General features: G+C 71.5%; 51 protein-coding genes, 2 tRNA genes and 1 riboswitch (1 of these 54 cut by a window edge). Of the genes, 33 read left to right on the forward strand and 20 right to left on the reverse strand.

Annotated elements, in window-relative coordinates; all coding sequences use genetic code 11:
- The 5 genes from ACFWFZ_RS22335 to ACFWFZ_RS22355 all read left to right on the forward strand — a co-directional run.
- Nucleotides 1-183, forward strand: the final stretch of a protein-coding gene (locus ACFWFZ_RS22335; protein WP_387124547.1) for an ATP-dependent DNA helicase UvrD2. The gene continues 1,983 nt to the left of window position 1, outside the view; only the last 183 of its 2,166 coding nucleotides appear in the window; its start codon lies beyond the left edge, outside the window; the stop codon is at nt 181-183.
- Nucleotides 184-362: 179 nt separating this feature from the next.
- The gene (locus tag ACFWFZ_RS22340; RefSeq protein ID WP_387124598.1) at nt 363-674 is read left to right on the forward strand and encodes a hypothetical protein; all 312 of its coding nucleotides are present in this window, start codon (nt 363-365) and stop codon (nt 672-674) included.
- A gap of 183 nt (nt 675-857) precedes the next feature.
- A complete protein-coding gene (locus tag ACFWFZ_RS22345; RefSeq protein ID WP_030029453.1) occupies nt 858-1,229 on the forward strand; it encodes a WhiB family transcriptional regulator in 372 nt (123 codons plus the stop codon).
- Nucleotides 1,226-1,555, forward strand: coding sequence for a hypothetical protein (locus tag ACFWFZ_RS22350; RefSeq protein WP_356813639.1), 330 nt, complete (start codon nt 1,226-1,228; stop codon nt 1,553-1,555). Before ACFWFZ_RS22345 ends, ACFWFZ_RS22350 begins: the two co-directional genes overlap by 4 nt.
- A gap of 99 nt (nt 1,556-1,654) precedes the next feature.
- Complete coding sequence (locus ACFWFZ_RS22355; protein ID WP_387124548.1) at nt 1,655-1,861, forward strand: hypothetical protein; 207 nt, start codon at nt 1,655-1,657, stop codon at nt 1,859-1,861.
- A gap of 31 nt (nt 1,862-1,892) precedes the next feature.
- Here the strand turns inward: ACFWFZ_RS22355 and ACFWFZ_RS22360 are convergent, their stop codons facing one another.
- Together ACFWFZ_RS22360 and ACFWFZ_RS22365 are read right to left on the reverse strand one after the other, a co-directional pair.
- Nucleotides 1,893-3,221 (reverse strand): ABC1 kinase family protein, encoded by a 1,329-nt coding sequence (locus ACFWFZ_RS22360; protein ID WP_387124549.1) that lies wholly within the window; start codon nt 3,219-3,221, stop codon nt 1,893-1,895.
- Nucleotides 3,222-3,294: 73 nt separating this feature from the next.
- Complete coding sequence (locus ACFWFZ_RS22365; RefSeq protein ID WP_387124550.1) at nt 3,295-4,449, reverse strand: TOMM precursor leader peptide-binding protein; 1,155 nt, start codon at nt 4,447-4,449, stop codon at nt 3,295-3,297.
- Between the two features lie 241 nt (nt 4,450-4,690).
- Between ACFWFZ_RS22365 and ACFWFZ_RS22370 the strand changes: the two genes are divergently transcribed.
- The 4 genes from ACFWFZ_RS22370 (at nt 4,691) to ACFWFZ_RS22385 (ending at nt 8,541) form a co-directional block, all read left to right on the forward strand.
- Nucleotides 4,691-5,230 (forward strand): M48 family metallopeptidase, encoded by a 540-nt coding sequence (locus ACFWFZ_RS22370; RefSeq protein ID WP_387124551.1) that lies wholly within the window; start codon nt 4,691-4,693, stop codon nt 5,228-5,230.
- Nucleotides 5,231-5,393: 163 nt separating this feature from the next.
- Nucleotides 5,394-7,067, forward strand: a complete 1,674-nt coding sequence (locus ACFWFZ_RS22375) for a TerD family protein (RefSeq protein WP_387124552.1) — start codon at nt 5,394-5,396, stop codon at nt 7,065-7,067.
- A gap of 20 nt (nt 7,068-7,087) precedes the next feature.
- Nucleotides 7,088-7,768: an AIM24 family protein gene (locus ACFWFZ_RS22380; RefSeq protein ID WP_387124599.1), complete on the forward strand. Its 681-nt coding sequence runs from the start codon at nt 7,088-7,090 to the stop codon at nt 7,766-7,768.
- 17 nt (nt 7,769-7,785) lie between these two features.
- The gene (locus ACFWFZ_RS22385) at nt 7,786-8,541 is read left to right on the forward strand and encodes an AIM24 family protein (protein ID WP_387124553.1); all 756 of its coding nucleotides are present in this window, start codon (nt 7,786-7,788) and stop codon (nt 8,539-8,541) included.
- A 71-nt stretch (nt 8,542-8,612) separates the two neighbouring features.
- On the opposite strand, the gene ACFWFZ_RS22390 is transcribed toward ACFWFZ_RS22385, so the two are convergent.
- A complete protein-coding gene (locus tag ACFWFZ_RS22390; protein ID WP_387124554.1) occupies nt 8,613-9,149 on the reverse strand; it encodes an NUDIX hydrolase in 537 nt (178 codons plus the stop codon).
- On the reverse strand, nt 9,146-10,564 hold the full coding sequence (locus tag ACFWFZ_RS22395) for a zinc-dependent metalloprotease (RefSeq protein ID WP_387124555.1): 1,419 nt from the start codon (nt 10,562-10,564) through the stop codon (nt 9,146-9,148). The genes ACFWFZ_RS22390 and ACFWFZ_RS22395 overlap by 4 nt, the downstream gene beginning before the upstream one ends.
- A gap of 194 nt (nt 10,565-10,758) precedes the next feature.
- On the opposite strand from ACFWFZ_RS22395, the gene ACFWFZ_RS22400 reads away from it, so the two are divergent.
- The 4 genes from ACFWFZ_RS22400 to ACFWFZ_RS22415 all read left to right on the forward strand — a co-directional run bounded on the left by ACFWFZ_RS22400 (nt 10,759) and on the right by ACFWFZ_RS22415 (nt 14,131).
- The gene (locus tag ACFWFZ_RS22400) at nt 10,759-11,937 is read left to right on the forward strand and encodes an SDR family oxidoreductase (RefSeq protein WP_387124556.1); all 1,179 of its coding nucleotides are present in this window, start codon (nt 10,759-10,761) and stop codon (nt 11,935-11,937) included.
- Nucleotides 11,938-12,050: 113 nt separating this feature from the next.
- Nucleotides 12,051-12,512 (forward strand): molybdenum cofactor biosynthesis protein MoaE, encoded by a 462-nt coding sequence (locus tag ACFWFZ_RS22405; RefSeq protein WP_387124557.1) that lies wholly within the window; start codon nt 12,051-12,053, stop codon nt 12,510-12,512.
- Between the two features lie 226 nt (nt 12,513-12,738).
- Nucleotides 12,739-12,954, forward strand: a complete 216-nt coding sequence (locus tag ACFWFZ_RS22410) for a hypothetical protein (RefSeq protein ID WP_387124558.1) — start codon at nt 12,739-12,741, stop codon at nt 12,952-12,954.
- Between the two features lie 85 nt (nt 12,955-13,039).
- Complete coding sequence (locus tag ACFWFZ_RS22415; RefSeq protein ID WP_387124559.1) at nt 13,040-14,131, forward strand: PDZ domain-containing protein; 1,092 nt, start codon at nt 13,040-13,042, stop codon at nt 14,129-14,131.
- Nucleotides 14,132-14,158: 27 nt separating this feature from the next.
- Here ACFWFZ_RS22415 and ACFWFZ_RS22420 read toward each other — a convergent pair whose 3' ends face one another.
- Nucleotides 14,159-14,728 carry a PPA1309 family protein gene (locus ACFWFZ_RS22420; protein WP_030658785.1) on the reverse strand — a complete coding sequence of 190 codons (570 nt, stop codon included), beginning with the start codon at nt 14,726-14,728 and terminating at the stop codon, nt 14,159-14,161.
- A 131-nt stretch (nt 14,729-14,859) separates the two neighbouring features.
- Between ACFWFZ_RS22420 and ACFWFZ_RS22425 the strand changes: the two genes are divergently transcribed.
- The 4 genes from ACFWFZ_RS22425 (at nt 14,860) to ACFWFZ_RS22440 (ending at nt 20,104) form a co-directional block, all read left to right on the forward strand.
- A complete protein-coding gene (locus tag ACFWFZ_RS22425; RefSeq protein WP_387124600.1) occupies nt 14,860-17,739 on the forward strand; it encodes a UPF0182 family protein in 2,880 nt (959 codons plus the stop codon).
- A 52-nt stretch (nt 17,740-17,791) separates the two neighbouring features.
- Nucleotides 17,792-17,865: transfer RNA gene (locus tag ACFWFZ_RS22430), tRNA-Met, on the forward strand.
- Between the two features lie 193 nt (nt 17,866-18,058).
- Nucleotides 18,059-19,915 carry a tetratricopeptide repeat protein gene (locus tag ACFWFZ_RS22435; protein ID WP_387124560.1) on the forward strand — a complete coding sequence of 619 codons (1,857 nt, stop codon included), beginning with the start codon at nt 18,059-18,061 and terminating at the stop codon, nt 19,913-19,915.
- Nucleotides 19,916-20,030: 115 nt separating this feature from the next.
- Nucleotides 20,031-20,104, forward strand: a tRNA-Met gene (locus ACFWFZ_RS22440).
- Between the two features lie 132 nt (nt 20,105-20,236).
- Here ACFWFZ_RS22440 and ACFWFZ_RS22445 read toward each other — a convergent pair.
- Nucleotides 20,237-20,653: a Fur family transcriptional regulator gene (locus ACFWFZ_RS22445; RefSeq protein ID WP_387124561.1), complete on the reverse strand. Its 417-nt coding sequence runs from the start codon at nt 20,651-20,653 to the stop codon at nt 20,237-20,239.
- A gap of 128 nt (nt 20,654-20,781) precedes the next feature.
- Here ACFWFZ_RS22445 and ACFWFZ_RS22450 point away from each other — a divergent pair, with 128 nt between their 5' ends.
- Nucleotides 20,782-22,251 carry a catalase gene (locus ACFWFZ_RS22450; RefSeq protein ID WP_387124563.1) on the forward strand — a complete coding sequence of 490 codons (1,470 nt, stop codon included), beginning with the start codon at nt 20,782-20,784 and terminating at the stop codon, nt 22,249-22,251.
- A 67-nt stretch (nt 22,252-22,318) separates the two neighbouring features.
- Here the strand turns inward: ACFWFZ_RS22450 and ACFWFZ_RS22455 are convergent, their stop codons facing one another.
- The gene (locus tag ACFWFZ_RS22455; protein WP_387124564.1) at nt 22,319-22,711 is read right to left on the reverse strand and encodes a cyclic nucleotide-binding/CBS domain-containing protein; all 393 of its coding nucleotides are present in this window, start codon (nt 22,709-22,711) and stop codon (nt 22,319-22,321) included.
- A 198-nt stretch (nt 22,712-22,909) separates the two neighbouring features.
- Nucleotides 22,910-23,713, reverse strand: a complete 804-nt coding sequence (gene hisN / locus ACFWFZ_RS22460) for a histidinol-phosphatase (RefSeq protein WP_387124565.1) — start codon at nt 23,711-23,713, stop codon at nt 22,910-22,912.
- 142 nt (nt 23,714-23,855) lie between these two features.
- Between hisN and ACFWFZ_RS22465 the strand changes: the two genes are divergently transcribed.
- Nucleotides 23,856-24,398, forward strand: a complete 543-nt coding sequence (locus ACFWFZ_RS22465; RefSeq protein ID WP_387124566.1) for a TetR/AcrR family transcriptional regulator — start codon at nt 23,856-23,858, stop codon at nt 24,396-24,398.
- On the opposite strand, the gene ACFWFZ_RS22470 is transcribed toward ACFWFZ_RS22465, so the two are convergent.
- The 4 genes from ACFWFZ_RS22470 to ACFWFZ_RS22485 all read right to left on the reverse strand — a co-directional run bounded on the left by ACFWFZ_RS22470 (nt 24,364) and on the right by ACFWFZ_RS22485 (nt 27,944).
- Nucleotides 24,364-24,687 carry a multidrug efflux SMR transporter gene (locus ACFWFZ_RS22470; RefSeq protein ID WP_030658800.1) on the reverse strand — a complete coding sequence of 108 codons (324 nt, stop codon included), beginning with the start codon at nt 24,685-24,687 and terminating at the stop codon, nt 24,364-24,366. The two genes, ACFWFZ_RS22465 and ACFWFZ_RS22470, sit on opposite strands and share 35 nt — an antisense overlap.
- Nucleotides 24,688-24,788: 101 nt before the next feature.
- Nucleotides 24,789-25,799: a ribosome small subunit-dependent GTPase A gene (gene rsgA / locus ACFWFZ_RS22475; RefSeq protein ID WP_387124567.1), complete on the reverse strand. Its 1,011-nt coding sequence runs from the start codon at nt 25,797-25,799 to the stop codon at nt 24,789-24,791.
- Between the two features lie 8 nt (nt 25,800-25,807).
- Nucleotides 25,808-27,166 (reverse strand): 3-phosphoshikimate 1-carboxyvinyltransferase, encoded by a 1,359-nt coding sequence (gene aroA, locus ACFWFZ_RS22480; protein WP_387124568.1) that lies wholly within the window; start codon nt 27,164-27,166, stop codon nt 25,808-25,810.
- A 64-nt stretch (nt 27,167-27,230) separates the two neighbouring features.
- Nucleotides 27,231-27,944, reverse strand: coding sequence for a M50 family metallopeptidase (locus tag ACFWFZ_RS22485; protein WP_387124569.1), 714 nt, complete (start codon nt 27,942-27,944; stop codon nt 27,231-27,233).
- 53 nt (nt 27,945-27,997) lie between these two features.
- Here ACFWFZ_RS22485 and ACFWFZ_RS22490 point away from each other — a divergent pair, with 53 nt between their 5' ends.
- From ACFWFZ_RS22490 to def, 8 genes are all read left to right on the forward strand, one after another.
- Nucleotides 27,998-28,816, forward strand: coding sequence for an SOS response-associated peptidase (locus ACFWFZ_RS22490; RefSeq protein ID WP_387124570.1), 819 nt, complete (start codon nt 27,998-28,000; stop codon nt 28,814-28,816).
- A gap of 161 nt (nt 28,817-28,977) precedes the next feature.
- Nucleotides 28,978-29,628, forward strand: coding sequence for an alpha/beta family hydrolase (locus ACFWFZ_RS22495; protein ID WP_387124572.1), 651 nt, complete (start codon nt 28,978-28,980; stop codon nt 29,626-29,628).
- Nucleotides 29,629-29,922: 294 nt separating this feature from the next.
- A complete protein-coding gene (locus ACFWFZ_RS22500; RefSeq protein WP_030032333.1) occupies nt 29,923-30,567 on the forward strand; it encodes a sigma-70 family RNA polymerase sigma factor in 645 nt (214 codons plus the stop codon).
- Nucleotides 30,564-30,869, forward strand: a complete 306-nt coding sequence (gene rsrA, locus ACFWFZ_RS22505; protein ID WP_030658812.1) for a mycothiol system anti-sigma-R factor — start codon at nt 30,564-30,566, stop codon at nt 30,867-30,869. The genes ACFWFZ_RS22500 and rsrA overlap by 4 nt, the downstream gene beginning before the upstream one ends.
- Nucleotides 30,870-31,067: 198 nt before the next feature.
- Nucleotides 31,068-32,717: an HD domain-containing phosphohydrolase gene (locus tag ACFWFZ_RS22510; RefSeq protein ID WP_387124573.1), complete on the forward strand. Its 1,650-nt coding sequence runs from the start codon at nt 31,068-31,070 to the stop codon at nt 32,715-32,717.
- Nucleotides 32,714-33,973 carry an HD-GYP domain-containing protein gene (locus ACFWFZ_RS22515; RefSeq protein ID WP_387124574.1) on the forward strand — a complete coding sequence of 420 codons (1,260 nt, stop codon included), beginning with the start codon at nt 32,714-32,716 and terminating at the stop codon, nt 33,971-33,973. The genes ACFWFZ_RS22510 and ACFWFZ_RS22515 overlap by 4 nt, the downstream gene beginning before the upstream one ends.
- Nucleotides 33,974-34,090: 117 nt before the next feature.
- Entirely contained in the window at nt 34,091-35,095 is a 1,005-nt protein-coding gene (locus ACFWFZ_RS22520) for a tetratricopeptide repeat protein (RefSeq protein WP_387124575.1), read from the forward strand.
- A gap of 83 nt (nt 35,096-35,178) precedes the next feature.
- Nucleotides 35,179-35,823: a peptide deformylase gene (gene def / locus ACFWFZ_RS22525; RefSeq protein ID WP_326478280.1), complete on the forward strand. Its 645-nt coding sequence runs from the start codon at nt 35,179-35,181 to the stop codon at nt 35,821-35,823.
- 2 nt (nt 35,824-35,825) lie between these two features.
- On the opposite strand, the gene ACFWFZ_RS22530 is transcribed toward def, so the two are convergent.
- Complete coding sequence (locus ACFWFZ_RS22530) at nt 35,826-36,791, reverse strand: helix-turn-helix domain-containing protein (protein WP_387124576.1); 966 nt, start codon at nt 36,789-36,791, stop codon at nt 35,826-35,828.
- Nucleotides 36,792-36,872: 81 nt separating this feature from the next.
- On the opposite strand from ACFWFZ_RS22530, the gene ACFWFZ_RS22535 reads away from it, so the two are divergent.
- Complete coding sequence (locus tag ACFWFZ_RS22535; protein ID WP_387124577.1) at nt 36,873-37,100, forward strand: hypothetical protein; 228 nt, start codon at nt 36,873-36,875, stop codon at nt 37,098-37,100.
- 258 nt (nt 37,101-37,358) lie between these two features.
- Here the strand turns inward: ACFWFZ_RS22535 and ACFWFZ_RS22540 are convergent, their stop codons facing one another.
- The 3 genes from ACFWFZ_RS22540 to ACFWFZ_RS22550 all read right to left on the reverse strand — a co-directional run bounded on the left by ACFWFZ_RS22540 (nt 37,359) and on the right by ACFWFZ_RS22550 (nt 41,624).
- Nucleotides 37,359-38,429, reverse strand: a complete 1,071-nt coding sequence (locus tag ACFWFZ_RS22540) for a ribonucleotide-diphosphate reductase subunit beta (protein WP_387124578.1) — start codon at nt 38,427-38,429, stop codon at nt 37,359-37,361.
- Entirely contained in the window at nt 38,429-40,816 is a 2,388-nt protein-coding gene (locus tag ACFWFZ_RS22545; RefSeq protein WP_387124579.1) for a ribonucleoside-diphosphate reductase subunit alpha, read from the reverse strand. The genes ACFWFZ_RS22540 and ACFWFZ_RS22545 overlap by 1 nt, the downstream gene beginning before the upstream one ends.
- Nucleotides 40,817-40,952: 136 nt before the next feature.
- A riboswitch (cobalamin riboswitch) is annotated at nt 40,953-41,082 on the reverse strand.
- Between the two features lie 44 nt (nt 41,083-41,126).
- The gene (locus ACFWFZ_RS22550; RefSeq protein WP_387124581.1) at nt 41,127-41,624 is read right to left on the reverse strand and encodes a GNAT family N-acetyltransferase; all 498 of its coding nucleotides are present in this window, start codon (nt 41,622-41,624) and stop codon (nt 41,127-41,129) included.
- A 78-nt stretch (nt 41,625-41,702) separates the two neighbouring features.
- Between ACFWFZ_RS22550 and ACFWFZ_RS22555 the strand changes: the two genes are divergently transcribed.
- On the forward strand, nt 41,703-42,287 hold the full coding sequence (locus ACFWFZ_RS22555) for a Uma2 family endonuclease (RefSeq protein WP_387124582.1): 585 nt from the start codon (nt 41,703-41,705) through the stop codon (nt 42,285-42,287).
- A gap of 50 nt (nt 42,288-42,337) precedes the next feature.
- Here ACFWFZ_RS22555 and ACFWFZ_RS22560 read toward each other — a convergent pair whose 3' ends face one another.
- The 3 genes from ACFWFZ_RS22560 to ACFWFZ_RS22570 form a co-directional block, all read right to left on the reverse strand.
- Nucleotides 42,338-42,535, reverse strand: a complete 198-nt coding sequence (locus ACFWFZ_RS22560) for a YbdD/YjiX family protein (RefSeq protein ID WP_030829326.1) — start codon at nt 42,533-42,535, stop codon at nt 42,338-42,340.
- Entirely contained in the window at nt 42,532-44,754 is a 2,223-nt protein-coding gene (locus ACFWFZ_RS22565; RefSeq protein ID WP_387124584.1) for a carbon starvation CstA family protein, read from the reverse strand. The genes ACFWFZ_RS22560 and ACFWFZ_RS22565 overlap by 4 nt, the downstream gene beginning before the upstream one ends.
- Before the next feature lie 127 nt (nt 44,755-44,881).
- Complete coding sequence (locus ACFWFZ_RS22570) at nt 44,882-45,646, reverse strand: GntR family transcriptional regulator (protein WP_030026774.1); 765 nt, start codon at nt 45,644-45,646, stop codon at nt 44,882-44,884.
- A gap of 289 nt (nt 45,647-45,935) precedes the next feature.
- On the opposite strand from ACFWFZ_RS22570, the gene ACFWFZ_RS22575 reads away from it, so the two are divergent.
- From ACFWFZ_RS22575 to ACFWFZ_RS22590, 4 genes are all read left to right on the forward strand, one after another.
- On the forward strand, nt 45,936-47,216 hold the full coding sequence (locus ACFWFZ_RS22575; RefSeq protein ID WP_387124585.1) for an extracellular solute-binding protein: 1,281 nt from the start codon (nt 45,936-45,938) through the stop codon (nt 47,214-47,216).
- Nucleotides 47,217-47,351: 135 nt separating this feature from the next.
- Nucleotides 47,352-48,371 carry an ABC transporter permease subunit gene (locus ACFWFZ_RS22580; protein WP_387124586.1) on the forward strand — a complete coding sequence of 340 codons (1,020 nt, stop codon included), beginning with the start codon at nt 47,352-47,354 and terminating at the stop codon, nt 48,369-48,371.
- Nucleotides 48,368-49,258 (forward strand): carbohydrate ABC transporter permease, encoded by an 891-nt coding sequence (locus ACFWFZ_RS22585; RefSeq protein ID WP_387124587.1) that lies wholly within the window; start codon nt 48,368-48,370, stop codon nt 49,256-49,258. Before ACFWFZ_RS22580 ends, ACFWFZ_RS22585 begins: the two co-directional genes overlap by 4 nt.
- A gap of 8 nt (nt 49,259-49,266) precedes the next feature.
- Entirely contained in the window at nt 49,267-50,769 is a 1,503-nt protein-coding gene (locus tag ACFWFZ_RS22590) for a glycoside hydrolase family 3 protein (protein WP_387124588.1), read from the forward strand.
- A 114-nt stretch (nt 50,770-50,883) separates the two neighbouring features.
- Here ACFWFZ_RS22590 and nagB read toward each other — a convergent pair whose 3' ends face one another.
- On the reverse strand, nt 50,884-51,669 hold the full coding sequence (gene nagB / locus ACFWFZ_RS22595; RefSeq protein ID WP_387124589.1) for a glucosamine-6-phosphate deaminase: 786 nt from the start codon (nt 51,667-51,669) through the stop codon (nt 50,884-50,886).
- Nucleotides 51,670-52,033 lie beyond the last annotated feature (364 nt).

The following is a 52,033-nucleotide window of genomic DNA, read 5'->3' on the forward strand; positions in this document are numbered from 1 at the left end:
CCCGCCTACTGCGTCTTCACGGACAAGACGCTGATGGCGATCGCGGAGGCCGCGCCCACCGAGGCGGGAGAGCTTGCGATGATCTCCGGAGTGGGCGGTCGCAAGCTTGACCGGTACGGAGCCGATGTCCTGGCCATCTGTGCAGGTCAGGAGCCTGGGGGCGAGGATTCTGACGGCGCGTAGAAAATCGTCGGAAAAATAGTTTGCACATGCCCAGCGAAGACCCATAGGTTCTTAGCAACGGAAACGGTGGCTTCTCCGAAGCCCTGGATCCGTGCTGTACTTATCCGAATACGCATGGGACAGGCCCTCGGGCCGGGTCCCCGAGACGCCGAGAGGAGGCGAGACCAGTGACCAGCTTCATGACCTTCACCGAAATGACCGATCGCTCGGTTGATGCCTCCTGCCTGCTCGGTTCCGTCTCTGCTCTGGGTACCGGTGCGTCCGCGATTTGCGCCGACCGCCCCGCCCTGCTCGCGACCCTTGCGGTCAGCGAGCGCAATGAGCGACCGACCCAGGCACCGGTGGCAGTACTGGCAGCAGAAGCACAGGCGCACGGCGCCTATGGATTTGCCGCCGCGGCCGGTGCCGGATCCCTGACGAAGCAGACGAAGCAGCAGCACCACCTGATGTGGGCCTTCCGTGGGCTCGAACCCTGGAGTGATCCAGCCTGATCGCATGATCAGGCCGGCGCCTTCAGGGCCGCGGAACCCCACCCGGGATCCGCGGCCCTTCTGTTTGTCCCCGACCGGGGGCGACGACAGAGAAGGGGCCTCGGGACTGGCAGAACCAGGTACCAGCCGCCCCCGGCCGACCGGCCGGAACGACTAGCCGAACAAGACGAGGAAGAAAACACCGTGCAACTCGAAGCGCACGCCCCGTCCGTACCTCAGACCCAGACGATCTCCCCGCCCGCAGTTCCGGAGGACCACACCTTGACCCCGCTCACCGCGCTGACCGCGCTCGACGACGCCATCGAGAACCTCGGCGTCCCGGTTCCCTGCCGCACCTTCGACCCCGAGGTCTTCTTCGCCGAGTCCCCGGCCGACGTCGAGTACGCCAAGTCCCTCTGCCGCACCTGCCCGCTGGTCGAGGCCTGCCTCGCCGGAGCGGTCGAGCGCCGCGAGCCCTGGGGTGTCTGGGGTGGCGAGCTCTTCGTCCAGGGTGTCGTCGTAGCCCGCAAGCGGCCCCGTGGTCGTCCGCGCAAGAACCCGGTTGTCTCGGCATGACCGCCATCGGAACCATCGACCGCCCCCTGACGCACGACCCCCTGAAGCAGGCCCTCATGACCGCCCACACCACGAGCGAGCAGCCCCACGGCGCCGCCCACGCAGACTTCATCACCACCGGCGCGATCACCTCGCGTCAGAACAGGACCCGCGAAATGCAACTCATCCCAGAAGCCCTCGCTCGTGCCCATATGGACGAGCTCATGCGTGAGGTGGACGCCGAGCGTCACGCCGTGCGCCTGGTCGCCGCCCGCCGCATGCAGCGGCGAGCCGAGCGCGTCTCGATGCGCGCCCGGCGGGCGCTGGCCATGGCCGTCATGCACTGAGAGCTGAAAGCAGCACTCCGGGGGGACCGGTCCGAAGGGACCGGTCCCCCCGGTGCGTTGCGCGGGCCCGTCCACCCCCGGCGGAGGTACCGTCTGCAGGTGGACCAGCCGACTCCCCAGCCCGACCCGTCGGGATCCGAGGCCCAGCCCGTCGTCTGCGCGCGCTGCGGCACACACTCCCCCGGCGGAGCCCCGCCCACCTGGACCTGTTCGGTGGAGAACGGGACCAGAGAGTACTTCTGCGTCGCATGCGCCCGCGCCAACCTCCGGGCGATCGAGGGCAGGCTCGACTCCTCCTGGTGGTGATCTTCCAGGGGGCGGGACACCCCCTGGAACCTCACTCGGCGGAGGCGAACCCCGGCAGCCAGGTGTCCAGTTCGTCGCGCAGCCGCACCGTCGCGCCCAGCTGGCACAGCACCCCGATGGTGCTCAGCGTCACCCGGTGGATCAGCAGGTACGAAGGCGGCAGGTTGATCTGCCGACCCAACTGGTGTGCGGGGGACCGGGGATCGGCGATCCGCGCCGCCTGACCGCGCAGCCAGGGCCGGGTGAAGGTGAACTCCTCCGCCTCCGCGGGCTCGATGATCGGCTTCAGGTAGTCCAGCACGGCGTCCGGGTCCAGCTCGACGGACTCCTTCACGAACCCCTCGGCACACAGGTGGCCGTAGACCCCCTCGGCGTCGCCGTCCAGCGTCATCCGCAGGGACCTGCCGATGGGCTTGGGCCAGCCCCCGGGCAGCCGGTCGACCGTGCCGAAGTCCAGCACGCCCAGCCGCATCCGGTCGTCCGCGCCCGGTATCAGCCGGAAGTTGCCCGGGTGCGGGTCGGCGTGCAGCAGACCCGTGCGGGCGGGGCCGGAGAAGAGGAACCGGGCCAGCAGTTGTCCGGCGCGGTCGCGCTCCTCCTCGCTGCCGTCGGCGATCACCTCCGACAGCGGGGTCCCGTCCAGCCACTCGGTCACGAGCACCTGGTCGCCCTGGTGGACCACGTCCGGGACGATCACGTCCGGGTCGTCCACGAAGGCGTCCGCGTGCGTCCGCTGGGCCTCGGCCTCCAGCTCGTAGTCGAGCTCCTCCGACACCCGGTCGCGCAACTCCTTGATCAGCGGCTTGATCTCCATACCGGGGACCAGCGGACCCAGCAGCCCCGCGAACCGGCCCAACTGCTTCAGGTCCGACAGCAGCGCCTCACCGGCCCCCGGGTACTGGACCTTGACCGCCACCTGCCGGCCGTCGTGCCACACCGCCCGATGCACCTGCCCGATCGAGGCCGCCGCGGCCGGCTTGTCCTCGAACTCCTCGAACAGGTCCCGCCAGTCGGCACCGAGACGGTCCGTCAGCACCTGATGCACCGTCGCCGCGGGCAGCGGCGGGGCTGCCTCCTGAAGCTTGGTCAGCGCCGCCCGGTAGGGCCCCGCGACGTCCTCGGGCAGCGCCGACTCGAAGACCGACAGGGCCTGCCCGAACTTCATCGCACCGCCCTTCAGTTCACCCAGGGTGCGGAACAACTGCTCGGCAGTGCGCTGCTGGAGCTCGCGCGCCACGATCTCCGCCGACTTGCCCCCGATCCGCTTGCCCAGCCCCCAGGTGACCCGACCCGCGATGCCGAGCGGCAACGAGGCCAGCTTGACGGTACGGGTGACCGCCTTCCGGGGAAGATCAGACATGCGCCCCTCCAAATCCCAGACAGCTGCGCCGCAAGCGGCGGTTCGGCAGAACCCTCGGTCCCCGAGCATCCTGTCACGGCCCTCCCGGCGGGTTCCCTCCCGATCCTCTCCCCGGGGCGCGACCCGCCGGCTGGAGCCGCCCCGCGGACTCCGAGGCCGCCCCGCAGGGGCAGCCGGGGTGGGGGCGGACCGGAGCGGACTCCCAGTGGAGCGTGGGCAGGGCCGCCTCCCAGCGGGATCCCGTGGAGGCGGGCAGCTGACCGTCGAGGAAGGCGAGCGCGTGCGCCGCGGCCAGCCCGGCCACCGCCGTGGACAGGCCCAGGTCGCAGGGGGCGCTCCCGCGGCGGCGATGGGACGAGCGCCACTGCACGAGCATCCTCGGCCAGGCAGCGTCCTGGTCCACGCGGTCGCGCTCCATGCACCCCGCGCACGCCGTCGTGCCCGGCAGCACCAGCGGCCCCACCAGACCCGTGCCCTCCAACACCCCCGCGTACAGGTGCGGAATGCCCGAGGCGACCCAGTCGGCCGCGGTGTCCGGATCAGGAGCCCACGCGTGCAGCCCGTCCCGGGGCGCGACGACCACCAGGGACAGCCCCGGCTCCGGACCCTCCCCCTCCCCGCTCCGCGGGCCCGGACCCGGGGCCGCGGAGCGGACCGTGCCCGCCGCGGCCTCGGCCCGCAGCCGGCCCACGCTCGCGCTCCCCAGCCCGCCCGGCGCCACATCCGCCGGTTCCACCCGGCCTCCGTCGAGCACCTCGACCCGCCCCACGCCCGCTCCCGCCAGGACCGCCGCGATCACGGCCCCCACCCGGCCGCTCCCGCGCACCCGGACCCGTATCGCCCGGCGTGCGGCGATCCCCCGCAGCTCCCCGCCGGGCTCCCGGTGGACCAGCGAGAGCGAACCCAGGTCCGGGCCGAGGCGCTCCAGGGTCTCCGGATGCCTGCGCAGGGCCTGCGCCCGCGGGCCGCCCGCCGAGGCGTCGTCGAGCAGACCGGCCCCCGCCAGCCGTCTGACCAAGGCGTCGGCCAAGCCGTCCGGCAACCCCATCCGCGCGGCCTCGGCCCGCAACAGCTCCATCCCCCGCGTCCCGTCGATCCGGTCGATGAGCGCGCCCGTCGCCGTGTCCACGGGCCCCAGCACCACCGCATGCGCCGGCGTCACCCCGAACTGCACCGTCTGCAGATCCCGCCAGGCCCGCGCCAGCGCCGGCTTCACCCTCGGAAACATGTCCGACCCCTCCCTGTCCGTCCGCGTCCGTCCCTGTCCGTGCGGCATCGCACCGCCGCATCTCCCGCTCCCGGCAACAGTGCCCGTCCGCCGTAATCCGTGCAGGAATTTGTCCACAGGCAAGAGGTATTCGGCATATGAGATGAAGAGCGGTGCCGCGTCGGAAACCGGCGCCGAACCACCCGTGTTCGAACCCCGGACGAGCGGGACTTACGCCACCGGCACCGGGTAACGTCGTGGCGTGTCCGCCGACCCACCGCAGCGCGCCGTCGAAGTCCGCCGGAGCGCGCGCCGCCGCAGGACCGTATCCGCCTATCGCGAGGGTGACCGTACGGTCGTCCTCATCCCTGCCCGGATGTCCGAGGCGGAGGAGAAGCGCTGGGTGGGCGTCATGCTCGACAAGCTGGCCGCCCAGGAGAGCAGACGCACCCTCGGGGACGCGGAACTCACCGAACGCGCCGAGCGTTTGTCCGAGCAGTACTTCGACGGCCGCGCCCGCCCCCGCTCGGTCCGCTGGGTCACCAACCAGAACACCCGCTGGGGCTCCTGCACCCCGGCCGAAGGCAGCATCCGGCTCTCGCACCGCCTCCAGGGCATGCCCGAGTACGTCGTCGACTACGTGCTCCTGCACGAGCTGGCCCACCTCCTCGTGCCCGGCCACGGACCCCGCTTCTGGGAACTGCTGGAGGCGTACCCGCGCACCGAGCGGGCCCGGGGCTACCTGGAGGGCGTGGTGGCGGCCGAGCGCCTGCCGCAGGTGCCCGCCGCCCGCGAGGAATGACCCCGCCGGCCGGGGCGGCCGGGCAGGCCCGCACCCGGACCACCGCCCCTCGTGTCACACAGCGTGATGTGTACCGGCTTGGTACCGGCTTGGCCGGATGTCGGCAGATGCCGTTAGCCTGTGCGGCACGCATGCTCAGTCGGGATGGGGGACGTCGTTACGTATGGCAAGGGAATTCCAACGCGGCCACAAGGCCAAGGTCAGTGATCTCACGGCGGGCACCGATCTGTACGTAGGCGTCCAGATCGCCGCCCCCGGGCTCACCTTCGACATCAGCTGTTTCGGCCTCGACGCCAATGAGCAGCTCTCGGACGACCGCTACTTCGTCTTCTTCAATCAGCCGAAGTCGCCGGAAGAGTCCATTCAGCTGCTCGGCCCGCAGGCCGGTGACACGGAATCCTTCCGGGTGACCCTGGACCGCGTTCCGCCGTCCATCCACAAGCTGTCCTTCACCGCCACCATCGACGGCGCCGGACAGATGTCGCAGATCGGCCCGGGCCACATCCGGATCGTGGCCGGCGGCGAAGAGGTCGTCCGGTACGCCTTCACCGGCGCGGAGTTCAGCACCGAGCGGGCCGTCATGCTCGGCGACTTCTACCTGAAGGACGTGTGGCGCTTCGCCGCCGTCGGCCAGGGCTTCGACGGCGGGCTCGACGCCCTCCTGAAGAACTTCGGCGGCGAGGTCGCCGAGGAGGAGCAGCCGCAGCAGCAGGCCCCGGCGGCCGGCGCCCCCGGCTTCGCCCCGCCGCCGCAGACGGCCGCCCCGGCTCCGGCCCCGTCCTTCGCCGCCCCCGCTGCGGCCCCGCAGGCCCCGGCTCCGGCCCCCGCTCCGTCCTTCGGCGCGCCCGCCCCGGCCCCCGCGCCGGCCGCTCCCCAGCCGCCGCAGTACCAGCAGCCCCCGGCCCCCGCCCCGGTGCACGCCGCGCCCACCATGGCCGCGCCCCTGGCCCCGCAGGCCCCCGCGCCCTACGGCCAGCCGCCGCAGCAGCCCTCCTACGGCCAGGCTCCCGTCCCCGGGCAGTACCCGGGCCAGGTGCCGCCGCCCGCCCCCGCCCCCGGCGGATACGGACAGCAGCAGCCCTCCTACGGCCAGGTTCCGGGCCAGGTCCCGGGCCAGATGCCGGGCCAGGTCCCCGGCCAGCAGCCCGGCTACGCCCCGCAGGCCGCCGCCCCCGCGGCCGGTCTCGCCGCGGCCCTCCAGCCGTACAAGGAGGCCCCGACCGGCTCCCGCTGGACTTCGCAGAACCAGCAGCTCATGCGGGTCGATTTGTCGATGGGCGGCCAGGCCGTCCTCGCCCGCCAGGGCAGCATGGTCCTGTACCAGGGCAAGGTCGACTTCAGCTACAAGGGCGCCGGATTCGCCGGCCGCATCGTCGGCAACGCCACCGGCCAGGAGATGCAGCTCATGCGCTGCACCGGCCGCGGCCAGGTCTTCCTCGCGGAGAACGGCGCGCACCTGCACGCCATCGAGCTCCAGGGCGACGCCATCTGCGTCTCCGCGGAGAACGTCCTCGCCTTCGACGAGTCCCTCCAGCACGAGGTCCGCCGGATCGAGGGCCACGGCATCCCCGGCGGCGCCCTGTTCACCATGCAGTTCCAGGGAACCGGCACGGTGATCGTCAAGACCCACGGCGTCCCGGTCGTGCTGCCCGTCACCCCGACCACCTTCGCGGACAGCAACGCCATCGTGGCGTGGTCGGCCGCCTCGCAGGTGATCATCTCCAGCCAGGTCCGACTGCGGCGCAACGCCTACCCCGGCCACAGCGGGGAGACCGTGAACCTCCAGTTCCGCGGCGCCCCCGGCAACTTCATCGTCGTCCAGCCGTACGAGGTCTGAGGGAGCCCGACATGAACGCAATGAACCAGCAGCTCGCGGGCTTCGCCCCGACCCCCGTCACGGCCCGCATGGAGAACCACGGGCGGTCCATGCTCAAGGTCGCCATGCAGAGCGGCCAGGACCTCTTCGCCCGCACCGGCTCGATGGTCGCCTACGAGGGCTTCGTGCAGTACGAGCCCAACCCGCCGGCCGTCCGCCAGATGGCCTCGCAGTGGGTCACGGGCGAGGGCGCACCCCTGATGAAGTGCACCGGCGACGGCCTCCTGTACCTCGCCGACTACGGCGCCGACGTCGTCGTCATCAACCTCGACAACGACTCGCTGTCGGTCAACGGCACCAACCTGCTCGCCTTCGACGCGCACCTCCAGTGGGGCGTCGAGCGGGTCAAGGGCCTGGCGAAGTTCGCCGGGCAGGGCCTGTTCAACGTCCAGGTCGCGGGCACCGGCTGGGTCGCCCTGACCTCGCGCGGCACCCCGATCGTGGTCGACTGCGGCCGCGGCGAGGACGAGACGTACGTCGACCCCGACGCGCTCGTCGCCTGGTCGCCGAACCTGAAGGTCAAGGGCAAGCGCAGCTTCAAGGCCTCGTCGATGCTCGGCCGGGGCAGTGGGGAGGCCTACCAGATGGCCTTCTCCGGTCAGGGCATCGTCGTGGTGCAGCCCAGCGAGGACAGCACCGACCGGCTCCGGGCCCGGGGCTGAGGGGGAGCGGACACATCATGCAGAGCGCACTTTTCGCCTACGCCGAGGCGCAGTCCCAGGACCGGTACACCGTCCAGAACCCGCAGCTGCTGCGGGTCTCGCTGACGGGCTCCGACGACGTACTCGCCCGCAAGGGCGCGATGGTCGCCTACCAGGGGATCGTCGACTTCGACGGCGAGTACCAGAGCAGCAGCCAGCGGGGCGCCCGCCGCCGCACCGGCGAGGGCCTGGACCTCATGCGCTGCTCCGGGCAGGGCACGGTCTACCTCGCCAACCTGGCCCAGTACGTCCACGTCGTGGACGTGGACCATGAGGGCCTCACGGTCGACAGCAGCTACGTCCTGGCCCTGGACTCCACCCTGCACACCGAGGTCATCGCGGTGGACAGCCAGTACGGAATCTCCGGTTCCGGCAAGTACCAGCTCAACATCTCCGGCCGCGGCAAGGTCGCCCTGATGACCTCCGGGCAGCCGCTGATGATGCACGTCACGCCCGACAAGTACGTCAACGTCGACGCGGACGCCATCGTCGCCTGGTCCACCTCGCTGAGGGTGCAGATGCAGGCCCAGACGCACTCCAGCGGCGTCTGGCGGCGGCGCGGCAACACCGGCGAGGGCTGGGAGCTGAGCTTCCTCGGCACCGGCATCGCGCTGGTGCAGCCCAGCGAGGCGCTGCCTCCGCAGAACGCCCAGGTCGGACAGGGCGTCGCCGCGCAGTTCGGCATGGGCCAGCAGGGCGCCCACGCCCAGAACCAGAACAACGCCTGGAACTGATCCGGGACGGCGAAGGGGCGGCCCGCCAGGGACCGCCCCTTGAGCCATGCCCCTCGGGGCAGCCCGCTGCCTCAGCCCGCAGCGGCGAGCCGCGCCAGAGTCGCCTCCAGCAGCAGGACGACCGAGGTGTCGGCCACCGAGGCCACCTCCTCGTACGGGAACCAGCGCAGGTCGAGGGACTCGTCGCTGATCTCCGCCACGGCCCCGGCCGGGGCCAGCGCCGCATACTGCACGTCCAGGTGCCAGTTGCACGGTGCCGGGATGGGATGCCGGTCCAGGCGCACCGGGCCGCCGGGCAGCAGGGTCAGCCCCTGCTCGATGCCCGACTCCTCGCGGCCCTCGCGCAGCGCCACCTCCGCCAGCGTCGCGTCACCGTCCTCGCAGTGCCCGCCCATCTGCAGCCACATGCCCAGCTTCTTGTGCAGGGTCAGCAGTACGCGCTCCCGCACCGGGTCGATCACGAGCGCGCTGGCCGTGAGGTGGCCCGCCTCGCAGGGCTTGTAGACCCCGTCCGGGTGGGAGGCCAGGTGCTCCAGGTACAGATCGCGCAGCTCGGCCTGGTCCTCGTAGCCCTTCAGGACCGAGGCCGCGTCGTCGTGCAGGCTCACTTCGTGTCGTCGCCTTCGTCGTCGCCCTGCTGCCCACGCTTCTCGGCGGCCTCGCCGAGCATCTTGTCGATCTCGGAGAAGTCCAGCTGCTCGCGGTGCACAAAACCGTCCGGGTCGTCCAGGTCGGAAGCCGTCGGCAGCATGTCCGGGTGCTCCCACAGCCCGTCGCGCCCGTCCACACCGCGCGCGTCGGTGAGCGAGGCCCACAGGCGCGAGGCGTCCCGCAGCCTGCGCGGACGCAGCTCCAGGCCGATCAGCGTCGCGAAGGTCTGCTCCGCCGGGCCGCCCGAGGCGCGCCGACGGCGCATGGTCTCGCGCATGGCGTCCGCCGAGGTCAGCCGCGGCTTGGCGGCCTCGTGCACCACCGCGTCGACCCAGCCCTCGACCAGCGCGAGCGCCGTCTCCAGACGGGCCAGGGCCGCCTTCTGCTCGGGGGTGTCCTGCGGCTGGAACATGCCGCCCTGGAGTGCCTCCTGGAGCTGCTCCGGGTTGGACGGGTCCAGCTGCCCGACCACGTCCTCCAGCTTCGAGGTGTCCACCTTGATGCCGCGGGCGTAGCCCTCCACGGCTCCGAACAGGTGCGAGCGCAGCCACGGGACGTGCGCGAACAGCCGGGCATGGGCCGCCTCGCGCAGCGCCAGGTACAGCCGCACCTCGTCCGAGGGGACGCCCAGGTCCTTGCCGAAGCCCGCGATGTTGAGCGGGAGCAGCGCGGCCTTCCCCGCCGGGCCCAGGGGCAGGCCGATGTCGGTCGAGCCGACGACCTCGCCCGCGAGGGTGCCCACGGCCTGGCCGATCTGCTGGCCGAACATGGCGCCGCCCATGGAACGCATCATGCCGAGCAGCGGGCCCGCCATGGCCTGCATCTCTTCGGGCAGGACACCGCCCATGGCCGCGCCGACGCGCTCGGCGACCGGGTCCACGAGCTCCTTCCACACCGGGAGGGTGGCCTCCACCCACTCGGCGCGGCTCCACGCCACGGCCGTGGTGGCACCCGAGGGCAGTGAGGTCACGCCGTCCAGCCAGTGGTCGGCCAGGCGCACGGCCTCCTCGACGGCAGACTTCTCCGCGATGCCGACGCTGGTGTCCTTCACACCGTCCGCCGTGCCCTGCGCGACGGTCTGGCGGGCGATGTTCTTGGCCATGTCCCAGTTCACGGGACCGCCCTCGTAGCTGAGCATCTGGCCGAGCTGCTGGAAGGCCGCACCGAGGTCGTTCGGGTTCATCGAACCGAACATCGCGGCGAACGGATTGTCCGCGCCGCCGGGGCCACCGGCGCCCGGCAGCCCCATGCCCGGGAACCCGAAGGGATTCGCGGGGCCGCCCTGACCGCCCTGACCGCCCTTCTTCCTGCCTTCGTCGCCGTTGTCCGGCTCCTCGGGCGGAAGGCCGAATCCGAATGGGGTGTCGCTCACGGGTTTCCTCGGCTCGTAGGGCCGCCGGCGGGCGCCGGCGGGCAACGGTCAGACATCACCACCCAGCGTAGACACCGGAGCCCGCATCCGGGCTCGGTGCTCCGCCGGCTCCTGGGCTGCGGCAGGATGGACATCACCTGGTGGGGTACGCGTCACGGCGCGTCCCTACTGAAGACAACCGCTGGAGACGCCCGGTGAGTTCCCCAGATCCGCACGTTTCGGATAAGCGCAGCCGCGCGACGCAGGACGAAGACCGTCCCGAACAGGGCGACGGCGCCCCCGGCGTTCGCCAGCCGCGAAACCCCGACGGCCCCCGCCGGCCCAGCCCCGTGATCGCCGTGACCGGCGCCGCCACGGGCGTCGGCGCGGCCCTCGTGAGCCGTCTGGCCGCCTCCGAGGAGGTCAAGCAGGTCGTCGCCATCGACGAGCGGCGCGGGGACTGTGCGGCCGCGCAGTGGCACGTCCTCGACGTACGGGACCCCGCGATCGCCGAGAAGCTGCGCGGGGCGGACGTCGTGGTCCACCTCGCCCTCGACCTCGACCTGGAGACGGACCCCGCGGCCCGCACGGCGTACAACGTGCGCGGGACCCAGACCGTCCTCACGGCGGCCGCCGCGGCCGGTGTGCACCGGGTCGTGCTCTGCACCTCCGCGATGGTCTACGGAGCCCTGCCCGACAACGACATCCCGCTGTCGGAGGACTCCGAGCTGCGGGCGACCGCCGAGGCGACCGGCGTCGGCGACCTGCTGGAGATCGAGCGGCTCGGCCGCCGGGCCCCCCGGGCCCACCCCGGCCTGAACGTCACCGTGGTCCGCCCCGCGGTCCTGGTCGGCGGCACCGACACCGCCCTGACCCGGTATTTCGAGTCCCCGCGCCTGCTCGTGGTCGCCGGCTCCCGCCCCACCTGGCAGTTCTGCCACGTGGAGGACCTGGTCAGCGCCCTGGAGTACGCGGCCCTGGAAAAGGTCGAGGGCGAGCTGGCCGTGGGCTGCGAGGGATGGCTGGAGCAGGAGGAGGTCGAGGAGCTGAGCGGCATCCGCCGCATGGAGCTGCCCTCGGCGGTGGCGCTGGGCGCCGCGGCCCGCCTGCACCGCATCGGCCTGACCCCGTCCCCGGCCGGCGACCTCGCATACACGATGCACCCCTGGGTGGTGAGCGTCAGCGGGCTGCACGCGGCGGGCTGGCGGCCGCGCTGGACCAACGAGGAGGTCCTCGCCGAACTCCTCCAGGAGGTCGCGGGCCGCCACACGGTCGCCGGCCGCCGGCTCGGCCGCAGGGACGCCGCCACGGCCGCGGGTGCGGCGGGCGCGACGGTCGCCCTGCTGGGCGCCGCCGCCGCGGTCCGCCTCGCCCGGAAGCGGCGCGGGATCTGAGCCGGGCCGTGTTCCGGGGCGGCCGGATCCTGTAGGAGGCTCCCAAGGCGGGGGACGCGGGCCGGGCGAATCAGCTATTTCGCCCCGTCAGCGGCTAGGGCACGATGGACGGTATGGCACCGCACTTCGACCACCCCGGCGAGCAGGCCGCCCAGGACCCCGTCCGGCTGCTCGCAATCCGTGACACCCCGCTCTCGATCGACGAGGTCTTCCGGGCCGTCGGCGACGACGCCACGGGCGGGACGACGCTGTTCGTCGGCACGGTGCGCAACCACGACGGCGGGGCGGACGTCGATTCGCTCGGCTATTCCTGCCACCCGACGGCCGAGGCCGAGATGCGCCGGGTCGCCGAGCGCGTCGTGGCCAAGTACCCGGTCCGCGCCCTGGCCGCCGTGCACCGCGTGGGCGACCTCGCCGTCGGCGACCTGGCCGTGGTCGTGGCCGTCTCCTGCCCGCACCGCGGGGAGGCCTTCGAGGCGTGCCGCATGCTGATCGACGACCTCAAGCACGAGGTCCCGATCTGGAAGCACCAGACCTTCTCCGACGGCTCCGAGGAGTGGGTCGGCGCCTGCTGACGCCACCGGACCGGGCAGCTCGGCGGACGGAGTCCGCCGCAGTCGCCCGCAGCCTGGGCGGCGCCCCGGCGCCGAGCAGCTGACCCCGGCCGCGGAGCGGCGGCGGCCGACGGGTAGCCTCACACCCGTTCGGCCGCGCAACACGCCCTCGATTTGCGTAACCCCCCCACGGGCACGAGCGTTGAAGCCACCAACGAAACGCACTTCGGGGTAGGGAGGCACGCCCATGGCATCTCTGGCGTGGTTGCTGATTCCGCTGTTCGCCGCGATCGGCGCGGCGATATGGGGCAGCTGGGCGGCACGGGACCGCACGCAAGGCGACATATCCGAGCTCGCGGGCTACGCACGGTTCCGTGAGGCGATGGGCAACGGCCGGGGTCTCGGCCGTGCCGATCAGATGAGGGCGAAGGCCGAGGCGGCCTCCACCTCCGACTCCGTCTGAGATTCCGCTGAGAGTTTCGCGCACGAACCCCGTACGGACCGGCCCCGAGGGCCGCTCGGCGGGCCCGTCCCGTACTGTCGGATCCATGCCACGCCGCACCGCGACGATGCTCGCCTCCACCCTGGTGCTGTTCGCGCTGCTCTGCGCAGGAGTGTTCATCAAGGTCCCGTATTCCGAGATGAGCCCCGGCCCGACCGTGAACACGCTCGGGGACTCGCACGGCGAGCCCGTTCTGAACATCTCGGGACGCAAGACGTACCCGGCCGGCGGCCACCTCAACATGACGACGGTCCGCGTCACGGGCGCCGACTACGAGATGAACCTGGTGGAGGCCGTCTACGGCTGGCTGGCCGGCGACAACATCGTCGTCCCGCACGAGAACCTCTACCCGAACGGCAAGACCGACGCGGAGTCCACCCAGGAGAACGCCGAGGAGTTCAGCCAGTCGCAGCAGAGCGCCAAGGTCGCGGCCCTCAAGCAGCTCGGCATCCCGGTCACCGCCCGCGTGATCGTCTCCACGGTCGTCAAGGACAGCCCCTCCGAGGGCAAGCTGCACGCCGGTGACGTGGTCAAGGCCGTCGACGGCGCTCCTGTCACCGCCCCCGAGGACGTGGCCAAGCTCGTCACCAAGCACAAGCCCGGCGAACCGGTCGAGTTCACCATCGTGCCCGCGGCCGACTCCGCGGCGGCGGCGAAGGCCGGCCGCGAGCCCGCCGGCACCTCCAAGGTCACGATCACCGCGGGCAAGGCGGAGGGCGACGGCCGTGCCATCGTCGGCATCCGGGCCGGCAGCGACCACACCTTCCCGTTCGCGATCGACATCAAGCTCGCCGATGTCGGCGGCCCGAGCGCCGGGCTGATGTTCGCCCTCGGCATCGTCGACAAGCTCACCCCGGACGACCTGACCGGCGGGAAGTTCGTCGCGGGCACCGGCACCATCGACGACGCCGGCAAGGTCGGTCCGATCGGTGGCATCCAGATGAAGACCATAGGCGCCCGCAAGGCCGGCGCCGAGTACTTCCTGACGCCCGCCGACAACTGCGCCTCCGCCGCCTCCAACGTGCCCGACGGGCTGACGCTGGTGAAGGTCTCCACCATCGACGACGCCATGAAGTCGCTGCAGAAGATCAGCAAGGGGGACCCGGCCGGGCTGCCGCAGTGCAGCGCCAAGCCCTGACCGGTCCGCCTCCCGGGCCAGGACCTACTAGGCGAAGGTCGCGGCCAGGGCCTCGGCCAGGCCGGGCACCAGGCCCCCGCCGGTGAGGACCTCCGTCGAGGAGTCCTTCTCACGCAGCCGTACGGCCGACTCGCGCGAGCCGTCGCGCAGCACGGCCACCGTGATGCGGACCTCCTGCCGCTCAGGGTGCCCGGCGACCCACTTCGCCAGCTGCTTGTCGCTCAGCCCCTCCGGTACGGAGGCCTCCGCGGACGGCGGCAGCATCAGGCGCTCGACGGTCAGCGCGCACCCGACGACGGCGTCGGGCCAGGCGATGGTGCCCAGGAACTTGTCGAGCGGGGTCCCGGAGGGGACGGTGTCCTGCTCGATCGGGGTGAGGGAGCTCTTTCCGGCGTCGTCCTGGTCGAGGCCGAGCTGCGAGGCCAGGCGCGGCTCCTGCTTCTTGAGCCGGGCGGTGTCGACCAGCGCGAACAGCCGCGCGGGCTTGTCCCAGCCGAGGCCTGCCGCGTACTCGTCGATCTCGAGACAGGCGCGGGTCAGCGGGCTGGCCGCCATGGGAGTGCCGGGGGAAGGCGAAACGTTGGACATGGACAACATCCTGCCTCCTTTCCGCCGCATACCGGGAACTGACCGGGGCCTGAGTAAGTTGCATGAATGGGCTCTACGATCGGGGGTCCGTTCAATACCAGTACTCAGCGACTTTCGAGGTGCGCACCTTGGCTTTCCAGATGCCGGACCGCGGCGGAGGCCCTTCCGGGCCACGGATGAGAGTCGGACGCCCCTCCCGGCGTGCACGTACTCTCCTTATGACTTTGGGCGTGCTGGCCGTCCTGGGCATGCTCTTCATCATGTTCGCCGGTTTCTGGACGGACTGGCTCTGGTTCCGCTCCGTGAAGTACTCCACGGTCTTCACCACCACGCTGTGGACCAAGATCGGCCTCTTCGCCGTCTTCGGCCTGCTGATGACGGGTGCGGTCGGGCTGAACATCTGGCTGGCGCACCGGCTGCGGCCGCCGCTCAGCGCGATGTCGATGGAGCAGCAGAGCCTCGACCGCTACCGGATGAGCATCGCCCCGTACAAGAAGTGGCTGCTCCTGGGCATCTCGGTGCTCGTCGGCCTGATCGCCGGAGCCTCGGCGGCGGGTCAGTGGAAGACCTGGCTCATGTACGTGAACGGGGTGCCCTTCGGCACGAAGGACCCCCAGTTCCACATGGACGTGTCCTTCTACACCTTCGACCTGCCCTGGTACCGCTTCCTGCTCGGCTTCGGCTTCGCCGCCGTGGTCCTGTCGGTGATCGCCGCGACCGTCGTGCACTACCTCTACGGCGGACTGCGCGTGACCAGCCCGGGCGCCCGGGCCACCGCCGCCGCGACCGGGCACCTCTCGGTGCTGCTCGGTCTCTTCGTGACGCTCAAGGCGGTCGCGTACTGGCTCGACCGCTACGGGCTCGCCGTGAAGTCCAGCGACTTCAAGGCCGCTGACAACTGGACCGGCCTGCGCTACGTCGACGCCAACGCCTACCTGCCGGCGAAGACGATCCTCGTGGCCATCGCCGCGATCTGCGCCGTGCTGTTCTTCGCGACGCTGTGGCGCCGCACCTGGCAGCTGCCGGTGATCGGCTTCGGCCTGATGGTGCTCTCCGCGATCCTGATCGGCGGGCTCTACCCGGCGATCGTGCAGAAGTTCCAGGTCCAGCCGAACGAGCAGGCCAAGGAATCCCCGTACGTCCAGAAGAACATCAAGGCGACGCGTGACGCCTACGGGATCGCCGGCTCCGAGGTCGCCGACTATCCGGGGTCCCCGCAGACGGAGGACCTGACCAAGGTGCGGTCGATGGCCGACACCACGGCCAGCATCCGGCTCCTCGACCCCAACATCGTCTCGCCGGCCTTCCAGCAGCTCCAGCAGGTCAAGGGCTACTACGCGTTCCCGTCCACGCTCGCCGTCGACCGGTACAGCGGCCAGGACACGGTGATCGGGCTGCGCGAGCTGAACATCGGCGGCATCCCGAAGAACAACTGGATCAACGACCACTTCAAGTACACGCACGGCTACGGCGTGGTCGCGGCCAAGGGCACCACGGTCGGGAACCAGGGCGCCCCCGACTTCACCCAGTCCGACCTCCCCTCCAAGGGGATGTTCGGCACGGACTTCGAGCAGCGCATCTACTACGGCGAGCAGACGAAGCAGTACTCGATCGTCGGCGGTCCGCAGAAGGAGCTCGACTACTCCGACGACAAGGGCGAGAAGGAGACCAGCTACCAGGGCAACTCCGGCGTCAACCTGGACAACCCGGTCAACCGGGCCGCCTACGCGCTGACCTTCAGCGAGCCGCAGATCCTCTACTCGGGCGCCATCGGCGACGGCTCGCGGATCCTCTACAACCGCACGCCCAAGGATCGCGTCGAGGCCGTCGCGCCGTGGCTGACGATCGACGGCGCGCCCTACCCGGCCGTGATCGACGGCCGGATCAAGTGGATCGTCGACGCGTACACGACGACCAACGGCTACCCGTACGCCTCGCGCACCACGCTGGGCCAGAGCACCGCGGACTCGCTGACCAACAGCCAGCGCGCGGTGGTCGCCCAGGAGAACCAGGTCAACTACATCCGCAACTCGGTGAAGGCCACCGTCGACGCCTACGACGGCTCGGTCGACCTGTACCAGTGGGACACCCAGGACCCGGTCCTGAAGACCTGGATGAAGGCGTTCCCGGGCACGGTGAAGCCCAAGAGCGAGATCGACAAGCCGCTCATGGACCACCTCCGCTACCCGCAGGACCTCTTCAAGGTCCAGCGCGAGCTGCTGACCCGGTACCACGTCACCGACCCGCAGACCTTCCTCAGCGGCAGTGAGGCCTGGGCCGTCCCGGACGACCCGACGACCAAGGCCGGCACGGCGGTTCCGCCGTACTACCTGTCGATGAAGATGCCGGGCCAGAAGGAGAAGGATCAGGTCTTCTCGCTCACGTCGACCTTCACGCCGAACGAGCGGCCCAACCTGAGCGCCTTCATGGCGGTCAACGCCGATCCGGGCACCCCGGACTACGGCAAGATCAGAATCCTGAAGATGCCGACCAGCAAGCCGCCGGACGGCCCCGGACAGGTGCAGAGCAAGTTCCAGTCCGAACCGAAGATCGCCGAGTCCATCCGCCTGCTGCGCGGTGGCGACTCCGAGATCGAGTACGGCAACCTGCTCGCGGTGCCGCTCGACGGCGGGATGCTCTACGTCGAGCCGGTCTACGTCCGCAGCTCCGGCCTGAAGTACCCGCTGCTGCGCAAGGTGCTGGTGACCTACGGCGGCCAGACGGCCTTCGAGGACACCCTTGAGAAGGCGCTGAACGTGGTCTTCGGAGCCGAGGCCCCGACCACGCCGGTGCCGCCGGCGCAGCCGCCGGGCGAGGGCACCGTCACGCCCCCGACCAACCAGGACCCGACGGTCAAGGCGGCCCTCGCCGACGCGCAGAAGGCCATCGAGGACGCCGAGAAGGCCCGGCAGTCCGGCGACTGGGCGGCCTACGGCAAGGCCCAGGACGAGATCAAGGCCGCGCTGAAGCGGGCGATCGAGGCCGAGGCGAAAGCCACGCCCCCTCCGTCGGGCGGCTGATGATCAATGCGTGAAGGCTCCGTCCCGCGTCGTGATACTGTGGTTTCACCGACGCGGGGTGGAGCAGCTCGGTAGCTCGCTGGGCTCATAACCCAGAGGTCGCAGGTTCAAATCCTGTCCCCGCTACTGAAAAACGAAGGCCCGGATCCATGGGATCCGGGCCTTCGTCATGTCCGGAGAGGACACGCGGTAGCTGGGGAGGGTGAGTTGGGGTAGGAGCGTGTTTGACTTACCCCACTGTGGGCATGTCGACAAAACGCTGTAGTGACCTCACTGACTGCGACATACCAGGTGTACGCGGGTAGCAGGTGATGCGACGATGGGATTTATGGGGGACAGGTCAACTCTGCTGGAGACAGGGCGGTTTGTGAGGGCGCAGGCCGAAGCGGGCACAGGAGCCAACGAGTCGGCACCGGTTGCCGACACGCAGACCGCACTGACCGACGCGGATTTCGCGCAGGAGATGTTCGCCGAGACCGACGCGGCGAGCGACGCCGAGCTGGAGGCCCGGCACCGGGTGGCCGCCGACAAGGGCGACCCCGGTGCCATGAGCGTGCTCGGCGCGCTGCTGCTGCGCCGCGGAGACCTGGACGGCGCCGAGCCGTACCTGCGCGGGGCCACCGCCGAGGGTGACCGCGCCGCCGCCAACAACCTGGGCGTCCTGCTGCTCCAGCGGGGCTATCCCGAGGAGGCCGCGGACTGGTGGCGGGTCGCCGCCGTGGCCGGGTCCGCGCCCGCCGCGCACGCCCTGGGCCGCCACTTCCGCGAGCGCGGGGACGAGCCGGCCGCCGAGTACTGGCTGCGCCAGGCGGCGGAATCCGGCCATGCGCTGGGCGCGTTCGGACTGGCCGACCTGCTGGAACACCGCGGGGACAAGGGCGTCGAGCGGTGGTTCCGCGCCGCCGCCGAACAGGGCCACCGCGAGGCCGCGTACCGACTGGCGCGACACCTGCGCAAGGGCGACCCCGCCGAGGCCGAGCAGTGGTACCGGCAGGCCGCCGCCCGCGGGCACCGGCGTGCCGCCCTGCACCTGGGCGCGCTGCTGGAGGCGCGCGGGGAGCTCAAGGAGGCCGGCCGCTGGTACCTGACCTCCGCCAAGCAGGGCGAGGCGCGGGCCGCGTGCGCGCTCGGCTTCCTGCTGCGCGACGCCGGCGACGAGGACAGCGCGGCCGCGTGGTGGCACCGGGCGGCGCAGGACGGCGACGGCAACGCCGCGAACGCCCTGGGTGCGCTGCACGCCGCACGGGGCGAGACCCAGACCGCCGAGCGCTGGTACCGGACCGCCATGGACGCGGGCGATCAAAACGGGGCGTACAACCTTGCTCTGCTGTGCGCCGCACAGGACCGGACCGCCCAGGCCGAGCAGTGGTACCGGCGCGCCGCCTACGCCGGACACCGCGAGGCGGCCAACGCGCTGGCCATCATGCTGCTCCAGGTCGGCGACGCGGCGGGCGCCGAACCGTGGTTCTCGAAGGCCGCCGAGGCGGGCAGCGTGGACGCCGCGTTCAACCTCGGGATCCTGTTCGCCAGCCGCGACGAGGACCGCACGGCGCTGAAGTGGTACGAGCGGGCCGCCTCGGCCGGACACACCGACGCGGCGCTCCAGGTCGGGATCGCCCTGGTGCGCGACGGGGAGGAGCGGGCCGCCGAGCGGCACCTGCGGTGTGCGGCGGGCGGCGGCAGCGCGGAGGCGGCGTTCCGCCTGGCCGCGCTGCTGGAGTCGCTCGCTCCGCCGCCGGAGCCGCCGGCGCTGGGCGAGCCGGTGGGCAGCGCCCCGCGCACCGAGAGCGAGGAGTGGTACGAGCGGGCCGCCGAGCTGGGGCACCGCCGGGCCCAGGTGCGTGTCGGCATGCTGGCTGCCGCCCGCGGCGACATGGAGGCCGCCGCCCGCTGGTACCGGGAGGCGGCCGAGGCAGGGTCGCGCAACGGCGCGTTCAACCTGGGGCTGCTGCTGGCCCGCGAGGGCAGCGAGCCGGAGGCCGCCCTGTGGTGGACCCGCGCCGCGGTGGCGGGCCACGGCCGCGCCGCCCTGCGCCTGGGCCTGCTGGCAGCCCGCCACGGCGATCTCGCGGAGGGTCAGAAGTGGTGCGCCCGCGCCATGGAACTGGGCCCGGCGGAGGTCTCGGAGCGTGCGGCCCGGCTGCGCGAGGCGCTGGCGGAGGAACTCTCGGCGTGACCGGGCGGCGTGACCCGGGCCGGCGGCGGGCCCGGGGCGCGCCGGCCCCGGGCCCGCACCCCGGTTAACCGATTTGCATCTGCCGGGGGCGTTCACGTAACGTTGGGTTCACCGACGCGGGGTGGAGCAGCTCGGTAGCTCGCTGGGCTCATAACCCAGAGGTCGCAGGTTCAAATCCTGTCCCCGCTACTGAAGACTCAGGGCCCGGATCCAATGGATCCGGGCCCTGAGTCGTTGCATGGGTCGTTTCCACCGGCGAAGCACCCTGGCACGCGGAACGGCCCGGACCCCGCAGGGTCCGGGCCGTTCCGCCGTCCGGGCTCAGGCGCCCGCGCAGTTCGGGCAGACGCCGCGGTAGGTGACCTCGGCCGCCGACACGACGAAGCCGAAGCGCTCCGAGTCCGGCAGGTCGGCCAGCGGGTTGCCCGTCGGGTGGACGTCCCGGATGGCGCCGCACCGGGCGCAGACCAGGTGCTGGTGGGGCCGGTGGGCGTTCGGGTCGTACCGCTTGGCGCGCCGGTCCGTGGCGACTTCCAGGACCTCGCCGAGGGAGACGAGCTCGCCCAGGGTGTTGTAGACGGTCGCGCGCGAGATCTCGGGCAGCTTGGCCACGGCTCGCGCGTGCACCTCGTCGGCCGTCAGGTGCACGTGGTCACCGTCGAGCACCTCGGCCACGACGCGCCGCTGTGCCGTCATGCGCCAGCCGCGTCCGCGAAGTCGTTCCAGCAGGTCACTCATGTACACCAGCCTAACAGTGAGGGGATTCGGTGTAACTCCCGAACCGGTGCGAACTTGGATGCTTGCTTGACTTGGACAAAGTCCATTGTAGGATCGAGTACGGCGAACGCCAAGGACAGGACGCAGTGATGACGCAGGAGGCGCACGTGACGCAGGGACCGCTCACCACGGAGGCCGGGGCGCCGGTGGCCGACAACCAGAACAGCGAGACGGCCGGTATCGGCGGCCCCGTTCTGGTCCAGGACCAGCTCCTGCTGGAGAAGCTCGCGCACTTCAACCGCGAGCGCATCCCGGAGCGCGTGGTGCACGCCCGTGGCGCCGGCGCGTACGGCACCTTCACGCTGACCCGTGACGTCTCGCAGTGGACGCGCGCGGCGTTCCTGTCCGAGGTCGGCAAGCAGACCGAGACCTTCCTTCGCTTCTCCACCGTCGCGGGCAGCCTGGGCAGCGCCGACGCGGTGCGCGACCCCCGCGGCTGGGCGCTGAAGTTCTACACCGAGGAGGGCAACTACGACCTCGTCGGCAACAACACCCCGGTGTTCTTCATCAAGGACGCCGTCAAGTTCCCCGACTTCATCCACACCCAGAAGCGCGACCCGTACACCGGCTCGCAGGAGGCGGACAACGTCTGGGACTTCTGGGGTCTGTCGCCCGAGTCCACCCACCAGGTGACCTGGCTGTTCGGCGACCGCGGCATCCCGGCGTCCTACCGCCACATGAACGGCTACGGCTCGCACACGTTCCAGTGGAACAACGAGGCCGGCGAGGTCTTCTGGGTCAAGTACCACTTCAAGACCGACCAGGGCATCAAGAACCTGACCCAGGCCGAGGCCAACCGGCTCGCCGGCGAGGACCCCGACAGCCACCAGCGCGACCTGCGCGAGGCCATCGAGCGCGGCGACTTCCCGACCTGGACCGTGCAGGTCCAGATCATGCCGGCGGCCGAGGCGGCGACCTACCGCTTCAACCCGTTCGACCTGACCAAGGTGTGGCCGCACGCGGACTACCCGCCGATCGAGATCGGCAAGCTGGAGCTCAACCGCAACCCGGAGAACGTCTTCGCCGAGGTCGAGCAGAGCATCTTCTCCCCGGCGCACTTCGTTCCCGGCATCGGCCCCTCCCCGGACAAGATGCTGCAGGGCCGCCTCTTCGGCTACGGCGACGCCCACCGCTACCGCGTCGGCATCAACGCCGACCACCTGCCGGTGAACCGTCCGCACGCCACCGAGGCGCGCACCAACTCCCGTGACGGCCACCTGTACGACGGCCGCCACAAGGGCGCGAAGAACTACGAGCCGAACAGCTTCGGCGGCCCGCACGAGACCGGCCGTCCGCTGTGGCAGCCGGTCCCGGTCACCGGCGGCACGGGCAACCACGCCGCCGCCGTGCACAGCGAGGACAACGACTTCGTCCAGGCCGGCAACCTCTACCGCCTCTACTCCGAGGACGAGAAGGCCCGCCTGATCGGGAACCTGTCCGGCTTCATCGCCAAGGTCTCCCGCGACGACATCGTCGAGCGCGCGATCGACAACTTCCGCCAGGCGGACGGCGACTTCGGCAAGCGGCTCGACGCCGCGGTCCAGGCCCTTCGCGGCTGACGGGCACCGCCTGCCGTAGCAGGACGCCGGGACGCGGCCCACCGGAGGGCTGCGTCCCGGCGTCGTCTCACGCGGGCACGCTGCGCCGCGCGGGGACCCAGCAGCGGATGACGTCGCGCACGGACACGATGCCCACCGGTCCGCCGTGCTCCAGGACGATCAGATGCCGGAAACCGCCGTGCGCCATCGCCTCGGCGGCTTCCTGCAGCGTGGCGCCGGGGGTGCAGAAGACGACGTTGTTGGTGGTGTGCGCGCCCACGGACTCCCGGTCGGGATCGTGGCCGGCGCCGATGGAGTTGAGTATGTCGCGCTCGGTCAAGATGCCGATTCCGCTGTGGTCGGGGTCGAGGACGACGGCCGCGCCGACGCGCCGGCCGGACATCAGGCAGGCCGCCTGCCGGAGGGTGTGTGCGGGTCCGAGGGTGAGGATCACGGTGCTCATTGCGTCACGGACGAGCATGAAAGAGCCACCTCCTGGGGTGAGTCCCCCCGCTCGGGTGGGTGCGCAGCGCGAAGCCGCCTCCAGTGAAAGGCTTCACAAGGGCACAAGCGGGGGGATCCTCAGATTCCCACGGACCGGGAGGGCCAGCAAGAAGGCGTACGAAAGGAGCGCGCCCGGCACGCCCGGCGCGCACCGCGCGTCAGGCGCGCACCGCGGTCAGGCGCGCGGGCGGAGCAGGCCCAGCATCTCCTCGTGGAGCAGGCCGTTGGACGCCGCCGCGTTCCCGCCGTGCACGCCGTCGACCCCGTCCAGGCTGGTGAAGCGGCCGCCCGCCTCCTGGACCACCACGGCGATGGCCGCCATGTCCCACAGGCTCAGCTCCGGCTCGGCGCACAGGTCCAGGGAGCCCTCCGCGACCATCATGTACGGCCAGAAGTCGCCGTAGCCGCGGGTGCGCCAGCACGCCCGCGTCAGGTCCAGGAAACCGGGCAGCCGCCCCTGCTCCTCCCAGCCGCTCAGCGAGGAGTACGCGAACGAGGCGTCGCCCAGCCCGGCCACCCCGGACACACCGATCCGGGTGGTCTCGCCGAGCGCGCCGCCCGAGTACGCCCCACCGCCCTGCGACGCCCACCAGCGGCGGCCCAGCGCCGGCGCGGACACCACGCCGACCACAGGGCGGAACACGCCGTCCTCGCCCTCCGCCGTCAGCGAGATCAGGGTCGCCCAGACGGGCACCCCGCGCACGTAGTTCTTCGTGCCGTCGATCGGGTCCACGACCCAGCGGCGCGGGCCGCTGCCCTTGAGTCCGTACTCCTCGCCCAGGATGGCGTCGTCGGGCCGGGCCGCCGTGATGCCGGCCCGGACGACCTCCTCCGCGGCCTTGTCCGCCTCGCTCACCGGGGTCATGTCCGGCTTCGTCTCGACCTTGAGGTCGAGGGCGCGGAACCGTTCCATCGTGGTGGCGTCCGCCGCGTCGGCGAGTTCGAGGGCGAGGCGCAGGTCATCGTCATACTCGGGCATGCCCGAACAGTATCGGGGCTGCCGGACCGCGGCCAGCGACGTCCGCAGTACGGCCGGACGGGCCCCCTTGACAGCGCAGGCGCCCTTGACAGGGCCTGGCGCCCCGTCAACTCTGGCCGGAGAGCCGAGCGGGGAGGCGCGGATGCCGGCAGCCCGGGATTCCTTGCTGGACGCGGCGGCAGCGGCGCTCGCGGCGCGCCCCTGGCCCGATGTCCGGATGGTCGACGTGGCCGCCGCGGCCGGGGTGTCGCGGCAGACCCTCTACAACGAGTTCGGCGGCAAGGCGGGTCTGGGGCGCGCCCTGGTGCGGCGCGCGGCCGACCGGTATCTGGAAGGGGTGGACCAGGCCCTGTCCACCCCGGTCCGGGCCCCCGAGCGGCTCGCCGCGCTCGCGGAGTGGACCGTACGGGCGGCCCGCGCGCACCCCCTCGTACGGGCCCTGCTCACCGGCAGCTGGGGGCCGGGCCTGCCCGCCGCGGGCCGGCGCGAACCGGGGCCCGGTGAGCTCGCCCGGGCCGTGCGCGACCGGGCGGCCGCCGCGCTCACGCCGGGGGAGGGCCCCCAGCGGTGCGAGCTGGCGGTACGGCTCGCCCTCTCCTACGTGATCGCCCCGGGGGAGGAGCCGGGGCCGGGGGAGCTGATCGGACTGCTCAGTGCGCCGAGCCCGACAGCTGGAGCCCGATGACCCCCAGGATGACCAGCGTGATCGAGACGAGTTTGAGGGTGGAGACCAGGTCGCCGAGGAAGACCATGCCGTAGATCGCCGTGCCGGCCGCGCCGATGCCCGTCCAGACCGCGTAGGCCGGACCCACGTCCAGCTTCTTCAGGGCCAGTGTCAGCAGCCCGAAGCTGCCGAGCGCGAAGCACGCGAAGGCGACGGTCGGCCACAGCCGGGTGAATCCGTGGGAGAGCTTGAGGCAGACCGCGAAACCGGTCTCCAGGAGTCCCGCGACCACGACCAGCAGCCACGCCATGGCGAATGCCTCCCCGCGTCATGTGACATCACGTCACTTGGTGCGATTATGCACTTGTCCAGACAGACCCCCCGACAAACACGGCTTACCCGCCGGGTCGGTCAGTCGCCCTCGCGGCGCTCCCGCGTCTGCAGCAGGCGCCGCAGCGAATACAGCCGCGCCGGATCCGCGTGGCCGTCCTCCACCCACTTGTCGAGCGCGCAGTCCTGCTCGTCGTGGCTGCACGCGCGCGGACACTCCTCCGTACCGGGCACCAGGTCCGGGAAGGCCAGGATCACCCGGGACGGGTCCACGTGGTGCAGGCCGAAGGAGCGCACTCCCGGGGTGTCGATGACCCAGCCGTCGCCCGAGGGCAGCGGCAGCGCCAGCGCGGAGGTGGTCGTGTGCCGGCCGCGGCCGGTCACCGCGTTCACGTGCCCGGTGGCGCGCTGGCGGCCCTCGGCGACCAGCGAGTTCACCAGGGTGGTCTTGCCGACGCCGGAGTGGCCGACGAAGGCGGTGATCCGGCCGGTCAGGCGCTCGCGCACCCGGTCGGCCGCGCCCCCCGCGGCCAGTTCCTCACGGTTGGTCACCACGTAGTTCAGGCCGAATGTGGAGTAGATCTCCAGGATCTTGTCCGCCGAGGTCAGGTCCGACTTGGTGAGCACCAGCAGCGGCTCCAGCCCGGCGTCGTACGCCGCCACCAGGCAGCGGTCGATCATCCGGGGCCGCGGCTCCGGATCGGCCAGGGCCGTGACGATCGCCAGCTGGTCGGCGTTGGCGACGACCACCCGTTCGTACGGGTCGTCGTCGTCCGCGGTGCGCCGCAGGACCGACTTGCGCTCCTCGATCCGCACGATCCGGGCCAGGGTGTCCTTCTTGCCGGACAGGTCACCGACGATCCAGACCCGGTCGCCCACGACCGCTGCCTTGCGGCCCAGCTCCCGGGACTTCATCGCGGTGATCGTGCGGCCGTCGACCAGGCAGGTCAGCCGGCCGCGGTCGACGGTCAGGACGAAACCCTCGGAGGCGTCCTCGTGCTTGGGCCGGATGTTCGTCCGCGGCCGGTTGCCCTTGGGGTTCGGGCGCTGGCGGATGTCGTCCTCGTCGGTGTTCTTGCCGTACCTGCGCATGACGGGCCCTACGCTCCCGCACCCGCTTCGGGTCCCGCGTCCCCGGCCAGCATGTCCGCCCACATCCTCGGGAAGTCCGGCAGGGTCTTCGCGGTCGTGGCCACGTTCTCGATCTGCACGCCCTCCACCGCCAGGCCGATCACCGCGCCCGCGGTCGCCATCCGGTGGTCCTCGTAGGTGTGGAACACCCCGCCGTGCATCCGGCGGGGCCGGATGCGCAGGCCGTCCTCGGTCTCGGTGACATCGCCGCCGAGCGCGTTGATCTCCTTGGTCAGCGCGGCCAGCCGGTCCGTCTCGTGCAGCCGCAGATGCGCGACACCGCGCAGCACCGACTCGGAGTCGGCCAGGGCCGCCACGGCCGCGATGCCGGGGGTGAGCTCGCCGACCTCGCTCAGGTCCACGTCGATGCCGTGGATCTTGCCGGTACCGGTGAAGACCAGCCCCGCGTCCGTCAGTTCGCAGGACCCGCCCATCTCCGTGAAGATCCGGCGCAGCGCGTCTCCGGGCTGCGTGGTGCGGCGCGGCCAGTCCGGGACGGTGACCGTGCCGCCGGTGATCAGGGCCGCGGCCAGGAACGGCTGGGCGTTGGACAGGTCCGGCTCCACGACCATGTCGCGGCCCAGCAGGGCGCCCGGGGCGACCCGCCACACGTCCTTCTCGCCGCCGGCCTCGGGGGTGTCCACCTGGGCGCCCGCCGCGCGCAGCATCTCCACCGTCATCCGGATGTGCGGCATCGACGGCAGGTTGCCGCCCACGTGCCGTACCTCGACGCCCTGGTTGAAACGGGGGGCGGAGAGCAGCAGGGCGGAGACGAACTGCGAGGAGTTGCTGGCGTCGATCTCGACCGTGCCGCCCTCCAGCGCCCCGCCGCCCTGGACGGTCATGGGCAGCGCGCCGCGGCCGTCGTCGTCGATGCGGGCGCCGAGCGCGCGCAGGGCGGTGATGACCTGGCCGAGCGGGCGCTCGTAGGAGCGCGGGTCGCCGTCGAAGCGGATGTCCCCGTCGGCGAGGGTGGCGACGGGCGGCAGGAAGCGCATGACCGTGCCGGCGTTGCCGACGTCGACCGTCGTCGGGCCGTGCAGGGCCGCCGGGATGACCCGCCAGGCCTCGCCGCTCGCGGCGGCGCCCGCGGAGCTGGAGGAGACGGTCTCCTCGATGCCCACGCCCATCGCGCGCAGCGCGTCCGACATCAGCTGGGAGTCGCGCGAGCGCAGCGGGCGGCGCACCCAGCCCGGCTCGGAGGCGAGCGCGGCGAGCACGAGGGCGCGGTTGGTGACCGATTTGGACCCCGGCACCGTGACGGTGGCGTGGACGGTCCCATCGGCGAGCGGAGCGGGCCAGAGGGCAGGGGCGGGGGTCTCGGTCATGGCCCCCACTTTAGTGGCTTCCTCCGGACCCGGATCTTGATCGCCGTCCGGTCTCAGAAGGTGGTCACAGGCCGAGCAGCCAGCGGCCGCCGCCGATCAGCGAGCAGAGCGCGACCACGTGGAAGAAGAGCAGCCACACCACGGGGTGCAAGTGGGTGAGGCGCCCCAGCTGGTCGGCGTCGGAATCGGGCGCCCCGCCGTTCCTCCGCTTGGCGCCCAGCTCGAAGACCGGCCAGACTCCGCCGAGCAGCAGGAACCACACGACGAGGTAGGCGAAACCCGCCTGCACCTCGGCCGGGGTCAGCCAGGACACCAGCAGGAAGGTTCCGCCGGTCAGGATCACCGTCAGCGCCCCGTAGGCGTTCCGGATCATCACGAGCATGGCCACCAGCAGGGCCGTGGCCGCCCACAGGAGCAGCGTGATCCGGTGCGCCGACAGCAGGGCCGCCCCGCCGAGCCCGAGCAGCGAGGGCGCGGTGTACCCGCCGGCCGCGGTCAGGATCATCCCCAGGCCCGTCGGCTTGCCCCGGCTGACGGTGACCCCGCTGGTGTCGGAGTGCAGCCGTATCCCGCTCAGCCGCCGCCCGGTGAGCAGCGCCAGCAGGCCGTGCCCGCCCTCGTGCGCGATGGTGATGGCGTTGCGCGACATCCGCCACAGCGGGCGGGGCCCCACGGCGGCCAGCGCCACCAGACCGGTCGCGATCACCAGCCACTGGTCCGGTGCGGTCTGTATGCCCGTGAGCCGGTCCCACAGGCCGGCCGTCGTGCTGCTGTCCATGAGGTGGCGGACTCCTTGCGGTGGTGTGCGGGGGACATGGCAGTGTGACAGCCATGTGCGGACGGTATGCAGCCAGTCGTGGACCGCAGGACCTCGTGGAGGCCTTCGGCATCGAGAAGTGGGAGCCGGAGGAGGCCCTGGCACCCGACTTCAACGTGGCGCCGACCAAGGAGGTCCACGTCGTCCTCGACCGCCCCCTGAAGGACGCTCCGGATCCGCGTCCGGTTCGCCAGCTGCGCGTCCTGAAATGGGGCCTGGTCCCCTCCTGGGCCAAGAACCCCGACGGCGCCGCCCGGATGGTCAATGCCCGGTCGGAGACCCTGCACGAGAAGCCGTCCTTCCGCCGGGCCTTCGCGCAGCGCCGCTGCATCATCCCCGCCGACGGGTACTACGAGTGGGTCACCGCCCACGACGAGCGGCAGCTGGAGGTGGAGGGGAAGAAGAAGCGGGCCCGCAAGCAGCCCTACTTCGTGCTCCCCTCGGACGGCTCCCCGTTCGCCATGGCCGGCATATACGAGTTCTGGCGCGACCGGACCCTGCCCGTCGAGCACCCCCTCGCCTGGTGGGCGACCTGCTCGGTGATCACCACCGAGGCCGAGACCGGGCCGCTGGGGGTCGCCCCCGGCGAAGGACCGCGCTCGCTGGCCGACATCCACCCGCGGATGCCGCTGATGCTCACCCCCGACCGCTGGGACGCCTGGCTGGACCCCGCGAACACCGACACCGAAGGCTCCCTGCGGGAGCTGCTCGCGCCCCCGCCGGGCGGCCTGATGCGGGCCTACCCGGTGTCCACCGCCGTGAGCAACGTACGCAACAACGGGCCCGAGCTGCTGACGGAGCTGGCCGCGCCGGAGGAGGGCACCCTGTTCTAGGGTCTGTATCGAGTTGCCCCGTGGAGCAAGGAGCGGCGTCCGGTGCGTGCCTGGCGTTGCGACGGGGCGAACGCTGCCTGGCGCGGCACTGGCGCTGTGGCCGCAGAGGTTCACCGGGTCGCGGCGCCGGCGCCAGCGGGCGGGGGCGGCACGATGGGCGTATGACCACGCGTACCGAGAGTGTCGATACCCCGGCGGGCGAGGCCCGCGTCACCTGGCACACCGCACCCCGTGCGCGGCTCGTCCTCGCCGTGAGCCACGGCGCAGGCGGCGGCATCGAGGCCCGGGACCTCCAGGCTCTGGCCGCCGCCCTGCCCGCGCGCGGGATCACGGTGGCGCTCGTCGAACAGCCCTGGCGGGTCGCCGGGAAGAAGGTCGCCGCCGCGCCCAAGGTGCTGGACGCGGGCTGGCGCGGGCTGTGGCCGGCGCTCACCCGGCCAGGGCTGCCGGTCGTCGCCGGCGGGCGCAGCGCCGGGGCCCGCGTGGCCTGCCGCACCGCCGGGGAACTGGGCGCCGCCGGGGTGCTGGCCCTGGCCTTCCCGCTGCACCCGCCGGGCCGGCCCGAGAAGTCCCGGGCCGAGGAGCTCACCGGGGTCGGGCGGCCCACCCTCGTGCTCCAGGGCGGCCGGGACCCCTTCGGCCGCCCCGACGAGTTCCCGGCGCCGACCGGCCGGCACCCGTACGAGCTCGTCGAGGTGGCCCACGGCGATCACGGCTTCGCGGTGCCGAAGAAGGCCGGCACCACCCAGGAGGAGGCATTGCGGAAGATCACCGAGGCGGTCGGCGAGTGGCTCGCGCGGCTCCCCGCGTGACACCGGCCACACCCGCCCCGTGCCGGCCCGGGAAAGGCCGGGAACCCGTGGCGCAGCGGGAATGCGCCGCCTTGTCCCTCTGTTGTCCCGGATGTCGGTACACACGCAACGTCGGAGGAGAGGGAGCGAATGACCCAGGTCATCAGCCAGAACCGTTCGCAGGCCGCTGACCTGGACTGGACGGTGCTGCCCGCTCCCCAGCGCAGCCCGCTTCGGGCGGCGGGGGGCAGGGAAGGTCGACTATTCTCCGATTCGAGCGGATCCGCTTTCGGAGCCGCCACGCAGTCGGAGGAGGTGGGTCCTGTCGCTGGGACCGACGAAGGCCACGCGGAGGAGACGACCCTGGAGCGCAACGCGCGCTTCGAACGGGACGCCCTCGGCTACCTCGACCAGATGTACTCGGCCGCGCTGCGCATGACGCGCAATCCGGCCGACGCCGAGGACCTGGTCCAGGAGACGTACGCGAAGGCGTACGCGTCCTTCCACCAGTTCCGCGAAGGCACCAACCTGAAGGCGTGGCTGTACCGCATTCTGACCAACACGTTCATCAACTCCTACCGCAAGAAGCAGCGCGAGCCCCAGCGCAGTGCCGCGGAGGAGATCGAGGACTGGCAGCTGGCGCGTGCCGAGTCGCACATGTCGACCGGACTGCGGTCGGCCGAGTCGCAGGCGCTCGACCATCTGCCCGACTCGGATGTGAAGGAAGCCCTGCAGGCCATTCCGGAAGAGTTCCGTATCGCGGTCTATCTTGCCGACGTAGAGGGCTTTGCGTACAAGGAGATCGCGGACATCATGGGTACACCCATCGGAACGGTCATGTCGCGACTGCACCGTGGCCGCCGTCAACTCCGCGGAATGCTGGAGGACTACGCCCGTGAGCGCGGGCTGGTCCCCGCGGGTGCGGGCGAGGCGAACGACCGGAAAGGCTCGGGCTCATGAGTTGCGGAGAGCCGCACGAGACAGAGTGCTCTGAGGTCCTGGACCACCTGTACGAGTTCCTCGACCATGAGATGCCCGACAGCGACTGCACGAAGTTCGAGACCCACTTCGGCGAGTGCAATCCCTGTCTGGAGAAGTACGGGCTGGAACAGGCCGTGAAGAAGCTGGTCAAGCGCTGCTGCGGGTCGGACGACGTGCCGACCGACCTGCGGTCGAAGGTGATGGGCCGGATCGAGCTGATCCGGTCGGGTCAGGCGGTGCCCGACCACGACGTCACCGCCGACAACCCCGCTCCCGGCTGACCGCTCCGGTAACAGTCGAACAGCTGAACAACCGCCCCCGGACCATCAGTTCATTCACCCGAATGTGCTAATCCGGGGGCGTCCGCATGGCGCAATACGAAAATGTGGCCCGCCCCGCTCGGGGCCCCACCTATTCTCCCCAATCGGTACCCGTCGGATTCGGTACCCGGCTTGCCCGGCCCAGGGGAGGAGAGCGCCATGCGGGATCTTCCGCCGACCGCGCGCGGATTCGTCCTCTGCGCCGTCCTGGCGGCGCTCGCCTGCACCGCCCCGGCCCTCACGTATTCCGCCACCTCCCGGCCGGCCGTGATCCTGCTCGCCGGGCTCTACCTCGGCTGCGAGCTGGTGAAGAGCTGTCCGCTGCCGGGCCGGCGAGTGCCCGAGGGCATCGGCTCCTTCTTCCCCGTGGTGCTCGCCGCCGTCTTCCTGCTGCCGCCCGCGGCAGCCGCGCTCGTGGCGCTGCCCGGGGCCTTCGCCGCCCCCGTGGTCCAGCGGTCCGCCCTGGTGCGGCGGGTGTGGCACGGCGCCCAGCAGTCCGTAGGCGCCTGGGTCGCGGGGCAGGTGTTCGGGCTGCTCGCCGGCCCGGCCGCGCTCGGCGCAGGGCCGTCCACCGGGTCGGGAGCCGGCGCGGGGCCCTCCGCGTGGCCGGCCGACCTCCCCTACGCGCTGCTCCCCGCGACGGCGGCGGCCGCCGCCTTCTGCCTGGTGGTCACCGCGCTCGACGGGGCCATCCTGGCCGCCGCCGAACGCAGGCCCGCCGCCGCCCGGCACGGCCTGCTCCCCCACTCCCTCGCCCCGCACTGCGTCCACGGCCTCGCCGGCCTGATGATGGCCGTCATGTGGCGCAGCCCCTACGGGGTCCCGGCCGCGCTGCTCGTCCTGCTGCCGATGTACGTCTCCTGCTGGGTCTTCGCCCAGTACCACCGCGAGCGCGCCGCCCACCAGGCCACCGTCCGCGCCCTCGTCCAGGCCGTCGACATCAAGGACCGCTACACGCGCGGCCACAGCGAACGGGTCGGCCAGGCCTCCACGATGATCGCCCGCGAGCTGGGGATGGCCGAGGACCGGCTGGAAGTGGTGCGCATCGCCGGCATCCTGCACGACGTCGGCAAACTCGGCGTCCCGACCCGGCTGCTGCGCAAGGACGGCCCCCTGACCCCGCAGGAACGCCGGATCATCGAGCTGCACCCCGAGTACGGGCACGAGATGGTGCGCGGCATCGGCTTCCTGGGAGAGGCCCGGTCCGCGATCCTGCACCACCACGAACGGGTCGACGGCTCCGGCTACCCGTACGGGCTGACCGGCGAGCAGATCCCGGTGGTGGCCCGGGTGGTGGCGGTCGCCGACGCCTTCGACGCGATGACCTCGACCCGCTCGTACAGCCGGGCCCGGCCGGTGTCCACCGCCCTCGCCGAGCTGGACCGGTGCGCGGGCGCCCAGTTCGATCCGGCGATGGTACGGGCCCTCACCGACGCCATCGGCCGGCACGGCTGGCATCCGGTGGTCACCTCCGACGACGACCTCCAGGTGATCAGCGAGAATGCCCCCGCCAGGGCGGCGGGCGCCGGGACACCGGGGCCGGCGGTACCCCCGGGCCGGGGCCCGTCCGCGCCGCATCCGCCCCCCGACAGGGGCCGGGCGGCTCCCGGCGCGGCAGACGGAAACGGCGGCCTCCTGCCCGAGGGGGCCCGCACCGCCCGCACCGCCCGACCGGCCGCGCGGACGGCGCTGCGCGTCCTGCCCGCGCAGGACGCGGCGCCCGCCGGCGCCGACGGCCCCGGGAGCCAGGCCCCGCCCGCCGACGGACGGCGCGGTCAGGGCGCGGACGGTGCCGGGGCCGGCGGATGAGGGCCGCAGCCGTGTGGACGGTGCGGGGGGCCGCTGCCGGGCTCACCGCCGTCGCCCTCGCCCACACCCTGTGGCACGGGCTGGCCGAGCCCGGCGCCGCCCTGGCCTTCGGCACCCTGGTCGCCGTCGGCGAGCTCGCCCGCAGGGACCGGCCGGACGCCCCCGAGCAGCAGCCCGCGCCGCTCGGCTCGGCCGGGGCCCTCGCCTACGCCCTCCTCGGCCAGAACGCCGGCCAGCCGACCCACCACGGCGTGCTGGAGATCGTCGCCGTCGTCGTCGCGGCCGCCCTCGCGGGGATCGTCCCGCACGTCGCCCGCGGCCGCGGGCCCGCCCTGGACCACCTGGCCCGCCGGGCGCTCACCGTCGTGTTCGCCGCGGCCTGCTTCCAACCGCTGTACAACTCCGGCCGGCTGGGGGAGCGGGTGGGCCAGGGCCCGTACCTCGTCGTCTTCCTGCTGCTCCTGCTGGGCCTCACCGCCCTGTGCGACGCCGTCCTCGCCGCGGCCCTCGCCAGGGCCCGCACGGGCTCGCCGTACGGGCCCCTGCTGCGCGACGGGCTGCGCGCCCAGCTCGGCATCGGCTCGGCGGTCTGCGCCACCGGCGTCGTCATGGCGCTCGGCGCGGCCGTCGCGGGCCTGTGGGCCGTCCCCGTCCTCAGCGTGCCGCTGCTGCTGACCCAGCTGTCCTTCCACCAGATCACCGCGATCCGCACCACCTTCCGCCAGACCATCACCTCGCTGGCCCGGGCCACCGAGATCGCCGGATACACGCGGCCGGGCCACGCCCGCCGGGTCGCGGCGCTGAGCTGCGCCGTCGGCCGTGAGCTGGGTCTGTCCGAGCGGGAGCTCACGGTGCTGGAGTACGCCGCCCTGATGCACGACATCGGCCAGCTCTCCCTGGTCGACCCGGTGCCGGACGGGGCCACCGCCGAGCTGCCCGCCGCAGAAGCCCGCCGGATCGCCGGGCTGGGCGGGGAGGTGGCCCGGCAGACCGGGGTGCCCGCCGAGGTCGCCGTGGTGGTGGAACGGCAGGCGGAACCGTACCGGGAGCAGCCCGCGCTGGCCCGGATCGTGCGCGCGGTGAACGCCTACGACGACCTGGTGGGCGGCAACCGTCACCCGGGCGGCTCACTGGCCGCCCTGGAGCAGCTCCGCCTGGGCACCGGGAAGGATTACCAGCCGGAGGTCGTGGAATGCCTGGCGAGGGTTCTGGCCAGGGGCGGACGTGGCAGAGTGGTGCCCGTCCCACCTGGGTAACCCATGGGTAATGAGCGGCCGTCCGAGTGGGCATGGTTGGATGCCAGTAAGAGTGTCCGCAAGGCTGCACCGTAGTCCCAGCCACCGCTGGGAGGTGCCCCCAGGCAGGCGGGAATCGTGAGGATCTTCGGGAAGGTACGGCATCGGCCCTCCGCCTCGTGGCGGCAGGCCACCGACCGCGCGTTCACGCTGATCGGCGACGGGCGGTACGAGGACGCGGGCGCGCTGCTGACCAGAGCCGCCGACCTGGAGCCGTGGCTCTCCGAGTCCTGGTTCAACCTGGCCCTGCTGCACAAGTTCCGGCACGACTGGGAGCAGGCGCGGGCCGCCGGGCTGCGCGCCGTGGCCCTGCTGGACCGCGAGACCGGGGCCCCCGACTGGTGGAACGTCGGGATCGCCGCCACCGCGCTCCAGGACTGGCCGCTGGCCCGGCGGGCCTGGCAGGCGTACGGGCTGAAGGTGCCCGGAGACCCCCACGGAGCGAACGGCACCGGGGGGAACGGCGAGCCGGTCGGCATGGAGCTCGGCAGCGCCGCCGTGCGGCTCTCGCCCGAGGGCGAGGCCGAGGTGGTCTGGGGCCGGCGACTGGACCCGGCCCGCATGGAGGTCCTGTCGATCCCGCTGCCCTCCTCGGGACGGCGCTGGGGCGAGGTCGTCCTCCACGACGGTGTCCCGCACGGCGAGCGGGTGACCGCGGCCGGACCCTCGTACCCGGTGTTCGACGAGATCGAACTGTGGGCGCCGTCGCCGGTGCCGACCTGGGTGGTGCTGCTGGAGGCGGCCACCGAGGCGGACCGCGACGCGTTGGAGCAGCTGGCCTCGGACGCGGGCTTCGCCGCCGAGGACTGGTCCTCCTCGGTGCGGCTGCTGTGCCGGACCTGCTCGGAGAGCGAGATGCCGAGCGACGAGGGCGACGGGGAGCACCTGGACCCGCACGACCACAGCGAGCCGGGACACCCCGGACCGCTGGGGCACCGCACGGCCGGCTCCGGCTCCCTGTGGGTGCCCGAGCGCGAATGCGGTATCGCGGCACCGGCCGGACTCGTGCGCGGACTCCTCGACGGCTGGGTCGCCGACAGCCCGGACAGCCGCGAGTGGCGGGATCTCGAAGAAGTCTGCTGAACCGGGGCCGTAGGCTGTACGGGCACATCGGTGGCCATCGGCGACCACCGGTGACCGGGACTTACGGAAGGCGTACGGCGGACATGGCGCAGCAGGAGAACCAGGTTGTCGATGGTGGCGAGGTCGTGAACGACGGGTACGTCGTGGACACCGAGGACTGTGAGGCGCGCGAGCTGGCCCACCGGGAGCGCGGCACCGCCCGCCCGATCACGGTCGTCGGCAATCCGGTCCTGCACAGCGAGTGCAAGGACGTCACCGAGTTCGGCGACGAGCTGGCCCGGCTGATCGACGACATGTTCGCCAGCCAGAAGGCGGCCGAGGGCGTGGGCCTGGCCGCGAACCAGATCGGCGTGGACGCCAAGGTCTTCGTCTACGACTGCCCGGACGACGAGGGCGTGCGCCACACCGGTGTCGTGGTCAACCCCAGGCTCGTCGAGCTGCCGGCGGGCTCGCGGGTGCTGGACGACTCCAACGAGGGCTGCCTGTCCGTCCCGACGGCGTACGCCTCGCTCGCCCGCCCGGACTACGCCGAGGTCGAGGGCCAGGACGCCCAGGGCAACCCGATCAAGGTCCGCGGCACCGGCTACTTCGCCCGCTGCCTGCAGCACGAGACCGACCACCTGTACGGCTACCTGTACATCGACCGGCTCTCGAAGCGGGACCGCAAGGACGCCCTGCGCCAGATGGCGGAGGGCACCCCGCGCTACGAGACCGTCCCGAACGCCTAGTCCTAGGCGGCCTGCGGGCCCCGGAAGGCACGCCGGAAGGCGTTCGGCGTGGTGCCCAGGGTTCGCAGGAAGTGGTGGCGCAGCGCGGCCGCGTTGCCGAAGCCGCAGCGGCCGGCGATAGCGTCGACCGTGTCGTCGGTGGACTCCAGCAACTCCTGCGCCAGCAGCACCCGCTGGCGCAGGACCCACTTGTACGGGGTGGTGCCGGTTTCCTGGAGGAAGCGGCGGGCGAACGTCCGCGGTGACATGTGCGCGCGCTCCGCGAGCTGCTCGACGGTGATCTCCTCCTCCAGGTGGCGGGCCATCCACTCGATCACCTCGCCCACCGTGTCGCAGGACGTGCGCGGCAGCGGCCGCTGGATGTACTGCGCCTGTCCGCCGTCCCGGTGGGGCGGTACGACCATCCGCCGCGCGACGGCGTTGGCCACCTCCGCGCCGTGCTCCTGGCGGACCACGTGCAGGCAGGCGTCGATGCCCGAGGCGGTGCCGGCCGAGGTGATCACCGGGCCCTCGTCGACGTAGAGCACGTCCGGGTCGACCAGCGCCCGCGGGAAGCGCCGCGCCAGGGCCGGGGCGTGCATCCAGTGCGTGGTGCAGCGCCGGCCGTCCAGCAGACCCGCCTCGCCGAGCACGTAGGCCCCGCTGCACACGCTGAGCACCCGCGCGCCGCGCTCCACCCCGCGGCGCAGCGCGGCCAGGAGCGGCTCCGGGAAACTGCGTTCTGAAGCGTTGCGGAAGGCGGGTACGCAGATCAGGTCGGCGCTCTCCAGCCGCTCCAGCCCGTGGGCGGGGGTGAACGCGAAACCGGTCCCGGACATGGTCAGCGGGCCGTCCTGCGCCGCGCAGACGGCGTAGTCGTACACCGGCAGCCCGTGGTCGCTGCGGTCGATCCCGAAGACTTCGCAGAAGATCCCGAACTCGAAAGGGGCCACGTCGTCGAGGAGGGCCACGGCCACATCGGTCAGCATGGCTCCAGTGTGGCAGTAATTCGCTGTTTCATGACAGTCCTGCCACTGGCAGGGTTTCGTGAACGGAGTGACAGTGGATGCATGAACACGTTCCTGAGCTACCTCGCCGTCCTCGCCGCCGCCACCCTCCTGCTCGCCCCCAGCCTGTACGGGGCCCTGCGCGAGCGGCGGATCGAGCGGCAGCTGCGGGCCGCCCGGACTCGGCTCGTGTGGCTGCCGCGGCAGAAGGCGGGCGGCCTGCCGCCCACCCCGCGCCACCGGCACGGCCTCCGCTCCGCCGCCGCGCGCCGGGGACGCCTCGCCCACTGAGCCGCGCCGGCCTCCACCGCCCCGGAACGCGAAGAGCCGGGACGCGATCACTTCGCGTCCCGGCTCTCGGTGCACCTGCGTGAGGTGAAGGGACTAGGGCCTGTATCGAGTTGCCCCGCGGCGTCGCGGCGTTCGGCACGCACCCTCGACGCACGAGCCAAATGCCCTAGTAGCTCCGCTACGAGGGCATTCGTCCCGCACGCCGAGGGCACGCACCGAACGCCGCTCCTTGCTCCACGGGGCAACTCGATACAGACCCTAGAAGTCCTCGTCCAGGTCGACCGTGCCCTCGACCGCGACCTGGTAGGCCGACGGGCGGCGCTCGAAGAAGTTCGTCAGCTCCTGGACGCCCTGGAGTTCCATGAACGAGAACGGGTTCTGCGAGCCGTACACCGGCGGGAAGCCGAGGCGGACCAGGCGCTGGTCCGCGACGCACTCCAGGTACTCGCGCATCGACTCGGTGTTCATGCCCGGCAGGCCGTCCCCGCACAGGTCGCGGCCGAACTGCAGCTCCGCCTCCACGGCCTCCTTCAGCATGTCGGTGACCTGCTGCTGCAGCTCGTCGTCGAAGAGCTCCGGCTCCTCCTTGCGGACGGTGTCCACGACCTCGAAGGCGAAGTTCATGTGCATGGTCTCGTCACGGAACACCCAGTTGGTGCCGGTGGCCAGGCCGTGCAGCAGACCGCGGGAGCGGAACCAGTACACGTACGCGAAGGCGCCGTAGAAGAACAGGCCCTCGATGCACGCAGCGAAGCAGATCAGGTTCAGCAGGAAGCGCCGGCGGTCGGCCTGCGTCTCCAGCCGCTCGATCTTCTCGACCGAGTCCATCCACCGGAAGCAGAACTGCGCCTTCTCGCGGATGGAGGGGATCTCCTCCACCGCGTCGAACGCGGCCGCGCGGTCGTCCGGGTCGGGCAGGTAGGTGTCGAGCAGCGTCAGATAGAACTGGACGTGCACGGCCTCCTCGAACAGCTGGCGCGACAGGTACAGGCGCGCCTCCGGGGAGTTGATGTGCTTGTACAGCGTCAGCACCAGGTTGTTCGAGACGATCGAGTCGCCCGTCGCGAAGAACGCGACCAGACGGCCGATCATGTGCTGCTCGGCGGGCGTCAGCTTCGCGAGGTCGGCGACGTCCGAGTGGAGGTCGACCTCCTCGACGGTCCAGGTGTTCTTGATCGCGTCCCGGTAGCGCTCGTAGAAGTCCGGGTAGCGCATCGGGCGGAGCGTGAGCTCGAAGCCCGGGTCCAGGAGGTTCTTGACTCCGGAGGTGTCGGCACGAAGTGCCGTCGTTGAGGGGCGGTGGTCGGGTGACGGGTGGGCGGAGCTCATTACTGGCAGGCCTCGCAGGACTCGGGGTTTTCCAGGGAGCAGGCCAGCGCCTCGGCGTCGACGGCCTGCGGGAGCGGTGTGGCGGCCGCCGGGACGGCAGAGCCGGACGCGGCGCGGGCGATCTTCGTAGCCGGGCGCGAGCGCAGGTAGTACGTGGTCTTCAGACCCTGCTTCCAGGCGTACGCGTACATCGAGCTGAGCTTGCCGATGGTGGGCGTCTCCAGGAACAGGTTCAGCGACTGCGACTGGTCCAGGAACGGCGTACGGGCCGCCGCCATGTCGATCAGACCGCGCTGCGGGATCTCCCACGCCGTGCGGTACAGCTCGCGGACCTCGGCCGGGATCCAGCCGAAGCCCTGGACCGAGCCGGAGGCGTCGCGCAGCGCCTCACGGGTCTGGGCGTCCCACACGCCGAGCTGCTTCAGCTCGTCCACCAGGTACGCGTTGACCTGGAGGAACTCACCGCTCAGCGTCTCGCGCTTGAAGAGGTTGGAGACCTGCGGCTCGATGCACTCGTACACGCCCGCGATCGAGGCGATCGTCGCCGTCGGCGCGATGGCCAGCAGCAGGGAGTTGCGCATGCCGGTCTCGGCGACGCGGGCGCGCAGTGCGTCCCAGCGCTCCGGCCAGTTCAGCTCGGTGTCGTAGTGGTCCGGGTGCAGGACGCCGCGCGCGGTACGGGTCTGCTCCCAGGCCGGCAGCGGGCCGCTGCGCTCGGCGAGGTCGCAGGACGCCTCGTACGCGGCGAGCATGATGCGCTCGGAGAGCTTGGTGGACAGCGCCTTCGCCTCGGGGGAGTCGAAGGGCAGCTTCAGCTTGAAGAAGACGTCCTGGAGGCCCATCGCGCCCAGGCCCACCGGGCGCCAGCGGGCGTTGGAGCGGCCGGCCTGCTCGGTCGGGTAGAAGTTGATGTCCACCACGCGGTCGAGGAAGGTGACGGCGGTGCGGACGGTCTCGTCGATCCGCTCCCAGTCGATCCCGCCGTCCACGACGAAGGCGCCGAGGTTGACCGAGCCGAGGTTGCAGACGGCCGTCTCGCCGTCGTCGGTGACCTCGATGATCTCGGTGCACAGGTTCGAGGAGTGCACGACGGTGCCCGGCTCGGCGGTCTGGTTCGCCGTGCGGTTGGAGGCGTCCTTGAAGGTCATCCAGCCCTGGCCGGTCTGCGCGAGGGTGCGCATCATCCGGCCGTACAGGTCGCGGGCGGGCATGGTCTTGCGGGCCAGGCCGTCGGCCTCGGCCTTGCGGTAGGCGGCGTCGAACTCGTCGCCCCACAGGTCGACCAGCTCGGGCACGTCGGCGGGGGAGAACAGCGACCACTCGGCGTCGGCGTTCACGCGGCGCATGAACTCGTCCGGGACCCAGTGGGCGAGGTTCAGGTTGTGGGTGCGGCGCTGGTCCTCACCGGTGTTGTCGCGGAGCTCCAGGAACTCCTCGATGTCCGCGTGCCAGGTCTCCAGGTAGACCGCGGCGGCGCCCTTGCGGCGGCCGCCCTGGTTCACGGCGGCGACGGAGGCGTCGAGGGTCTTCAGGAACGGCACGATGCCGTTGGAGTGGCCGTTGGTACCGCGGATCAGCGAACCGCGGGCGCGGATGCGGGAGTACGACAGGCCGATGCCGCCCGCGTGCTTCGACAGGCGCGCGACCTGGTGGTAGCGGTCGTAGATCGAGTCCAGCTCGTCCAGCGGGGAGTCCAGCAGGTAGCAGGAGGACATCTGCGGGTGCCGGGTGCCGGAGTTGAAGAGCGTGGGGGAGGAGGGCAGGTAGTCGAGGCGGCTCATCAGCCGGTACAGCGAGGCGACCTCCTCGACGGCCTGGACGCTCTCGTCCGCGGCGAGGCCGCAGGCCACGCGCAGCATGAAGTACTGCGGGGTCTCGATGACCTGACGGGTGATGGGGTGGCGCAGCAAGTAGCGGCTGTGCAGGGTGCGCAGGCCGAAGAAGCCGAAGCGGTCGTCGGCGCCCTCGGCGAGGGTGTGCTCGACCAGCGCGTCCAGGCGGCTCGCGTGGGCGCGTACGAACGCGGCGGTGCGGTCGGCGATGAGGCCCTCGCGGTGGCCGACCTCGACGGAGGCGGAGAAGGAGGTGGAGCCCTGGCTCGCGGCCTCGTCGCGCACGGCCAGCGTCAGCAGGCGGGCGGCGAGCTTCGAGTACGCGGGGTCCTCGGAGATCAGCCCGGCGGCGGACTCGGTGGCCAACCCCCGCAGTTCGGCCTCGTCGGCGGCGGAGCTGCGGCCGCGGAGCGCGGCGGCGGCGACGCGGCCGGGGTCGGTGTCGGGGAGGTCCGCCGTAAGTTCGGTGAGGGTACGCAGCAGCGTGGCCCCCGGGCCCTCGGTGTTGTCGCCAGAAACGGACTCGGCGCGCGGTGCGGAAGGCGCGATGGTCACGGCGGGAGCTCTCCCTCGCTCGGCCCGGTCATCGGCGGGCGGGCGCGGGCGCATGCGGGCGTGGCAGGAAAGGGCACACCGCATGGCGTCCACCGGCCCAACCGCGAGGCCCGGACGTGTCGGCACCCGGTTCGGTCGATCCGGGCGCGCTGACGGCAGGTCATCGGACTTGGTGTCCGGTTGCCGGACACTTCATACCGTTGCGGGACAGTTCCGGATTCCCACCGGATTCCCCTGCGGCGACAGCAGGCATGAGCATACATGTGGGGGCGGCCTTGTGCGGCAACCCCCACATGTAGTGTCGGCGCGGCTACAGCTTGAGTCGGTACGTGAGGAGTGTCAGGCCTTCGATGGGCGCCCAGTCACGCTCGGGAGTGCGTACGAAGCCCAGGCGGGTGTAGATCCGGTGGGCCCCGGCCATGCTGCGCTGGGTGGAGAGCACGACCCCCGTGACGCCCTCGATCGACCGCGCCCGGTCGATGCAGGCCCGCACCAGGGCCTCGCCGGCGCCCTGGCCCCGGGCCGCGTGGGCCACCGCCAGCATCCGGAACTCGGCCTCGTCCGGGCCCGCGATGTCGGCGAGCGGGCTGCCGGGCGCCGCGAAGGTCACCCCGCCCAGCACCCGCCCGTCGCGCTCGGCGACGAGCACCTCGGCCAGTGCGGCCCGCCCGGCCACGTCGCGCAGCACGTTCAGGTAGGCGTCGTCCTCGTTGAAGTCCAGGTGCCCGTCGGCGAGGTAGGCCTGCGCCGTGATCTCACCCAGCTCGGCGTGGTCGGCGTCCCGTACCGCTCTGATCGTGATGTCCATGCGGTCGAGTGTGCAGGACGCCTGTCGGCGCCCGGCGCTATCGTCGGAGGCAGCACCGTCGAGGAAGGTGAGCGAGGCATGACCGTGATGACCGACAGGCCCCACATGCTGACCGAGGACTTCGAGGCCGTCGCGCGCATAGGCGCCAGAGAGGTCGAAGGTCTGCGGCTGGAGTTCATCGACGGGGTCATCAGGAGCAAGGCAGTGCCGGACGGGGATCACGGGCGGATCATTGTTTGGCTGAGCCGGATCTGCATGCAGCACCACCCGGACCTCTGGCTGCACGCCGGGCAGGGGGTCAAGGTGGAGCAGTACCGGGAGGGTCGCGCCATCCCGGACGGCGTCCTGGCGCATGAGGACGCCTTCGTCGGCCAGGGCGACTGGGTGGATCCCGGGCCGGTCCTGATGGCCGTCGAGGTGACCTCGTGGGACTCCGACACCGAGCGGCGTGATCGGATCGAGAAGCCGCGCGCCTACGCGTCGACGGGTATCCCCGTCTACCTGCTCATCGACCGGCTCGAATGCCAGGTCCTCGTCCACAGCGACCCGGACGGCCACCGCTACGAGACCGTCCGCACCGTCCCCTTCGGCAAGGACGTCCGCCTCCCCGACCCCGTCGGTATCACCCTCCCGACCGAGCCCCTCAAGGACTGGGTGCGCTGAGGAACGCCGAAGGGCCCCGCCGCGTCGTGCGGCGGGGCCCTTCGCAGGTGTCAGCAGCAGCGGAAGCCCTCGCGGGGGTCCGCCTCGCGGGCGTCCGTGCGGGCGCGTTCGAAGGCGCGGCGGGTGAGGACCTCCGCGTCCGGGTCGTGGGAGCGGGCGTGGGCCACGTACCGGTCGTAGGCGGCCTCCCCGGAGAACTCCCGTACGTAGAACCGGGCCCTGGCCAGCACGGCGCGTACGCCGCTCACCCCACCGGCTCCTTGACCTGCCCGCCGCCGGAGTCGCGGCCGGCCGCGGCGGCGAGCTGGGTCCGCTCCTCGGCGGTCGCGATCAGGCCGGCCGGGGCGACGATCTTCGACTCGGTCCACGGGACCTCGGAGAGCTTCGCCGAACCCGGGTCGCGGACGGCCTGGACGCAGGTCCGCAGGGCGTCCGCGAGGACCACGATGATCAGGACCGCGAAGAGGGCGCACAGCACGCCGTCGACCGTGGCGTTGGTGACGATCGTGTGCATGTCGTCCATGTTCTTGGCCGGGGCCAGGACCTTGTCGGCGTCGATGCCCGCCTGGTACTTGTCGCGCTGGGCGAAGAAGCCGACCTTCACGTCCTCGGAGAAGACCTTCTGGTAGCTGGCGGTGAGGGTCACCGTGGCATCCCACACCAGTGGCACGCCCGTGACCCACGCCCACTTCAGCCGCCCGGACTTGACCAGCAGCGTGGTGCAGACGGCCAGCGCGACCGCGGCGAGCAGCTGGTTGGCGATGCCGAAGAGCGGGAAGAGCTGGTTGATGCCGCCCAGCGGGTCCTTGATGCCGACCCACAGGAAGTAGCCCCACGCGCCGACCACGATCGCGCTCGCGAACCACACGCCGGGCTTCCAGCTGACGTCCTTGAAGGACTTGTGGACGTTGCCGAGGGTGTCCTGGAGCATGAACCGGCCCACGCGGGTGCCCGCGTCGAGCGTCGTCAGGATGAAGAGCGCCTCGAACATGATCGCGAAGTGGTACCAGAAGGCCTTCATCCCGGCGCCGCCGATGACGGAGGAGAAGATCTCCGACATTCCGAGTGCGAAGGTCGGCGCGCCGCCGGTGCGGGACAGCAGACTGGCTTCCTCGACATCCTTCGCGGCCTGGGTGAGCGCCTCGGGTGAGATGGCGAAGCCGAAGTTCGTCACCGCCTGCGAGGCGGACTCGACCGTGGTGCCGATGACCCCGCCGGGGGAGTTGACCGCGAAGAAGAGGCCGGGCTCGATGATGCAGGCCGCGATGATCGCCATGACGGCGACGAACGACTCGGTCAGCATGGCGCCGTAGCCGATCATGCGGACCTGGGTCTCCTTCTGGATCATCTTCGGGGTGGTGCCCGAGGAGACCAGGGCGTGGAAGCCGGAGAGCGCGCCGCACGCGATGGTGATGAAGACGAAGGGGAACATCGAACCGGCGAAGACCGGGCCGTCGCCGCGGGCCGCGAACTCGGTGACCGACGGCATCTTCAGCGTCGGCATCGCGATGACCACGCCGATCGCGAGGAGCGCGATGGTGCCGACCTTCATGAAGGTGGAGAGGTAGTCGCGGGGGGCGAGCAGCATCCACACCGGGAGGACGGACGCCAGGAACCCGTACACCACCATCCAGATGACGAGCGTCTCCTTCTCCAGGGTGAAGGTCCCGGCGAAGGAGGACTCGGCGACCCAGCCGCCCGCGACGATGGCGAGCAGCAGCAGGGCGACACCGATGAGGGAGACCTCGGTGACCCGGCCCGGCCGCAGGACGCGCAGGTAGAAGCCCATGAAGACGGCGATCGGGATGGTCATGCCGATGGAGAAGACGCCCCAGGGGGAGTGCGCCAGGGCGTTGACGATGACCAGGGCCAGCACCGCCAGCAGGATGATCATGATGGCGAACACGGCGACCAGGGCGGCGGCTCCGCCCACGGGGCCGATCTCGTCCCGCGCCATCTGGCCGAGCGAACGGCCGTCGCGGCGGGTGGAGAAGAACAGCGTCACCATGTCCTGGACGGCGCCGGCGAAGATCACGCCCGCGACGATCCAGATGGTCCCGGGCAGGTAGCCCATCTGCGCGGCGAGGACGGGGCCGACGAGCGGACCGGCGCCGGCGACGGCGGCGAAGTGGTGGCCGAAGAGCACCCGGCGGTCGGTGGGATGGAAGTCGACACCGTTGTCAAGGCGTTCGGCAGGGGTGGCCCGCGTCGCGTCGACCCTCAGGACGCGCTGCGCGATGAAGCGGGCGTAGAAGCGGTAGCCGATGGCGTACGAGCCCAGCGCGGCGGCGAGCAGCCAGGCCGCGCTGATCTCCTCGCCGCGCGAGAGCGCGAGCACGCCCCAGCCGATGGCGCCGACGAGCCCGACGAGCACCCACACGGCGATGGACTTGGGAGAGGGCGAGCCCGATGGCGTTCCCGGACTCGCCGTGTCCCGTTGCGTCCCTGTTGCTTCCGGTTCAGGCATGATCTCTCGTCCCCTCGTCGATCATCTGCGTAAGCAGGCGGAATCTACGGGGGATTGCCTGGTGAACGTAAGACCCCGTCCGCATTCCGGCCGTCGAATTCCGGTACGCGGGGCGGGGTCACGGGAGTCAGACGGCGGGGCGCTTGAGCCTGGCGACGAACTTGTAGCGGTCGCCGCGGTACACCGACCGCACCCACTCCACCGGTTCGCCGTCGGCGTCCAGGGAGTGCCGGGAGAGCATGAGCATCGGCAGCCCGACGTCGGTGCCGAGCAGGCCGGCCTCGCGCGGGGTGGCCAGGGAGGTCTCGATCGTCTCCTCGGCCTCCGCGAGGTGGACGTCGTACACCTCGGCGAGGGCGGTGTAGAGGGAGGTGTACTTGGCGAGCGAGCGGCGCAGGGCGGGGAAGCGCTTGGCCGACAGGTGAGTGGTCTCGATGGCCATCGGCTCGCCGCTGGCCAGCCGCAGCCGCTCGATGCGCAGCACCCGCCCGCCGGTATTGATCTTCAGCAGGCCGGCGAGGGTGTCGTCGGCGGTCACGTAGCCGATGTCGAGGAGCTGCGAGGTCGGCTCCAGGCCCTGGGCCCGCATGTCCTCCGTGTAGGAGGTCAGTTGCAGGGCCTGCGAGACCTTGGGCTTGGCGACGAAGGTGCCTTTGCCCTGGATCCGCTCCAGTCGCCCCTCGACGACCAGTTCCTGGAGGGCCTGGCGGACCGTGGTGCGCGACGTGTCGAACTCGGCCGCGAGCGTGCGCTCCGGCGGTACCGGGGTGCCGGGCGGCAGCGTCTCGGTCATGTCGAGCAAGTGCCGCTTGAGTCGGTAGTACTTGGGTACACGCGCCGTGCGAGTGGCTGCCCCGCCGTCCGGCTCCGTGAGTGCCCCTTCGGTGGCCATCGCCGCCCGCCTTCCCGACTCCAGTTTCGCTGCCGTCACCGGCTCCTCCGATATGTGCGGTCACATGGTGACACGACTGGGGGTACAGGCCTTCTCTCTCCCCAGGTGTCGGTCCGATAACGGACCGGGCACCCGCTCATTAGACCCTTGACACCCCTAAAGGTCTAGGCCAAGCTCCAGCTACTGGTCTACACCAATATGGATCAGATCCCAGCCCCACGGCAGTACTTCGCGTATGTCACCGCGGCGGGCAAGGGAAGTGCAGGCAGGCATCCCTGAGGAGGGTGGCGTGAAGCGCAAGCTCATCGCGGCGGTCGGTGTCGCGGGCATGATGGTCGGACTCGCGGCGTGTGGCAATGGGGACGACGACAAGGCCAAGGCCGACGCGGGTCCCAAGGAGATCACCGTCTGGGTCATGGACGGTTCCGCGCCGAAGGCCTGGATCGACGAGGTCAACAAGGAGTTCTCGGCCAAGCACCCCGGTGTGACGGTCAAGGTCGAGGAGCAGAAGTGGACCGGCATCCAGGAGAAGGTCACCACGGCCCTCTCCGAGAACAACCCTCCGGACGTTCTTGAGCTCGGCAACACCCAGACCGCCGGCTACGCGGTCACCGGCGGTCTCGCCGACCTGACGAAGGACAAGGCCGCCCTCGGCGCCGACGCCTGGCAGAAGAGCATGCTCGCCTCGGCCGAGGTCGACGGCAAGCTCTACTCCGCTCCCTGGTACGCCGCCAACCGCGTCGTCATCTACGACAAGAAGGCCTTCGCCAAGGCCGGCGTCACCCCGCCCACCACCCGCGACGAGTGGGTGGCCGGCCTGGAGAAGCTGAAGGCGGCCGACCCGGCCACCCAGCCCATCTACCTGCCCGGCCAGAGCTGGTACGTCCTCGCCGGTCTCATCTGGGACGAGGGCGGCGACCTCGCCGTCAAGGACGGCGACAAGTGGAAGGGCGCCCTCGGCACCCCGCAGGCCGGCGCCGCGATGGAGTTCTACAAGAAGATCCAGTCCTACTCCACCGCGCCCAAGGACAAGGACGAGGCCAACCCGCAGCAGTCCACCGACATCGTCCCCAAGGGCGGCGTCGCCTCCTGGATCGGTCTCGGCTGGGAGGCCGGCGGTGCCGAGAAGGCCCTGAAGGACGCGGGCAAGGAAGCCGACTTCGGCTACTTCCCGATTCCGGGCAAGACCGCCGACAAGACCAGCACCGTCTTCCTCGGCGGCTCGAACCTCGCCGTCGCCGAGCGCTCCAAGAACAAGGAGCTCGCCAAGGAGTGGCTGGCCCTCGCCGCCGGCAAGGACCAGATGACCAAGTACGCCGCCGAGACCAAGGGCGCGCTGCTGCCGAACCAGGCCGCCGCCAACTTCACCCCGGCCGCGGGCTCCTTCGCCGAGGCCATGGGCAAGGCCGGCGTCAACGGCAAGATCACCCCGGTCACCGCGGGCTGGGCGAACGTCGAGACCGAGCCGAACCCCATCAAGGAGTTCATGACCAAGGTCCTGAAGGGTGAGGACGCGGCCAAGGCCGGGGCCGACGCGGACGCCGAGATCGCCAAGCGCATCAACAAGTAGTCCCGCCCGCAGTACCCGCAGGACCCGCACGACCCAGCAGTGTGAACGCACCGGGGAGTGCGGCAGGTGCCCGGACACCCGCCGCGCCCCCGGTCGCGCATTTGACTCCACAGTCAACCGCGAGGAAGCCAAGCCATGACCGTGCACTCCCAGGGAGCGGTGACCAGCGCTCCACAGGACGCACCACCGAAGTCCGCCGGACTGCCCGAGACGCCGGCCCCAGCAACCGGCCCCGGCGCCAGGCCGCCTCGCGGGGGCGCGAAGTCGCTCCCCACCGGGTGGCTGCCCTACCTGCTGGTCGCGCCCGCGGTGCTCGCCCTCGCGACGCTCCTGCTGTACCCGCTGATCAAGAACGTGATCCTGTCCCTCCAGGACATCAACAAGGTCGAGTTCATCCAGCGGAAGTACCCCTTCGCGGGATTCGACAACTACACCGAGCTGCTCGGCGACCCGGACTTCTGGACCGTCGTCGTCCGCAGCTTCGCCTTCACCCTCGCCAACGTCGCGCTGATCATGGTGCTGGGCAGCCTCATCGGCATCCTGCTCAACAAGCTCGGCAAGAAGATGCGCCTGGTCCTCTCGATGGCGCTGGTGATGGCCTGGGCCATGCCGATCGTCGCCTCGGTACAGGTCTTCCGGTGGCTGTTCGACGAGCAGTTCGGCGTCATGAACTGGGTCATGCGCACCGCCGGCTTCTCCGGCTACGAACAGCACAACTGGATGGAGACCGGCCTCTCCACCATGGTGATCGTCACGATCCTGGTGGTCTGGGGCTCCATCCCCTTCGTCGCCCTCAACATGTACGCCGGCCTCACCACCGTCGGCGCCGAGCTGTACGAGGCCGCCCGCATGGACGGCGCCAACGGCTGGCAGACCTTCTGGAAGATCGTCTTCCCGAACCTGAAGCCCTTCTTCCTCATCACCACCTTCCTTGAGGTGATCTGGGTCTTCAAGGCCTTCACCCAGGTCTACGCGATGAACAAGGGCGGCCCGGACCGCGCCTCCGAGATCCTGCCGGTCTTCGCCTACGTCGAGGGCCAGAGTCAGGCCCACTACGGCCTCGCAGCAGCCATCTCCGTCCTGACGATCGTGATCCTCGTGATCGTCATGTCCTTCTACTTCCGCCTGATCCTGAAGCAGGAGGAGGAGCAGTGAGCACGACCACCGCCCCGAAGCCCGCGGCTCCCGAGAGGCCCGCACAGCAGCTCCGCACCCGCCGCCCGGTGCGCCCCGCGGCCGTGGCCAAGAACCTCGGCGCACTCCTGCTGGCCCTGGTCTTCGTCTTCCCCGTGTACTGGATGTTCTCGTCGGCCCTCAAGCCGTCCGACCAGATGCTCACGAAGGACCCCGTCTTCGTCTTCACGCCGACGCTGGACAACTTCGACAAGGCCACCGGCGTCCAGAACTTCTGGACGTACGTCACCAACAGCGTCCTGGTCACCGTCGGCGCCGTCCTGCTGGCCCTGCTCGTCGCCCTCGCCGCGAGCTTCGCCATCGCCCGGATGCGCTTCAGGGGCCGCAAGGGCCTGGTCCTCACCGTGATGATGGCCCAGATGGCCCCCTGGGAGGTCATGGTCATCGCGATGTACATGATCGCCCGCGACGGCGAGATGCTGAACAGCCTCCCGCTGCTCACCGCCATCTACTTCGTGATGATCCTCCCCTTCACCATCTGGACCCTGCGCGGCTTCATCGCCGCCGTCCCGGTGACGCTGGAGGAGGCCGCCCAGATCGACGGCTGCACCCGCGGCCAGGCCTTCCGCAAGGTGATCTTCCCGCTGCTGGCCCCCGGCCTGATGTCCACCTCGCTCTTCGGCTTCATCACGGCCTGGAACGAGTTCGCCATGGTCCTGATCCTCAACAAGGACAAGACCGCGCAGACCCTGCCCCTGTGGCTGACCGAGTTCATGTCCGCCTTCGGCAACGACTGGGGCGCCACCATGGCCGCCTCCTCGCTCTTCGCGGTCCCGGTCCTGCTGATCTTCATCTTCCTCCAGCGCAAGGCCGTCGGCGGCATGACCGCCGGCGCCGTGAAGGGATGACGCCCCCCATGACCGTCCTTGCGCACCGCGCCACCGCCTCCGACGAGGTGACCCGCGACGCCCTCGCCGTCCTCCAGCCCGGCTTCGAGGGCACCACCGCCCCCGCCTGGCTGCTCCGCAGGATCGGTGAAGGCCTCACCTCCGTCGGCCTGTTCGGCCGCAACATCGCCTCGCCCGGGCAACTCGCCGCACTGACCGCGCAGCTGCGCGCCGAACGCGACGACATCCTCGTCGCCATCGACGAGGAGGGCGGCGACGTCACCCGCCTGGAGGTCCGGGGCGGTTCGTCCTTCCCCGGCAACCTGGCCCTCGGCGCCGTCGACGACACCGGCCTGACCCGGGACGTCGCCCGCGAGCTCGGCCGCCGCCTCGCCGAGTGCGGGGTCAACCTCAACTGGGCCCCCTCCGCCGACGTCAACTCCAACCCGGACAACCCGGTCATCGGCGTACGCTCCTTCGGTGCCGACACCCACCTCGCCGCCCGGCACACCGCCGCCTACGTCGAGGGCCTCCAGGCCGCCGGCGTCGCCGCGTGCACCAAGCACTTCCCGGGCCACGGCGACACCAACGTCGACTCCCACCACGCCCTGCCCCGGATCGACGTCGACCTCGACACCCTCGCCGCACGGGAACTCGTACCGTTCAAGGCCGCCATCGAGGCCGGGACGAAGGCCGTGATGAGCGCGCACATCCTGGTGCCCGCCCTCGACCCGACCCGCCCGGCCACGCTCAGCCCGCAGATCCTGACCGGCCTGCTGCGCAAGGAGCTCGGCTACGAGGGCCTCATCGTCACCGACGGCATGGAGATGAACGCCATCGCCGGGACGTACGGGATCGAGCGCGGCTCGGTCCTGGCCATCGCGGCGGGCGCCGACGCCATCTGCGTCGGCGGCGGACTCGCCGACGAGGCCACCGTCCTGCGGCTGCGCGACGCCCTGGTCGCCGCCGTGCGGGAGGGCGCGCTCCTCCAGGAGCGCCTCGCCGACGCGGCCGCCCGGGTCCGCGCGCTGGCCGCGTGGACCGCGGGGACCTGGCCCGACGTGCGGCCGGAGGGGAGCCGCGCGTCCGGCATCGGCCTGACCGCCGCCCGACGGGCCCTCGTCGTCACCGGTGCGGCGGGCCCGCTGACCGGCCCGTACGTCGCGACCCTGACCCCGGTCGCGAACATCGCGGTCGGCGACGAGACCCCCTGGGGCCCGGCCGCCGAGCTGGCCGCGCTGCTGCCCGACACGGCCGCGGACCTCTACCCGCAGGGCGCCAGTGCCGCGGAGATCCTCGCGGCGGCGGGGGAGCGCACCGTCGTCGCGGTGGTCCGCGACGCGCACCGCCACCCGTGGATGGCCGAGGTGCTGGACACCCTGGTCGAGGCCCGGCCGGACACGGTGGTGGTCGAGATGGGGCTGCCGCGCGCCGAGCCGCGCGGGGCCCTGCACATCGCCACGCACGGGGCCGCGCGCGTCTGCGGACGCGCCGCCGCCGAGGTCGTCGCGGGGGCCGTCACGGCCGTGTGACGCGCCGCGGAACCGGAGCCGGGCACCTGTCACAGGGGTGGTGCCCGGCTCCGCCGCGTACGCGGAAGGGCCGGGCCCCCGGTGGGGGAGCCCGGCCCTCGGCGCGTTCGGGGGCTACAGCCCCTGCCAGGACGGCTTGTCGGCGAAGGTGTGGCGGAAGTAGTCGGCCAGCTTGAGCTTCGAGGCGGCGGCCTCGTCCACGACGACGGTGGCGTGGCGGTGCAGTTGCAGCGCGGACGCCGGTACGAGAGCGGACAGCGGGCCCTCGACGGTCTGCGCGACGGCCTCGGCCTTGCCCTCGCCGGTGGCCAGCAGCACCAGGTGGCGGGCGTCGAGGATGGTGCCGATGCCCTGGGTGATGACGTGGTGCGGCACCTGCTCCAGGTCGTCGTCGAAGAAGCGCGCGTTGTCCACGCGGGTCTGCTCCGTCAGCGTCTTGATGCGGGTGCGCGAGGCCAGGGACGAGCAGGGCTCGTTGAAGCCGATGTGCCCGTCCGTGCCGATGCCCAGCAACTGCAGGTCGACGCCGCCGGCCTCGGCGAGGGCCCGGTCGTAGGCCTCGCACGCGGCGACGATGTCCTCGGCCGAACCGTCGGGCCCCATGAAGGAGGCCTCGGTCAGCCCGAGGGGCTCGACGACCTCGCGCAGGACGACGGCGCGGTAGGACTCGGGGTGCCCGGCCGGCAGGCCGACGTACTCGTCGAGCTGGCATATACGGGCCGCGGAGACGTCGGCCTCGCCCGCCCCGACCTTGCGCGCGAGCGCCTCGTAGACGGGCAGCGGGGTAGAGCCGGTCGCCACGCCGAGCAGGGCGTCGGGCTTGCGGCGTACCAGGGCGGCCATGGCCTCCGCGATGAGCTCGCCGCCTGCCTTGGCGTCCGGGACGATGACAACTTCCACGCGTGGCCTGCCGATCTGGAGTGGGTGATGTGGTATAGACCAATCTAGCAGAGCGGGCCGGGCGCGGCGGGGGTTCCCGCCGCTTTCCATGGTGATCCCGCCCCAGGCGTCCGGCCTCCCGGGAACGGGTGGGACGCGGGGCGGAGTCCGGCGGGGCGGGGCGGCTCGGGGCGAGCCCTCCCGCGCCTCCCGCGACCTAGGGTCTGTATCGAGGTGCCCCGCGGCGTCGCGACGCCCGGCACGCACCCTCGGCGCACGAGCCACATGCCCTAGCTTGATCTTTAACCTGTGCGGCGGGGTCGTGGGGTCGTGGGCTTGGCCTTCCTGGACGCTGCAGTGCCCGTTGTGCGGGGTCTGTGGACGT

This window comes from Streptomyces sp. NPDC060232 (assembly GCF_042726555.1).
GTDB lineage: Bacteria > Actinomycetota > Actinomycetes > Streptomycetales > Streptomycetaceae > Streptomyces.

Bases quoted from the DNA above. Each gene is read 5' to 3' on its own strand.
- ACFWFZ_RS22340 (WP_387124598.1), top strand. From the start codon at position 363: ATGACCTTCACCGAAATGACCGATCGCTCGGTTGATGCCTCCTGCCTG.
- ACFWFZ_RS22350 (WP_356813639.1), top strand. From the start codon at position 1,226: ATGACCGCCATCGGAACCATCGACCGCCCCCTGACGCACGACCCCCTG.
- ACFWFZ_RS22360 (WP_387124549.1), bottom strand. From the start codon at position 3,221: ATGTCTGATCTTCCCCGGAAGGCGGTCACCCGTACCGTCAAGCTGGCC.
- ACFWFZ_RS22365 (WP_387124550.1), bottom strand. From the start codon at position 4,449: ATGTTTCCGAGGGTGAAGCCGGCGCTGGCGCGGGCCTGGCGGGATCTG.
- ACFWFZ_RS22375 (WP_387124552.1), top strand. From the start codon at position 5,394: ATGGCAAGGGAATTCCAACGCGGCCACAAGGCCAAGGTCAGTGATCTC.
- ACFWFZ_RS22380 (WP_387124599.1), top strand. From the start codon at position 7,088: ATGAACCAGCAGCTCGCGGGCTTCGCCCCGACCCCCGTCACGGCCCGC.
- ACFWFZ_RS22385 (WP_387124553.1), top strand. From the start codon at position 7,786: ATGCAGAGCGCACTTTTCGCCTACGCCGAGGCGCAGTCCCAGGACCGG.
- ACFWFZ_RS22405 (WP_387124557.1), top strand. From the start codon at position 12,051: ATGGCACCGCACTTCGACCACCCCGGCGAGCAGGCCGCCCAGGACCCC.
- ACFWFZ_RS22410 (WP_387124558.1), top strand. From the start codon at position 12,739: ATGGCATCTCTGGCGTGGTTGCTGATTCCGCTGTTCGCCGCGATCGGC.
- ACFWFZ_RS22415 (WP_387124559.1), top strand. From the start codon at position 13,040: ATGCCACGCCGCACCGCGACGATGCTCGCCTCCACCCTGGTGCTGTTC.
- ACFWFZ_RS22420 (WP_030658785.1), bottom strand. From the start codon at position 14,728: ATGTTGTCCATGTCCAACGTTTCGCCTTCCCCCGGCACTCCCATGGCG.
- ACFWFZ_RS22425 (WP_387124600.1), top strand. From the start codon at position 14,860: ATGCCGGACCGCGGCGGAGGCCCTTCCGGGCCACGGATGAGAGTCGGA.
- ACFWFZ_RS22435 (WP_387124560.1), top strand. From the start codon at position 18,059: ATGGGATTTATGGGGGACAGGTCAACTCTGCTGGAGACAGGGCGGTTT.
- ACFWFZ_RS22445 (WP_387124561.1), bottom strand. From the start codon at position 20,653: ATGAGTGACCTGCTGGAACGACTTCGCGGACGCGGCTGGCGCATGACG.
- ACFWFZ_RS22450 (WP_387124563.1), top strand. From the start codon at position 20,782: ATGACGCAGGAGGCGCACGTGACGCAGGGACCGCTCACCACGGAGGCC.
- ACFWFZ_RS22455 (WP_387124564.1), bottom strand. From the start codon at position 22,711: ATGCTCGTCCGTGACGCAATGAGCACCGTGATCCTCACCCTCGGACCC.
- hisN (WP_387124565.1), bottom strand. From the start codon at position 23,713: ATGCCCGAGTATGACGATGACCTGCGCCTCGCCCTCGAACTCGCCGAC.
- ACFWFZ_RS22465 (WP_387124566.1), top strand. From the start codon at position 23,856: ATGCCGGCAGCCCGGGATTCCTTGCTGGACGCGGCGGCAGCGGCGCTC.
- ACFWFZ_RS22470 (WP_030658800.1), bottom strand. From the start codon at position 24,687: ATGGCGTGGCTGCTGGTCGTGGTCGCGGGACTCCTGGAGACCGGTTTC.
- rsgA (WP_387124567.1), bottom strand. From the start codon at position 25,799: ATGCGCAGGTACGGCAAGAACACCGACGAGGACGACATCCGCCAGCGC.
- aroA (WP_387124568.1), bottom strand. From the start codon at position 27,166: ATGACCGAGACCCCCGCCCCTGCCCTCTGGCCCGCTCCGCTCGCCGAT.
- ACFWFZ_RS22485 (WP_387124569.1), bottom strand. From the start codon at position 27,944: ATGGACAGCAGCACGACGGCCGGCCTGTGGGACCGGCTCACGGGCATA.
- ACFWFZ_RS22490 (WP_387124570.1), top strand. From the start codon at position 27,998: ATGTGCGGACGGTATGCAGCCAGTCGTGGACCGCAGGACCTCGTGGAG.
- ACFWFZ_RS22495 (WP_387124572.1), top strand. From the start codon at position 28,978: ATGACCACGCGTACCGAGAGTGTCGATACCCCGGCGGGCGAGGCCCGC.
- rsrA (WP_030658812.1), top strand. From the start codon at position 30,564: ATGAGTTGCGGAGAGCCGCACGAGACAGAGTGCTCTGAGGTCCTGGAC.
- ACFWFZ_RS22510 (WP_387124573.1), top strand. From the start codon at position 31,068: ATGCGGGATCTTCCGCCGACCGCGCGCGGATTCGTCCTCTGCGCCGTC.
- ACFWFZ_RS22515 (WP_387124574.1), top strand. From the start codon at position 32,714: ATGAGGGCCGCAGCCGTGTGGACGGTGCGGGGGGCCGCTGCCGGGCTC.
- def (WP_326478280.1), top strand. From the start codon at position 35,179: ATGGCGCAGCAGGAGAACCAGGTTGTCGATGGTGGCGAGGTCGTGAAC.
- ACFWFZ_RS22530 (WP_387124576.1), bottom strand. From the start codon at position 36,791: ATGCTGACCGATGTGGCCGTGGCCCTCCTCGACGACGTGGCCCCTTTC.
- ACFWFZ_RS22535 (WP_387124577.1), top strand. From the start codon at position 36,873: ATGAACACGTTCCTGAGCTACCTCGCCGTCCTCGCCGCCGCCACCCTC.
- ACFWFZ_RS22540 (WP_387124578.1), bottom strand. From the start codon at position 38,429: ATGAGCTCCGCCCACCCGTCACCCGACCACCGCCCCTCAACGACGGCA.
- ACFWFZ_RS22550 (WP_387124581.1), bottom strand. From the start codon at position 41,624: ATGGACATCACGATCAGAGCGGTACGGGACGCCGACCACGCCGAGCTG.
- ACFWFZ_RS22555 (WP_387124582.1), top strand. From the start codon at position 41,703: ATGACCGTGATGACCGACAGGCCCCACATGCTGACCGAGGACTTCGAG.
- ACFWFZ_RS22565 (WP_387124584.1), bottom strand. From the start codon at position 44,754: ATGCCTGAACCGGAAGCAACAGGGACGCAACGGGACACGGCGAGTCCG.
- ACFWFZ_RS22570 (WP_030026774.1), bottom strand. From the start codon at position 45,646: ATGGCCACCGAAGGGGCACTCACGGAGCCGGACGGCGGGGCAGCCACT.
- ACFWFZ_RS22580 (WP_387124586.1), top strand. From the start codon at position 47,352: ATGACCGTGCACTCCCAGGGAGCGGTGACCAGCGCTCCACAGGACGCA.
- ACFWFZ_RS22590 (WP_387124588.1), top strand. From the start codon at position 49,267: ATGACCGTCCTTGCGCACCGCGCCACCGCCTCCGACGAGGTGACCCGC.